The organism is Kiloniella majae (assembly GCF_002118315.1).
GTDB classification, from domain to species: Bacteria; Pseudomonadota; Alphaproteobacteria; order Kiloniellales; family Kiloniellaceae; genus Kiloniella; species Kiloniella majae.
Genome location: NZ_MTSZ01000001.1, coordinates 919662 through 977332 on the forward strand (window position 1 = coordinate 919662; position 57671 = coordinate 977332).

General features: G+C 45.3%; 50 protein-coding genes (1 of these 50 only partly in view). 26 read left to right on the top strand and 24 right to left on the bottom strand.

Translation table 11 applies throughout. The features are described from left to right. Positions 1-1044, top strand: the final stretch of a protein-coding gene (locus BKB51_RS04375; protein WP_085899854.1) for a vitamin B12-dependent ribonucleotide reductase. Its footprint begins 2613 nt before the window's first position; only the last 1044 of its 3657 coding nucleotides appear in the window; its start codon lies beyond the left edge, outside the window; it ends in the stop codon at positions 1042-1044. Here BKB51_RS04375 and BKB51_RS04380 read toward each other — a convergent pair. Further along, positions 1041-1229 carry a hypothetical protein gene (locus BKB51_RS04380; RefSeq protein WP_085899855.1) on the bottom strand — a complete coding sequence of 63 codons (189 nt, stop codon included), beginning with the start codon at positions 1227-1229 and terminating at the stop codon, positions 1041-1043. The two genes, BKB51_RS04375 and BKB51_RS04380, sit on opposite strands and share 4 nt — an antisense overlap. A 346-nt stretch (positions 1230-1575) precedes the next feature. Between BKB51_RS04380 and BKB51_RS04385 the strand changes: the two genes are divergently transcribed. The 7 genes from BKB51_RS04385 (at position 1576) to BKB51_RS04415 (ending at position 8964) form a co-directional block, all read left to right on the top strand. Continuing rightward, positions 1576-2496: a sugar ABC transporter substrate-binding protein gene (locus BKB51_RS04385; RefSeq protein ID WP_085899856.1), complete on the top strand. Its 921-nt coding sequence runs from the start codon at positions 1576-1578 to the stop codon at positions 2494-2496. 133 nt (positions 2497-2629) lie between these two features. Beyond that, complete coding sequence (locus BKB51_RS04390; RefSeq protein ID WP_085899857.1) at positions 2630-4213, top strand: sugar ABC transporter ATP-binding protein; 1584 nt, start codon at positions 2630-2632, stop codon at positions 4211-4213. After that, on the top strand, positions 4213-5211 hold the full coding sequence (locus tag BKB51_RS04395; protein WP_085899858.1) for an ABC transporter permease: 999 nt from the start codon (positions 4213-4215) through the stop codon (positions 5209-5211). The genes BKB51_RS04390 and BKB51_RS04395 overlap by 1 nt, the downstream gene beginning before the upstream one ends. 1 nt (position 5212) lies before the next feature. Continuing rightward, positions 5213-5623 carry a D-ribose pyranase gene (gene rbsD / locus BKB51_RS04400; protein ID WP_085899859.1) on the top strand — a complete coding sequence of 137 codons (411 nt, stop codon included), beginning with the start codon at positions 5213-5215 and terminating at the stop codon, positions 5621-5623. Positions 5624-5746: 123 nt separating this feature from the next. Beyond that, a complete protein-coding gene (locus BKB51_RS04405) occupies positions 5747-6733 on the top strand; it encodes a LacI family DNA-binding transcriptional regulator (RefSeq protein ID WP_085899860.1) in 987 nt (328 codons plus the stop codon). Between the two features lie 400 nt (positions 6734-7133). Continuing rightward, positions 7134-7601, top strand: coding sequence for a RidA family protein (locus BKB51_RS04410; RefSeq protein ID WP_085899861.1), 468 nt, complete (start codon positions 7134-7136; stop codon positions 7599-7601). Positions 7602-7791: 190 nt separating this feature from the next. Next, positions 7792-8964 (top strand): GNAT family N-acetyltransferase, encoded by a 1173-nt coding sequence (locus BKB51_RS04415; RefSeq protein WP_085899862.1) that lies wholly within the window; start codon positions 7792-7794, stop codon positions 8962-8964. Between the two features lie 5 nt (positions 8965-8969). Here BKB51_RS04415 and BKB51_RS04420 read toward each other — a convergent pair whose 3' ends face one another. Next, entirely contained in the window at positions 8970-9575 is a 606-nt protein-coding gene (locus BKB51_RS04420; RefSeq protein WP_085899863.1) for a DUF1287 domain-containing protein, read from the bottom strand. Positions 9576-9816: 241 nt separating this feature from the next. On the opposite strand from BKB51_RS04420, the gene creD reads away from it, so the two are divergent. Both creD and BKB51_RS04430 read left to right on the top strand, forming a co-directional pair. Continuing rightward, positions 9817-11301, top strand: a complete 1485-nt coding sequence (gene creD, locus BKB51_RS04425; protein ID WP_085899864.1) for a cell envelope integrity protein CreD — start codon at positions 9817-9819, stop codon at positions 11299-11301. Between the two features lie 198 nt (positions 11302-11499). Next, a complete protein-coding gene (locus BKB51_RS04430) occupies positions 11500-14019 on the top strand; it encodes an EAL domain-containing protein (RefSeq protein WP_085899865.1) in 2520 nt (839 codons plus the stop codon). A 199-nt stretch (positions 14020-14218) separates the two neighbouring features. On the opposite strand, the gene clpA is transcribed toward BKB51_RS04430, so the two are convergent. The 3 genes from clpA to BKB51_RS04445 all read right to left on the bottom strand — a co-directional run bounded on the left by clpA (position 14219) and on the right by BKB51_RS04445 (position 18151). Next, positions 14219-16522 (bottom strand): ATP-dependent Clp protease ATP-binding subunit ClpA, encoded by a 2304-nt coding sequence (gene clpA, locus BKB51_RS04435; RefSeq protein WP_085900214.1) that lies wholly within the window; start codon positions 16520-16522, stop codon positions 14219-14221. A gap of 406 nt (positions 16523-16928) precedes the next feature. Further along, positions 16929-17255 carry an ATP-dependent Clp protease adapter ClpS gene (gene clpS / locus BKB51_RS04440; RefSeq protein ID WP_085899866.1) on the bottom strand — a complete coding sequence of 109 codons (327 nt, stop codon included), beginning with the start codon at positions 17253-17255 and terminating at the stop codon, positions 16929-16931. 332 nt (positions 17256-17587) lie between these two features. Further along, positions 17588-18151, bottom strand: a complete 564-nt coding sequence (locus BKB51_RS04445; RefSeq protein WP_085899867.1) for a phasin family protein — start codon at positions 18149-18151, stop codon at positions 17588-17590. 509 nt (positions 18152-18660) lie between these two features. Here BKB51_RS04445 and BKB51_RS04450 point away from each other — a divergent pair. Next, positions 18661-22560, top strand: coding sequence for an Ig-like domain-containing protein (locus BKB51_RS04450; protein WP_085899868.1), 3900 nt, complete (start codon positions 18661-18663; stop codon positions 22558-22560). A 113-nt stretch (positions 22561-22673) separates the two neighbouring features. Here the strand turns inward: BKB51_RS04450 and BKB51_RS04455 are convergent, their stop codons facing one another. After that, a complete protein-coding gene (locus BKB51_RS04455; protein WP_125911785.1) occupies positions 22674-23363 on the bottom strand; it encodes a hypothetical protein in 690 nt (229 codons plus the stop codon). Between the two features lie 250 nt (positions 23364-23613). Here BKB51_RS04455 and BKB51_RS04460 point away from each other — a divergent pair, with 250 nt between their 5' ends. Then, positions 23614-24837 carry a D-alanyl-D-alanine carboxypeptidase gene (locus BKB51_RS04460; protein WP_085899870.1) on the top strand — a complete coding sequence of 408 codons (1224 nt, stop codon included), beginning with the start codon at positions 23614-23616 and terminating at the stop codon, positions 24835-24837. 116 nt (positions 24838-24953) lie between these two features. On the opposite strand, the gene pgmG is transcribed toward BKB51_RS04460, so the two are convergent. From pgmG to BKB51_RS04490, 6 genes are all read right to left on the bottom strand, one after another. After that, positions 24954-26327 carry a phosphoglucomutase/phosphomannomutase PgmG gene (pgmG, locus tag BKB51_RS04465; protein ID WP_085899871.1) on the bottom strand — a complete coding sequence of 458 codons (1374 nt, stop codon included), beginning with the start codon at positions 26325-26327 and terminating at the stop codon, positions 24954-24956. Between the two features lie 30 nt (positions 26328-26357). Continuing rightward, positions 26358-27683 carry a UDP-glucose dehydrogenase family protein gene (locus BKB51_RS04470; RefSeq protein WP_085899872.1) on the bottom strand — a complete coding sequence of 442 codons (1326 nt, stop codon included), beginning with the start codon at positions 27681-27683 and terminating at the stop codon, positions 26358-26360. A 61-nt stretch (positions 27684-27744) separates the two neighbouring features. After that, a complete protein-coding gene (galU, locus tag BKB51_RS04475; protein WP_085899873.1) occupies positions 27745-28617 on the bottom strand; it encodes a UTP--glucose-1-phosphate uridylyltransferase GalU in 873 nt (290 codons plus the stop codon). Between the two features lie 62 nt (positions 28618-28679). After that, entirely contained in the window at positions 28680-29405 is a 726-nt protein-coding gene (locus BKB51_RS04480; protein WP_085899874.1) for a DnaJ domain-containing protein, read from the bottom strand. 67 nt (positions 29406-29472) lie between these two features. Next, on the bottom strand, positions 29473-30201 hold the full coding sequence (locus BKB51_RS04485; RefSeq protein ID WP_245813211.1) for a VWA domain-containing protein: 729 nt from the start codon (positions 30199-30201) through the stop codon (positions 29473-29475). A 94-nt stretch (positions 30202-30295) separates the two neighbouring features. Continuing rightward, positions 30296-31132, bottom strand: coding sequence for a division plane positioning ATPase MipZ (locus tag BKB51_RS04490; RefSeq protein WP_085899875.1), 837 nt, complete (start codon positions 31130-31132; stop codon positions 30296-30298). A gap of 210 nt (positions 31133-31342) precedes the next feature. On the opposite strand from BKB51_RS04490, the gene BKB51_RS04495 reads away from it, so the two are divergent. Then, complete coding sequence (locus BKB51_RS04495; RefSeq protein WP_085899876.1) at positions 31343-32239, top strand: DMT family transporter; 897 nt, start codon at positions 31343-31345, stop codon at positions 32237-32239. A gap of 80 nt (positions 32240-32319) precedes the next feature. On the opposite strand, the gene BKB51_RS20950 is transcribed toward BKB51_RS04495, so the two are convergent. Further along, positions 32320-34602, bottom strand: coding sequence for a methyl-accepting chemotaxis protein (locus BKB51_RS20950; protein WP_085899877.1), 2283 nt, complete (start codon positions 34600-34602; stop codon positions 32320-32322). Between the two features lie 146 nt (positions 34603-34748). Between BKB51_RS20950 and nth the strand changes: the two genes are divergently transcribed. From nth to BKB51_RS04520, 4 genes are all read left to right on the top strand, one after another. Beyond that, positions 34749-35402, top strand: a complete 654-nt coding sequence (gene nth, locus BKB51_RS04505; protein ID WP_085899878.1) for an endonuclease III — start codon at positions 34749-34751, stop codon at positions 35400-35402. A 162-nt stretch (positions 35403-35564) separates the two neighbouring features. Next, positions 35565-36125, top strand: a complete 561-nt coding sequence (locus BKB51_RS04510; RefSeq protein ID WP_085899879.1) for a LemA family protein — start codon at positions 35565-35567, stop codon at positions 36123-36125. Between the two features lie 30 nt (positions 36126-36155). Further along, positions 36156-37190: a M48 family metallopeptidase gene (locus tag BKB51_RS04515; RefSeq protein ID WP_125911786.1), complete on the top strand. Its 1035-nt coding sequence runs from the start codon at positions 36156-36158 to the stop codon at positions 37188-37190. Positions 37191-37233: 43 nt separating this feature from the next. Continuing rightward, entirely contained in the window at positions 37234-38043 is an 810-nt protein-coding gene (locus BKB51_RS04520; protein ID WP_198946626.1) for an SDR family NAD(P)-dependent oxidoreductase, read from the top strand. Between the two features lie 113 nt (positions 38044-38156). Here BKB51_RS04520 and BKB51_RS04525 read toward each other — a convergent pair whose 3' ends face one another. Next, complete coding sequence (locus BKB51_RS04525; protein ID WP_085899880.1) at positions 38157-39164, bottom strand: hypothetical protein; 1008 nt, start codon at positions 39162-39164, stop codon at positions 38157-38159. Between the two features lie 541 nt (positions 39165-39705). On the opposite strand from BKB51_RS04525, the gene BKB51_RS04530 reads away from it, so the two are divergent. Then, positions 39706-41097 (top strand): aldehyde dehydrogenase family protein, encoded by a 1392-nt coding sequence (locus BKB51_RS04530; RefSeq protein WP_085899881.1) that lies wholly within the window; start codon positions 39706-39708, stop codon positions 41095-41097. 41 nt (positions 41098-41138) lie between these two features. Here BKB51_RS04530 and BKB51_RS21070 read toward each other — a convergent pair whose 3' ends face one another. The 4 genes from BKB51_RS21070 to BKB51_RS04550 are packed head-to-tail and all read right to left on the bottom strand — an operon-like array spanning position 41139 to position 43436. After that, positions 41139-41723: a CatB-related O-acetyltransferase gene (locus BKB51_RS21070; RefSeq protein ID WP_198946627.1), complete on the bottom strand. Its 585-nt coding sequence runs from the start codon at positions 41721-41723 to the stop codon at positions 41139-41141. Further along, positions 41711-42643 (bottom strand): NAD-dependent epimerase/dehydratase family protein, encoded by a 933-nt coding sequence (locus BKB51_RS04540; RefSeq protein ID WP_085899882.1) that lies wholly within the window; start codon positions 42641-42643, stop codon positions 41711-41713. The genes BKB51_RS21070 and BKB51_RS04540 overlap by 13 nt, the downstream gene beginning before the upstream one ends. Continuing rightward, on the bottom strand, positions 42640-43173 hold the full coding sequence (rfbC, locus tag BKB51_RS04545; RefSeq protein WP_085899883.1) for a dTDP-4-dehydrorhamnose 3,5-epimerase: 534 nt from the start codon (positions 43171-43173) through the stop codon (positions 42640-42642). Before rfbC ends, BKB51_RS04540 begins: the two co-directional genes overlap by 4 nt. Beyond that, a complete protein-coding gene (locus BKB51_RS04550; RefSeq protein ID WP_218043947.1) occupies positions 43170-43436 on the bottom strand; it encodes a methyltransferase C-terminal domain-containing protein in 267 nt (88 codons plus the stop codon). Before BKB51_RS04550 ends, rfbC begins: the two co-directional genes overlap by 4 nt. Positions 43437-43563: 127 nt before the next feature. Between BKB51_RS04550 and BKB51_RS04555 the strand changes: the two genes are divergently transcribed. The 4 genes from BKB51_RS04555 (at position 43564) to BKB51_RS04570 (ending at position 47483) form a co-directional block, all read left to right on the top strand. Continuing rightward, positions 43564-44139: a hypothetical protein gene (locus tag BKB51_RS04555; protein ID WP_085899884.1), complete on the top strand. Its 576-nt coding sequence runs from the start codon at positions 43564-43566 to the stop codon at positions 44137-44139. 226 nt (positions 44140-44365) lie between these two features. Further along, a complete protein-coding gene (locus BKB51_RS04560) occupies positions 44366-44623 on the top strand; it encodes a hypothetical protein (protein ID WP_085899885.1) in 258 nt (85 codons plus the stop codon). Next, a complete protein-coding gene (locus BKB51_RS04565; RefSeq protein WP_125911787.1) occupies positions 44620-46020 on the top strand; it encodes a class I SAM-dependent methyltransferase in 1401 nt (466 codons plus the stop codon). The genes BKB51_RS04560 and BKB51_RS04565 overlap by 4 nt, the downstream gene beginning before the upstream one ends. 62 nt (positions 46021-46082) lie before the next feature. Continuing rightward, the gene (locus tag BKB51_RS04570) at positions 46083-47483 is read left to right on the top strand and encodes an alkaline phosphatase family protein (RefSeq protein WP_085899886.1); all 1401 of its coding nucleotides are present in this window, start codon (positions 46083-46085) and stop codon (positions 47481-47483) included. Positions 47484-47492: 9 nt separating this feature from the next. On the opposite strand, the gene BKB51_RS04575 is transcribed toward BKB51_RS04570, so the two are convergent. Together BKB51_RS04575 and putA are read right to left on the bottom strand one after the other, a co-directional pair. Then, positions 47493-48047 (bottom strand): hypothetical protein, encoded by a 555-nt coding sequence (locus BKB51_RS04575; protein ID WP_085899887.1) that lies wholly within the window; start codon positions 48045-48047, stop codon positions 47493-47495. An 81-nt stretch (positions 48048-48128) separates the two neighbouring features. Next, on the bottom strand, positions 48129-51266 hold the full coding sequence (gene putA, locus BKB51_RS04580; protein ID WP_085899888.1) for a bifunctional proline dehydrogenase/L-glutamate gamma-semialdehyde dehydrogenase PutA: 3138 nt from the start codon (positions 51264-51266) through the stop codon (positions 48129-48131). A 151-nt stretch (positions 51267-51417) separates the two neighbouring features. Between putA and BKB51_RS04585 the strand changes: the two genes are divergently transcribed. Continuing rightward, complete coding sequence (locus BKB51_RS04585; protein WP_085899889.1) at positions 51418-51897, top strand: Lrp/AsnC ligand binding domain-containing protein; 480 nt, start codon at positions 51418-51420, stop codon at positions 51895-51897. Positions 51898-51939: 42 nt separating this feature from the next. Next, complete coding sequence (locus BKB51_RS04590) at positions 51940-52338, top strand: PaaI family thioesterase (RefSeq protein WP_085899890.1); 399 nt, start codon at positions 51940-51942, stop codon at positions 52336-52338. 11 nt (positions 52339-52349) lie between these two features. Here the strand turns inward: BKB51_RS04590 and BKB51_RS04595 are convergent, their stop codons facing one another. Next, positions 52350-52841 (bottom strand): PAS domain-containing protein, encoded by a 492-nt coding sequence (locus BKB51_RS04595; RefSeq protein ID WP_085899891.1) that lies wholly within the window; start codon positions 52839-52841, stop codon positions 52350-52352. A gap of 168 nt (positions 52842-53009) precedes the next feature. After that, on the bottom strand, positions 53010-53825 hold the full coding sequence (locus BKB51_RS04600; RefSeq protein ID WP_085899892.1) for an enoyl-CoA hydratase/isomerase family protein: 816 nt from the start codon (positions 53823-53825) through the stop codon (positions 53010-53012). 219 nt (positions 53826-54044) lie between these two features. Here BKB51_RS04600 and BKB51_RS04605 point away from each other — a divergent pair, with 219 nt between their 5' ends. Beyond that, the gene (locus BKB51_RS04605) at positions 54045-54716 is read left to right on the top strand and encodes an orotate phosphoribosyltransferase (RefSeq protein ID WP_088245193.1); all 672 of its coding nucleotides are present in this window, start codon (positions 54045-54047) and stop codon (positions 54714-54716) included. Between the two features lie 42 nt (positions 54717-54758). Here BKB51_RS04605 and BKB51_RS04610 read toward each other — a convergent pair whose 3' ends face one another. Further along, entirely contained in the window at positions 54759-55796 is a 1038-nt protein-coding gene (locus tag BKB51_RS04610; RefSeq protein ID WP_158090148.1) for a DUF4238 domain-containing protein, read from the bottom strand. Between the two features lie 76 nt (positions 55797-55872). After that, entirely contained in the window at positions 55873-56784 is a 912-nt protein-coding gene (locus BKB51_RS04615) for a LysR family transcriptional regulator (RefSeq protein WP_085899895.1), read from the bottom strand. A gap of 449 nt (positions 56785-57233) precedes the next feature. Here BKB51_RS04615 and BKB51_RS04620 point away from each other — a divergent pair, with 449 nt between their 5' ends. Next, positions 57234-57593: a hypothetical protein gene (locus BKB51_RS04620; protein ID WP_198946628.1), complete on the top strand. Its 360-nt coding sequence runs from the start codon at positions 57234-57236 to the stop codon at positions 57591-57593. Positions 57594-57671 lie beyond the last annotated feature (78 nt).

The window sequence follows — 57671 nt, forward strand, 5'->3', positions numbered from 1 at the left end:
CAGCCATTTATTTCCGGCGCCATTTCCAAAACAATCAACATGCCGGCAAATGCGATTATCGATGATTGTAAAGACGCTTACATGCTGTCTTGGAAACTCGGCCTAAAAGCCAATGCGCTGTACCGCGATGGGTCCAAGCTTTCTCAACCTCTCTCTTCCGGTGTTCTTCTTGAACTCGATGAAGATGAGCAAGAGGAAATGGAAGAAGCATCATCAGCTAAACGTGTTGAAATCGTTGCCGAGCGCATCATCGAACGCGTTATCGAAAAGACGATTACCGAGCGTAAAAAGCTGCCATCACGCCGTAAGGGCTACACACAAAAAGCCATCGTTGGTGGCCACAAGGTTTACCTGCGTACGGGTGAGTACGAAGATGGTGCTTTGGGTGAAATCTTTGTTGATATGCACAAAGAAGGCGCGGCCTTCCGCAGCTTGATGAACAACTTCGCTATCGCGATTTCCATCGGCCTGCAATACGGCGTTCCTTTGGAAGAGTATGTCGAAGCCTATACCTTCACACGCTTTGAGCCATCAGGCATGGTCGAAGGCAACGACGTCATCAAGATGGCAACGTCCATCCTTGATTACCTCTTCCGTGAACTGGCTGTTTCCTACCTTGGCCGTAATGATCTAGCCCATGTGGAACCAGCAGACATCACACCAGACACGTTGGGCAGAGGTGATGGCGAAAGCAACCCACCAAAGCCGGAAGATGCTGTTGCAGAAACCGTTCGTCGCGTAGCCTCTACTGGTTATGTTCGGAACAAACTGGTTGTTGTAAACGGTGGTCGCCCAACAGAAGAACTCGTAGCCTCAGCAGCAACCGCTGAAGTTGCACAAGAAGTTGTAACACCCGCCCCAACGGAAACGGTTGTGGAAACAACGACCACAAAATCCGCCAACCCACGCATGGAAAAAGTTCGTGAAGCCCGCATGAAAGGCTACGAAGGCGACTCTTGCCCTGAGTGTGGAAACTTTACCCTTGTCCGTAACGGTACCTGCCTGAAATGCGATACCTGCGGCGGGACAACAGGTTGCTCCTAACGGAGCAGTTTTTCAGTCATCGCGGTGGGGGCATCGTGAGGGATGACTGATAGAGGTGCGGTGAGCGCGACAAGATCAAGATCTCTCTTGTCGCTTCCCGCTTCTTCGCAGCAAAAAGGGTGGCTTTGGCCACCCTTTTTGCTGCGAAGAAAACAAAATCTTTGAACAGAATTAAACTTGGACATTGCTCATCCCTAAGTTCCTTTTCAGCGACATTAACTAATTTGTTTAAAGTGATTTCTTTAAATTATTTTTTCTTACCAAATATCTTTGTTCTTTCGTGACCACCTCAAATAAACCCCTCAATTACGTGGTCAATTACGTGGTATTGTGAACCAACTTTTCAAAAACTTTTACCGAGCACACTTAGTTAACAAGCCCTCGTTTAATCGACACCCTTTAAAATGAATGCATTCATAAATATGAAACGTTTCATATTGACAATTATTTCTACCTATGCATTCATAGTTTCATTGCCAAATATAAGAAAAAACAAACGAATTATGGCATCTGAATTTTAGGGAGAATCAAATGAAATTTATGAAAATTGCCGCCGCCGCAGCAACCAGCATTGCATTGCTAGCCGGTTCCGCTCAGGCCGAAGACAAACCCGTTGTTGGTTTGATTATGAAATCTCTGGCAAACGAGTTTTTCCAGAACATGTTAGAAGGCGCTAAGGAACACGAGAAAAAACGTGGTGATTACGAACTCCGCGCCGTTGGGATGCAGAATGAAACCGACTTTGAATCCCAGATAAATGCGGTTGAAAATTTTATCACTCAAGGGGTAGACGCTATTGTTATTGCTCCTGCTGATTCCCGTGCCATGGTTCGTCCACTAAAACGTGCCATGGAAGCGGGTATCGTTGTAATAAACTTTGACGTTTCTTTGGATGCGGAAGCAAAAAAACAACAGGGTGTTGAGCTTGCTTTTGTAGGACCAGATAATCGAGGCGGCGCTAAACTCGCTGGTGATGCTCTTGGTGAATTGCTTGGCGCAGGTAGCAAGGTTGTGATCATTGAAGGTAATCCCGGAGCAGATAATGCTAACGAGCGTCGTCTTGGTTTCGAAGCTTCCGTTGAAGACTACAAACTCGATCTTGTAGATAGTCGGACAGCTCACTGGGAAACAGAAGAAGCCAACACAGTCTTCTCTAATATTCTAACTGCCCATCCAGACATCCAGGGTGTTATGGCAGCCAATGATTCTATGGCTATTGGTGTCGTAAAGGCCCTCGAATCAGCTGGGCGTAAAGACATCACCGTCGTTGGTTTTGACAATATCCCAGCGGTTGGCCCTATGATTAAAGATGGCCGTATGCTCGCCACTGTCGATCAGTTTGGCCAAGACATGGCTGCCAATTCCATCGATCTTGCCCTCGATGTTATCGCTGGCGGCCCACAGTTGGAAGGTTGGGTAAAAACCCCAATCGAACTTGTGACCAACAAGTAATAAATGTTGACCTCCTGCTTGTGCGGCACCGTACATTTCCGGTGTCTTCACGGTCCGGCGTCTTCACGGGCAGGATCTTTTTTATTACTCACTAACACTGAAAACTTACAAAGTACGTAGCGGAATTCCCCTCATGGCCGCCCTAGAGCAAAGCTTCCGAACTAACACACAAAATTCAGCGACTGCGCCCAAAGCAGAAATAATCTTGGCTGTTACCAATCTGAAAAAACATTTTGGAGGCGTAAAGGCACTCGATGGGGTTAATTTCTCTCTAAAACAAGGCGAAGTTCACGCCTTGGTCGGTGAAAATGGTGCCGGAAAATCGACACTAATCAAAATCCTATCTGGCGTATTCCCCTTTGATGCCGGGGAGATCATTTTAAGTGGCAACAATTATCAGCCCCGTCATCCTCAGGAAGCAAAAGCAAACGGCGTTCAGGTTGTTCATCAGGAGTTTAACCTTCTCACCCACCTGAGCGTTGCCGAAAACATCTCCATAGAAGCCATGCCCAAAACACACTTTGGCCTGCTCGATCGCAAGGAAATGAACCGACGCGCTCGCCGAGCCCTTGATGCTATTGGCTTGAGTGACGTAGATGTCCGTACAACAGTTCAAAACCTGGGGATCGCTCACAGACAGTTAGTTGAAATTGCCCGTGCCCTGCAATCCGAAAGTCAGATCCTTATTCTGGATGAACCAACAGCGACCCTAACCGAGCGTGAAACCTCTCGTCTCTTTAAAATTATCGAAGGCATCAAAGCAAAAGGGGTCACTGTAGTCTTTGTCACCCACCACTTGAATGAAGTCTTTGCGACCTGTGATCGGGTCACCGTGTTCCGAAACGGTGAAACCATTATTACAGAGAAAATTGAAGATACGACACCAGAAGGTGTCGTCGGGCATATGGTTGGTCGAAAACTAGCCGAAGAGATGAACAATGCCGTCCCCGAGCATACTGTAGGCTCGGTTGCTCTGAAACTGAAAGATTTCTGCATAGAGGACAATCCACACAACGACGGCATCTCTTTTGATCTCCGTTACGGAGAAATCTTAGGGATTGCTGGCCTCGTCGGCGCAGGAAGAACAGAACTTTTGCGCGGGATTTTTGGAATAGATCCCGTACGAAGTGGCAAACTTGAGCGAGATGGCCAGGCCATAGAGTTCAAGGCACCACGGGATGCTATTGCCTCTGGAATTGGTTTTGTTACCGAAGACCGCAAGGACGAAGGCCTCATTCTCGACATGCCTATTGCCGCAAACGTATCCCTGGCAAATATGGCAAGCGTCTCAAGCAAGGGCTTACTAAGCTTTACCAAGGAACGCCTGCAGGCCCGGAGAGGGGGCGAAAAGCTCAAACTCAAATACGGCAAAACGTCTGATCCTGCCTCCAGCCTGTCCGGAGGCAACCAACAGAAGGTTGTCCTCGCTAAGTGGTTGGCTCGCAACCCTAAAATTCTCATTTTGGATGAACCAACCCGTGGGGTTGATGTGGGAGCAAAGGCTGAGATTTACTCCATCCTTAAGGACCTCGCCAAAGAGGGAGTAGCCCTTCTGATTGTTTCATCAGAAATGCCCGAACTTATGACACTTTCAGACCGAATTCTGGTCTTGGCAGATCATCAGCTGCGCGGAGAACTCTCAAGATCAGAGTTTTCCGAAGAAAAAATCCTGCAAATGGCCTATGGCCAAACGACCGACACTAAAGGAATCCATTAATGGCCAGGCAAACTGACGTCCTAAGCGAGTCACGTAGTAACGAATTTTCCCTACGCGCCCTGATTAACAAAGCCGGAATTGGCCTCGCTCTCTTGGCACTGATCATCTTTTTCTCGGTCTTTACCGAGCACTTTCTCAATGCCAATAACATCACAAATATTCTAACCCAAATCACCATAAATCTAATCCTTGCAGTAGGTATGACTTTTGTCATCCTTATCGGGGGCATTGACCTCTCTGTGGGCTCCGTTATGGCCTTTGCTGCTGTCGTTGCGGGTAAAGCAATAACCCTGCCGGGATTTGGCACCACGGAAGTCATCCTGCTGGCTTGCTTGGCTGCCATCACGGCAGGGTTTGTCTGTGGCCTTTTGAACGGGGTGATCAGTTCCTACTGGGCCCTCCCCTCCTTTATCATTACCCTGGGCATGCTCAACATCGCCCGTGGCGCTGCGCTACAAGTCTCTGAAGCACAAACTATCTATTCCTTCCCCTTCGCCTTTGAAGAGTTTGGCTCAGCTATGATCTATGGAATTCCAGTAGTTTTTCTGGTTGCTCTGGTTCTCGTTCTGCTGGCTTGGTTTATCCTGAACCGCACAGTTTTTGGCCGTTTGCTCTATGGCATAGGGAACAATGAAGAAGCTGTCCGTCTCGCGGGGCATCCTGTCTTTTGGTACAAAGTCGCGGCCTTTACCATTTGTGGTCTTACTGCGGGCATTGCCGCAATCGTTTACATGGCGCGCCTCAACATCTCCAGCCCCATCGCAGGGATCGGTTTCGAGCTCAATGCCATTGCCGCTGTGATTATTGGCGGCACCAGTCTCAGTGGCGGACGGGGATCTGTTATCGGCACGCTGATCGGTGCCTTTATCATCGGTGTCCTTGCCAATGGATTAATTCTCATCGGGTTAAGCGATTTTATGCGCCAGATGATAACCGGCGTGGTCATCATTATCGCTGTTGTTCTTGATCACTATCGTGCGAAGTTTGCGGCAAAATAAAATGAAACGTCGAAAGCTTCTCAACAGACACCTGAGTGCCCTGATTGCAAGCCTGGGACACTTTGACGAAATCGTCGTGACAGATGCGGGATTGCCAGCTCCCAAAGGGGTTGAAGTCATTGATCTGGCTATAATCCCTGGCTTACCCAGATTTCACGATGTGCTTCGGGCACTCAGGTCTGAATTGATTATAGAAGAAGCCATTTACGCTCGTGAGATTGCACCAACCGCACTTCAAGAAATCAAAAAAGAGCTTGATCTCTGGGCCAGTGAAATAGAGGCTCCCATTATCAGCAAGGAGATTTCTCACGAAGAGCTAAAGCAGAGGACTGCGAAATCAAAAGCCATCATCCGAACTGGAGAGGTTACACCCTATGCCAATATCATCCTTGTAAGTGGGGTTGCCTTTTAAGGGGGATAAAGAGGTTAATTAAAACAGCCAAAGCTAATTTCAAGAAAGTGAGGCTCTGGAGCTTTTAGGTTCAGTCTGTATATGTGATAACATTCACAGTATCAATGTCGGAGATCAGGATAGATGCCAACAGTGAGGGATGTGGCAAAAAGAGCAGGTGTCTCGGTTGGAACCGTTTCCAGAGTGATTTCCAACAATGCCGCCGTCAAACAGCCTCTGAAAGAGCGTGTCCTAGAAGCCGTGGCTGAGTTGGGTTACAAACCAAACCTCGCCGCCCGGGCGCTTAGAACCAATCGCATAGATGTCATTGGCCTGGTGGTCCCCGATATCACCAACCCTTTCTTTGCTCAACTAGCTAAATCAATTGAAACAGAGGCCGCCAAACGGGGGCACTCGGTTATGTTAGCCAACTCTCATGATAATGCAGAGACTGAGCGTCAGCAAATCTCTACCCTGCTGGATCGCGCCCCTCGGGGTATTATTATCGTCGCCGCTAATGATAGCGGAGAACTTGGTTTTGAAACGACAATACCGATCGTCTCGCTGGATAGACGTTTTGAGAACTATCCTCTCGTAACCACTGACCATTCGGATGGATCCGCACAGATAGCCAACCATCTTTATGAGCTAGGGCACCGTGAAATCGCCTATATAGCTGGCCCACAAAATACAGAAGTTGGCAGAACTCGCAAAAGTGGGTTTGTCTCGCAAATTGAAAAGCTTTGCGCTTCAAGTTCACGAATTAATCTTAAAATCTACGAAGGACAGTTTGATTATAATTCTGGCGAAGTGATCGCCCGCAAAATACTAACAGAAGAAAGTTCCCCGCGGCCCACTGCAATTGCAACAGCTAGTGATCAACAGGCTATTGGTGTTCTCCGCGCAGCCCGGGATTTAAACTTCAATGTGCCCAAGGATGTTGCAGTTACAGGGTTCGATGACATTGCTCTTGCATCTTTAATTACCCCCCGCTTGACGACAATCAGACAGCCAACCGAAATCTTGGCAACGACAGCACTAGAATATATTTTTAACGATGAAGTCAAACCGCTTCAGCTAAATATAAATGGCAAGATGATTGTTCGAGGATCAACTCTTACAAAGAAGTAAATTATGACATTTTTTTCAGCTATATATGTCAGCCCCACTTTAACTATAAACCGTGTAAACAGCCAAAGCTCCTATCATAAGCGAGCAACATGACACTCTATAGATTCGCAAAATCAGTAGAACATAAACGACAGAATGTTCCTCAAATGCGATAGTTGAATTTAAAAATTCTGTTTTTTCGTGCTCTTTTGCGAACTTTGCTTGCGTCTGGAAGCAGGAAGGATAAAATTCGCGCAGTTTTTAAAGTTGGGAAGAGCTGAATACAAATTACGTATGGGAAAACCATAGATCTATTTGCTCTTCTACAGGCTTGAGAACACGTCCCCGGAATACAAACGAGATCCCTGTAAAAGGGGCGCGTTCTTACAAGGTAAAGTTATAAAATCATAAGGATAGAGCCATGACTGGTACAGTTGATGCCCGTTTGAAAGAACTTGGAATTGAAGTCCCTCAGCCTGCAAAAGCAGTTGCAAACTATGTCGGTTACGTAACATCCGGCAACACCGTTTTTGTTTCAGGGCAGATCACTGCTAAAGACGGTGAAATCCTCTACAAAGGCAAGCTTGGTGACAACATGTCTGTTGAAGAAGGCCAGGAAGCAGCCCGTCTTTGCGGCATCAACATCATTGCACAGCTGAGCGCGGCAACAGATGGTAATCTCGATCGCGTAAAGCGCATCGTGAAACTTGGTGGTTTTGTAAACTCCACACCTGACTTTGTTGATCAGCCTAAAGTCATCAATGGTGTGTCAGACCTGATGGTCGAAGTTTTCGGTGACAAAGGCGTTCACGCCCGTGCTGCTGTTTCAGCGCCTAGCCTGCCATTGGGCATTGCGGTTGAAGTCGATTGTGTTGCTGAAATTGACTAAGGTATTCTTTATCGGTTAATGCCTCTCGAAGGAATCAAGCCGGAAGAAATCACAGCAAAAGGCAGGCTCCACAGCCTGCCTTTTGCTTATCTACGAGATAAGACAAAACCGGTTCTTGTATCCACAAGCTTATCTTCCTATTTTTAGCGAACAGTATTTTCTTATCCCGCCTTGATTAATCAGGTCCTGAATGAGCCAGTTGCGCGTCGAAGTTCACCCCGGCATAAACACTATTCCGCCAGAAGCCTGGGATCGCTGTGCCCGGAACGATGCCCCAGACAATAACCCCTTTATTTCCCACGCCTTCTTATCCGCTTTGGAAGAAAGCGAATCTGTTTGCGCTGAAACGGGGTGGCAACCTCAACACCTGACGATTATGGGCGATAACGGGACCATCGTTGCCTGTGCACCGCTCTATCTGAAAAGCCATTCCTATGGCGAATACGTCTTTGACTGGAGCTGGGCCAACGCCTACGAGCGTGCGGGACGTGCCTATTACCCCAAACTACAGTCTGCAGTACCCTTTAGTCCGGTGACAGGCAAACGCCTGCTGATTGCCCCCACCACGCCGGAAGAAACAAAAGAGCTACGTCTGGCCCTCATCAATGCCATGCTTCAGATCCTGCAACAGTATGAAGCTTCATCCCTGCACCTGACCTTTACCACAGAACAGGAATGGCACGAGCTAAAAGCAGCCGGGCTCCTCGCCCGTACCGGGATGCAGTACCACTGGGAAAATAATGGCTATCAAAGCTTTGACGATTTCCTAAGCGCCCTGTCCTCTCGCAAACGAAAAGCCATCAGGAAAGAACGCCGCGAGGCGCACAGTCATGGTTTGGAAATAAAGACTTTAACCGGTGACGATCTAACCTCTGAAATTTGTGATCAGTTCTACCAGCTCTATCTCAATACAGTAGATAAGAAATATGCGCACGATTATCTCAATCGTGATTTCTTTCAGCTTTTGGGATCAAAACTCGCTAGCAAAGTCATTCTGAGCACCGCATGGGACCAGTCATACGCCAGCCCGATAATGGTGGCTGGTGCCCTTAATCTGGTGGGTGGAGATACGTTATATGGTCGGAACTGGGGTTCACACGGTCACTATCCAAACCTGCACTTTGAGCTGTGTTACTATCAAGCAATCGATTATGCCATTACCCATGGCCTCAAGCGGGTGGAAGCCGGGGCGCAGGGAGAGCATAAAATCCAGCGCGGTTACCTTCCGACCAAAACTTACAGCCTCCACGGCATATCCGATCCCAATTTCCGCGATGCCATTGCCCGCTTTTTACAAAGCGAAAACTCTGCAGTTGATCGTGAGATCGAAATGCTCTGCGAACTCGGCCCCTTTAAGAAGTAACTGCATTACCGTTCTATATAACGGTAATGCCCGGTCATTTTATAATCAAACAACATATTTTCGAGCTGCGGCCCGAAACCAATATTGTGAACGACCAATGGCACGCCGCTGGATGATTTCTGATTACTGATGATACCTATATGCGGCAATGACCCGCTTTTATTGAGATTCCAGGTTACAAGATCACCCGGTAAATAATCTTCGGATGCTTCTGACAAAGGCAGAGATTGGCCGTGGCGGGTAAAGAAAACCCGCAAGTTTGGAACACGGCGGTGATCGATGTTTCTATCTGTTGATTTCAATCCCCATATCTTTGGATAGCTGGCAAAGTTTGCTCGCATATCTTCGTGGACCAGCTTTTGCAAATCAACTCCCAGCGCCCGGTAACTACGGATCACCACATCTGTGCAAACACCAATGTTCGCAGGCACATCACCACCGGGATAAGCAATTGAATGGTAACTACCATCATAAACAACATTCTGTGTTGTTCGCTCCAAGGCGGCCTCTGCAAGGCTTTGCCCAGTGATACTTTCAGCCCAGACAGAACCAGAGAAGATTAAAGACGCCCCAATGCAAACAATCGAAATAACACCCCGCGTTATCATCATCTTCTCCTTCAGGTTCGTAAGCGATCAATATCAAGAGGCTAAAACTCACAGGTTGTTTTGCTTAAACTGTGGCAAGTTTGTGCCATTTTTCCCTGGATTGCCCCAATCAGTTCAAAAAATCAGCTCAAACCCTTCCTATCCTCCCCTCATAATTTATGACGCATTATTTAATCCGTACTTGTTAATCATCGCACCTCTTTGAGGTGCTCAATCAACACATTTCCTTTAAGGGGGAGGAAAAATGATCGACTTTACAACCGTACTGGTCATTCTGGCCGTTGTCCTATTCTTAGGCGTTTGTGCCATTGTCGGGCTTGTCTGTCTGCGTTGGCTTTATGGCCGCTATGCTCAACAAGCTTCTGGTTTAACGGGGGATTTAGGGGGCAAAATTGCCAATAGTAACCCCCTGATGATCAAGGCTGTTATCATCGGTTTCCTAACATTGATGATGCTCATTCCAACTGCTCTGGTTCATGATTTAATGCAGGAAAGGCACAGCCTCTACCGATCCGTTCTGCACGAAACAGATCAGGAATGGGGACAGGAACAGACATTGGCTGCGCCGGTACTTGTTGTGCCCTACACCACGGAAACACGTGTGACCGACAGCAATGGCAAAGATCGGATTATCGTAGGACAAGACAAACTTGTCGTCCTGCCCGATCAACTCAAACTGAACAGTGATCTCACCCATGATTTTAGAGAACGTTCCATCTACAAAAGTCTGGTTTATACCGCCGATATAAAAGGCTCTGCCAACTTTCGTCTGGACCCTCCCCCAATCAAAAACTTGCAAAAAATCCATTATGAGCAGGCATATGTCGCGATCGCTCTGACCGATAACAGCGGCATAGGATCGTCTCCTGCCGTTCGATTGGATGGAAAAAAACTCGAACTCATGCCCGGCACAGGCCTGCGCACGGCTTATCTCCGCAGTGGTTTTTCCGCAAAACTTGATCCTTCACAGGATTTTTCAAACTTTTCCGTTCAGTTTGATACCACCTTGCGCGGCAGCAGGAATATCAGTGCTATTCCTTTAGGTATGAACACCCAGATTGAAATATCTGCAGACTGGCCCCACCCAAGCTTTCGACAGTTCCTGCCCAAAAGCCGGGATATCACCAACGACAGTTTTAGTGCTGCTTGGGAAGTCAGTCATCTATCCCGCAACTACCCACAGGTTTTCCGGGATTCTGATAACCTGAACCTAGGTGAAATCATTGCCGAAGCTCAGCTTTTTGAACCCGTCTCCCATTACGGTACATCCATTCGTGCGGCAAAATACGGCATCATGTTCGTCGCCCTGACTTATCTGATGTTACTGGTCTTTGAATTTACCCGTGGCATACGATTGCATCTGGTGCAGTATCTATTGGTGGGCGTTTCTCTTTCCGTATTCTACCTAATACTACTGACTTTGTCCGAGCATATCAGCTTTAGTTTGTCCTATTCCATCGCCGCAGCTGTGACTGTCATATCGATTGCCAGTTATATCTTCGCAGCCACCAAAGGTCGCACCAACGGCCTCGCCATCGGCAGCCTGCTCGCGGTTCTTTATGGCTTCCTCTACTCTATTCTACAAATGGAAGACTATGCCCTGACCATGGGTAGTAGTTTGTTACTGCTGGTTCTGTTGGTGATGATGTACATGACCCGCAATCTGAACAAAGGCTCAGATGAAAGCCCAACAGTAACAAGTTCTGATCAGGACATAATAGAAACATAGAGGGCTATCTGTGGGCAGAAGAGCCGCTTTGATTAGCTCTTCTGCCTGACAGTATTTCTAACAACACCAACATTTAAGCGTCTCGAGAAATCTCCTAAAAGTAGTGCTTCATACTATTTTTACAAATCCAACCTACACTGATAACAGAAGATTAATTATAAAAATTGAACCAAGTTATTCGTGTGAGGGGTTAATCTCATGAGCTTTTCTTTCCTGAAGAAAAAGCCTGATTTTTTCAAGGAGAAGAACCAAAGCCTCGGCCTCAAAATAGCTTTAATATCTCTGGGCATATGTTTCATTGTCGGAAGTATTGTCTGTTGGTATATGGGGCAAAGCCTGACCAGAATTGCGCTTCAAGAGCAACAGGAAATGCTTAACAACAAAGCTGAACTGGCTTCATTTAGCGCCTCAGTTGCTTTATGGAACTTCGATGAAGACGCAATAAACTCTTTGGTTACCGGCTTGATAGAAGATCCAGCCGTTCAATCCGTTACAATCCTCAACGAAGACAAAGAACTGATAGCTCAGAAATCAGCATTAGATACGCCCCTGCAGGAACAAACCTTTTTCGATAAGCTCATCAGGGGCACAATTGTTACTTTTGCTTACCAGCATCAGGAACAGATATCGATTGATCTGTTCTATAAAACTCAAGCCGTCGACGGCCTATCAACTGAACCCGTGGGGACACTCATAATCGATGGCTCCATTGAATATCAAATCGAAGATATTACCGTTCTCGTCAGCTATCTCGCGCAATCAATCTTTACGATCAGCGCAATCATTTTCTTCACCACGCTTCTTGTTACCTATTTTTACGTTACCAAGCCTCTGTCATTGATCAGTCGAAATATTCTTGCCCTGGATCCCGACACACCCTCAGAGTACAAACCTTTAAACGTCGGGCGTTTTAATAAAAGAGATGAAATTGCGCATATTGCCAAAACCCTAAAAATGTTTGTCCGGCGACTGGTAACAAGCAACAAACAGATCCGATCGTCCGAACAACGTTTTAAAGATCTGCTGGAGAATTCATTACAAGGCTTCGTAGTCACAGACAAAAACAACAAAATCGTCTATTCAAACACCGCTGCCGCCAAAATCTTTGGATACGAGTCCGCCCAGGAATTTATAGACCTCGGTGACTATGCAAAAACCTTTATCGATCCGAACGACCTGGTATCCCAGAAGAATATGCCCAAAACGGGCCATATACACTTTGCTGCAGAAAAACGCCTGCGCAAAGATGGCTCAACAATCTTCCTGGATACCAATATCAACACAATTGAATGGCATGGCTCTTTGAAAAAACAGGCCGTCATGCTGGATGTCAGCTATCAAGTACAGGCAGAGAAAGAACTGAGATCCCTAGCGACACGAGACACTCTAACTAGCCTTCCTAACAGAACCTTGATTATTGAACACATCACCCAAAAGGCTCGCCTTTCTCATAAGCATAATTTCTATATCCTCTATTTTGATATTTCATCCTTTCACAAAATCAATGAACTTCTGAGCCGGGAAGTTGGTGATGAAATACTGATTAAAATAAGTCAGCGATTACAAAAATTACTTGGTGAGGATTGTACCCTTGGTCACCTTGGTGGTGGACACTTCATTCTGCTTTCCCCTCCTAATCTATCTCATCGGCAGTTAAACTTTCTCCGTGATGAGATTCTTGAAACTCTCAAGTTCAAACACACCGCAGCTCACCCCGATACACCACAGGCAGAAACCACTTATAATCTGGATCTGGAAGCAACATTCTCAGCTTGTGTTTACCCCAAAGACGGACAAGATGCCGAAGTACTCCTGAATAAGTGTGAGCAACTTAACAAACATGCCAAACAGGAAAAACTCTCTGGTATTGAGGTCTTTGATCCTGAACTGGACAAGAAGTTGTTCGAAAATATCCAAATGGAAAAGAAGATATCTTCGGGTATTGAGAACAACGAATTCTTTCTTCTCTACCAGCCCAAAATTGATGCAAATACCGAGCAACCGGTTGGCTGTGAAGCTCTGGTCAGATGGCAAACGCCACAAGGGCCTATTTTCCCTGATCAGTTCATCCCGATTGCCGAGGAAAGCAGACAGATTATTCCGCTCGGGAAGAAAATCATGCACCTTGCCGGAGAACAGATTGCCAAATGGCGAGAACAGCACTTCACCCCAGGTCACGTAGCCATCAATGTCTCTGCCGTTCAACTACTCCACGGCAACGTCTATGGAGACTATCGGGAGGTGGTTGAGCGTTATAGCCTGAACCCCGGCGATATACAGATAGAAATCACCGAAAGTACCACTCTTCAGCAACTGGAACTTATCACCCCCATGCTGACACAGTTAAGGGAGGCAGGGGCAACAATAGCCATTGATGATTTTGGCACAGGTTATTCTTCCCTGAGCTACCTAAAGGAATTGCCCGTCACTCACCTGAAACTCGACAGATCTTTTGTGAAAGATTTACCCGAAAGTGATGCCCTCGCCATCGCAAAAGCGATTTCAGGTCTGGGCCATGCCCTCAATCTGACAATTATTGCAGAAGGCGTCGAGACCAAGGAACAAGCCGGCTATCTCAAATCACTGGGATACGATCAATTTCAAGGCTACCTCTATGCGAAGCCCCTGCATCCGGAACAGTATTGCGACTTTTTAAACCGCATCTCCCAAAACGATAATCAAGCCATTACCGATACTGAGCAAGTGGTTGATGTTTGAGATCACTCACCATAGATTTTCAGGTTAACCAAAACCAAGAATGAAAAAACTCAATCATTCATTTAATGTCCGTTTTCGGTGCTCTTTCAAACAACAATATCCTACAAATGAAATGCAGAGCGCGATATATAATTGATGACAACAGCGCAAAAGAAAGGCCCCGCAAATGCGAGGCCTTTCATTAAGTCACCTAATCCTATCAGGCTTTTTCTTTTCGCCTAGACTTCTTTGGACCAGATTTTTTAGTTTCATTCGGAAAACTGAAGCTTGGTTTGTTATCCTTGATATCAATACGGACAACACCGCCACGGGTCAGCTTGCCAAAGAGAAGCTCTTCAGCCAGTGGTTTCTTGATTTCGTTCTGGATAACACGGGCCAATGGCCGTGCCCCATAGAGCGGATCATAGCCTTCCGTTGCCAGCCACTTCTTCGCTTTTGGTGACAACTCAAAGGTAACCTGACGGTCAGCCAGTTGAGTTTCCAGTTCCATAATGAACTTGTCGACCACTTTGGCCATAACAACCGGGGACAGGTTCTTAAAGGGAATGATCGCATCCAGACGGTTTCTGAACTCCGGCGTAAAGATCTTGTTCACCGCCTCTTCATCATCGCCAATACGTACTTCACGCCCAAATCCAATCGCAGGCTTCGCCATATCTGCAGCGCCAGCGTTAGAAGTCATAATCAGGATCACGTTCCGGAAATCAATGGTCTTCCCGTTGTTATCGGTCAGGCGACCATTGTCCATAACCTGTAGCAGGATATTGAAGATATCCGGATGCGCCTTTTCAATTTCATCCAACAACAGAATGCAATGTGGCGTCTTATCAATGGCGTCAGTCAACAAGCCGCCCTGATCAAATCCAACATATCCCGGAGGGGCACCGATCAAACGAGAGACCGCGTGACGTTCCATATATTCAGACATATCAAAACGCGTTAACTCGACACCCAGCGAATGGGATAGCTGTTTGGCCACCTCTGTCTTACCAACACCCGTCGGTCCGGTGAAAAGATAACTACCAATTGGCTTTTCCGGAGTACGCAAGCCAGCACGAGCCAGCTTAATGGCTGAAGCAAGTGAGGTGATCACCTGATCCTGTCCGTAAACCATGGTTTTCAAATCGCGTTCAAGATTTTTGAGAACGGACTTGTCATCCTTCGAAACTGATTTTGGCGGGATACGGGCAATCTTGGCCACAACAGCTTCAACATCCTTCACACCAAGAGATTTTTTGCGTTTATCTTCAGGCAACAGCATCTGTGATGCGCCAACCTCATCAATCACATCAATGGCTTTATCCGGTAATTTCCGGTCACCAATATAGCGTGCCGAAAGCTCCACAGCCGTACGCAAAGCTTCGTTGGAGTACTTCACCGAGTGATGCTCTTCGTAATAAGGCTTCAGGCCCCGCAAAATCTTGACCGCGTCTTCAATTGACGGTTCAGCCACATCAATTTTCTGGAAACGACGCACCAAGGCGCGATCTTTCTCAAAATGATTGCGATATTCTTTGTAGGTCGTTGACCCGATGCAACTCAAATCGCCGTTCTGCAACGCAGGTTTCAACAGGTTTGATGCGTCCATAGAACCACCAGACGTCGCCCCGGCACCAATGACCGTGTGGATTTCATCAATGAAGAGAACGGCACCATCCATGGCTTCTACTTCTTTGACTACGCCCTTGAGACGCTCTTCAAAATCGCCGCGATACCGTGTTCCGGCCAAAAGAGAGCCCATATCAAGGGAGAAGATTTTGGTCTCTTTGAGAACGTCTGGAACCTCTCCATCAACAATCTTTTTGGCAAGACCTTCGGCAATAGCTGTTTTACCAACACCGGGATCACCAACATACAATGGATTGTTTTTTGTCCTACGGCAAAGAACCTGAATTGTACGCTCCAACTCCTGCTCACGCCCGACCAACAGATCAATTTTACCGTCTTTGGCTTTCTGGTTCAGATCAACGCAATAAGCGTCGATGGCTTCACGTCCTTTGGTCGCTGGGCTTTCGCCATCTTCCATCAGGTCGTCGGTTCCGTGAATCGTGCGAGTTTCTTCCAACCCTTCGACCTTGGTTATACCGTGGCTGATATAGTTGACAGCATCCAGTCGGCTCATTTCCTGCTCTTGCAAGAAAAAGACGGCATGACTTTCCCGTTCAGAGAACATGGCGACCAAAACATTAGCGCCCGTCACCTCTTCTCGCCCAGAAGACTGTACATGTATCGCAGCCCGTTGCAAAACGCGCTGGAAGCCTGCGGTTGGTTTGGCATCGCCCAGATGAATAGTGGTTAAATTCGAGAGATCGTTATCGATGTAATCCAGCAGATCTTCACGGAGTGTTTCAATCTCCACACCGCAAGCTCTAAAGACTGAAATGCCATCCTGATCTTCTGTGAGCGACAGTAACAGATGCTCTAGCGTGGCGTATTCGTGCCTGCGCTCATTGGCATAAGCCAAGGCTCTGTGCAGTGTCTGTTCCAGATTGTTTGATAGCATTGCCATAAATTAACTTCCCTTCACAACCATCGTGATCAGATCGTTTGAGCTGACTTACCGGCGCCTCAAGATGTAAACATTCTACGTTTACGAAACATTGAGGCCCCAATACCCTAATATCAACTCAATCTCTTTGACCATTGTTACAAACTATACCTAGGGAGAGTATGTTCGCTCAACAAGGCGTCGGATAAATAACAATTCCTTTATCGCCTGTAATCATGGCCAAAATAGGTACGTTTTCCCGAAATTATATATTTTTTCAGGATGTTACCTAAATCGTACAAAATTATTGTAGAGGCAAAAAAAAGAAGAAAGAGTAAAAATGCTGAGAGAAATTTGAATTTTTTCAAATTTTAGATAAATGGGGGGGCAAACAGCCCCCGCTAGAACATGAACAAGCTTCTTATTCTTTTTCGATTGTACATTGCAATGGGTGCTGATTTTTACGGGCAAAATCGACAACCTGTGTTGCTTTTGTCTCGGCGACATCATAGCTGAACACACCACAAATCCCAACGCCTTTTTGGTGTACCTGAAGCATGATACGGGTTGCATCATCCTGATCTTTGCCAAAAAACTGGGTCAGAACATGAATGACAAATTCCATCGGCGTGTAATCATCATTCAACAATAAAACTTTGTACATCGACGGACGTTTGGTCTTCTCGCGTGGTTTTACGAGAATGTCATCCGACGTGCCAAAATCATCATCACGCTCTTTTCCACTCATAGAGAAACTACCTAATCATTCCTGGTCTTCTGAAGATAAACTTTTCAGCGACATCACATAATTGCGTCAAGTATCTACAGCTTTATTCTACATTGGTAAACAGGCGACAGAATTCAGCATCACAAAACCTCGTTATATGACAAAGCCTCGTAATGAATACTGTGGGCGAAAGTCGTAACTCTGCACACCACAGACTAAACTCTATTACCAACAGCACTATATTATAAGGTGCCTGCATTCTCTCTTCAAGATGAAGAGCTATTTTCACACAAAAAGCCCTGCTAAATGCAGGGCTTCCGGCGTTACTTATATAAAAAAGCGTGTTTTGAAACTTAAGCAGCTGCTTTTGTCATTTTCTCAACAGCTTCAGTAACCTGCTTGCGAACTGGCTCAACAGCTTCAGTCGTCAACTTGGTTGTAAGTGTTGTCAACTCATTACCATTTTTAACCATCGCATCAAAAGATTCACGTGCAAAGTTAGACTGAATGTCTGTTACTTCATTGAAATCTTTTGCGCCAAGAAAAGCTTCTGCAACAGCAAAGTTCTTTTTCATAGCATCCTGTGCCATGCCCATGAACATTGAGTTCAGCTTTTGATAACCTTCAGAAATGCTGTTACCTGACTTTGCAGCCAGTTCAGCATTCTCTTTACTCAATTCAGCGGCACTTTCGCACTGCTTATAAAGAGTATCCATAACTTTTTCTGCCTGAGCTTGAGAAAAAGAAAAAGCCTGCTCATAGCCTTTAGCAGCAGCGTCCATACTTGATTTCATCATATTCTCCACGGTTTCAGTTCCGTTAATGACAGCATCTTTACCAGAATTTTTTGCGTTAGCTTGTGTAGCCTTCGCCTTACTTTCGGTCGTATCTGCCAACTTTTTCTTAGTTGTTGTCACATTCGTCTCCTAGGATCAGTTCGTTTTCACAGCGTTCCACCTGCATTCACCTCTTTCGAAGCAAAGATTTAAGGCTGCCTTCGCTCTTAATTCAGGGCGGAACGTTCATCCTCCCCAACTGACAACTCACTCATGCTGCAATGCAACATATCTAGTAACATACACATTTAATTTAAGATTTCAAGGGCAATGCTGCAATGCAACAAACACATAACGCTATTGCAACCAAATTGAAACACAGCAACCTAGGCGAAAGTACTCAAAAATTCTTGACCTCTCTAGCTGTATCCATGTCATGAAATGGACTTACCACAGCGTAACCATAAGAAATTATTAAGATTATTTAGCTTGTGGTATTGTTGTGACATCCCTGTTTATCCCCTCGCATACCCCGAATGGCGTATGACCTTCCCAACCCTTTTTACATATAATTTTCGGGCTTTACTCATTAAACCCTGAGTTTTTGGTGTGGTTTTTGAGTTGATTGGGAAATATAGAGAGGAAGCAAAATGGGTGCGCCACAAGGACTTGATGGACGATTTTATTTTTTCGAAAGGGATATATATTCTCTTTCAGAAGCCAAAAGATTGCGCGACGAACAGGGCTATGCAGAAGCAATCTTTACGGCGAGATCCCTAAATTACGGCGAAGGCACAGGCTGGGAGCCGACATCATTTAGTGATTTTCTTGGCAATGATATCGACAGCCTCTCAACCTGGGTCCCTAGCCAAAACCTCGATCACTTTATGGTATCCCTGACCGGGTATGTTTATCTTGATACCGGCACATACAATTTTTCAGCTTACACAGATGATGGCTTTGAGTTAAAAATTGGCGGACAGGTAATTACGTCCTTTGAAGATCTTCGTGCACCCGGCCAAAGTGAAGGACAAGGCAGCTTTGAAAGCGGCTTATATGAAATAGAGATCACCTACTTCGATAACCGTGGTGGGAGTCTGTTACAAATAGACGCCCACAAAGACAATACAACAGAAAATATTTTTGACGGTAGCGCTTTTTACAAAGTGCCAGAGCAGTATTTTGGTGATGAAAATCTGGAAGAGAAAACAGATGAACAGGGGCGTACTTACCTTACAAAAGCTCCAGACACCATACCAGTATTAACCGCCGATACAGCCACTGTTAATGAAGACGGCAGCGTTATCATTGATGTTCTTTCCAATGATCATGATGCCGATGGCGATCAACTCTATCTCTCATACGCTTATCAGGCCGAACACGGAGAAGTAACCACGAACGACGATGGCACAATAACTTACACACCAGATGCTGACTTTAATGGTCAGGATACTTTTCGTTATAAAGTGGTTGATGAGGACGGTAACTTTGTCCGCCAGAACGTCACCGTAAACGTCAATCCTGTGAATGATGCCCCTGAGCTTTCGGCATCAGTCTCTGTTGATGAACTGGCAGAAGGGCAAAGTCTTGAAATTAATCTGGCAAGTTATTTTACCGACAAAGATGGTGATCATCTAAGCTTCTCTGCTACAGGCGCTTCTTTTGCTCATATCGAAGGTAATATTCTACGGCTAACACCCGCTAAGGGGCAGCAAGGTGATTACAATATCACCATCCAGGCACGAGATCCAAGTGGCGAAACAGCAGAAACCAACGTGACTTTTCAAGTAACGCCACAAACCATTGAAGATACAGTTCCGATCCTGATCCCTGACCACGCCGAAGTAGCAGAAGACACCTCTGTTATTATTGATCCACTGACGAATGACAGCGATGCAGACGGTGATGTTCTTTCTCTTATACAGGTCTTTCCTGCCGAAAACGGAACCGTTTCCATCAATCCAGACGGAACAGTTACCTATACCCCTGACGCTAATTTTAACGGCATAGATACCTTCCGCTATCAAGTACAAGACGAAGATGGCAACCTCCTCGAACAGGATGTTTCCCTGACGGTTTCTCCCGTTAATGATGCGCCTGAGCTTACGGACATAATCCATATTCCAACACTGGAAGCTGGAAACGATATCCTTATTGATCTTTCATCAAATTTCACAGATCCAGACGGCGATATTTTGACCTTCTCTGTTGAAGGAACTGACTTTGCTTCCGTAGAAGGATCCAACTTGCATCTTTCCCCATTACAAGGGCAGGAAGGACAGCACGACATTATTATCACAGCAACAGATAGTAGCGGCGCAAGTACGACAGCATCCGTCGAATTTAACGTCGCAGAAGATCCTATTGACCCGGACCCGGACCCGAAACCCGATCTCGCTGAAGGTCTGCAACATCCATCAGTTGCCCTAAACCTGTCTGCAGTTCGAGATTGGGGATCGAACCTCCCCTTCCTCGATTTAATGAAACAAGCAAGAGAGTGGGTTGTCACCGAAGAAGGAAATTGGTGGGGCGGCATCGATATGCAAGAGGTACGGGATGCCGGCTTGGAAGATACCCATGGCTGGATTACCGAGATGCCCGATGGAGCCTGGCGCCTGACATCAATTGTCATGGATGTAAAGGCATCTGAACACAACCCGGACGTCACAGCAGGTGAATATACTTTACGCTATGAAGGCGAAGGAGAAATCAATCTTCAAGGTCATGGTTTGACCGTTCTGTCACGGCAGGATGGCGAGATTACTTTTGAACTTTCAGGAGATCAACATTCCATTCTTTTGCACGTTGATGGGACCGATCCACAGCAAAGCGGTGATTACATCAAGAACATTTCAGTAGTCAAAAGTGAATATCTGGAACTTTATGAAACTGGAGAGATCTTTAATCCACAATGGCTCGACCTGGTTGAAGACTTTCGGGTCCTTCGTTTCATGGAATGGATGAACACCAACGGATCAGCAGTCAAAGAATTGTCAGATCAACCTCAAATCGATGATCTCGCCTGGAATCGTGATGCCGGTGTCCCGCTAGACGTTATGGTCGAACTTGCCAACCAAACGGGGACGGACCCATGGTTTACAATCCCCTTCCATGCCACAGATGAATACATTCAGGAATTCGCCCTTTATGTAAAAGAGAACCTGGATCCCTCCTTAAAAGTTTATGTCGAATACTCCAACGAAGTATGGAATTACGGATATGGCTTCTCTCAGACAGAAGACGCAAACATTCTGGGTCGGGAACTCTTTGGGACAACATTCGGTGACCATCCCCATCGGGAATATTATGGCTATCGATCGGCACAGGTTCAGGATATTTTCCGGGATGCGTTCGGAGAAACAGCCGATGAACAGATGGTTAGTGTTCTAGCAACACAAACACGGAATGACGACTGGCCACTATACACTGCTGTACGCGGCGCAGAAGTTTACGCAGAAAGCGTTGGAAAATCAGTAGCAGAGCTATTCGATGAAGTTTCGACGACTTGGTATTTTGGCGGGGGCTTCGGGTCACCTGCTGCTCATGGCGGCTTTGCAGAACAGGTCATCGACTGGATTTCCACCTTCGGCGAAGCACGCGCCAAAGACATGATATTTGAACAGCTTTCCGGAACTGCCCAGCATGTGGACATGACCGGGCAACCAGATTGGACTTCTCCCCCAACCATACAAACGGCTCTGGATTACATTCGCGTACAGGCCGAATTTGCCGAGCAATACGGCTGGACCGTGAACTCCTATGAAGGCGGTTCACATATGGTCGGCACAACAACAGAAGTTATGGATGCTCTCTCTGAATTCTTCCAGGATCTACACCTTGACCCAAGAATGGGGGATCTTTACGCGCAGGTTTACGAAGGATGGCTGGACATTGAAGGCACAACCCTTTTCAATCAGTTCCAGGAAGTCGGTGTACACAGTAATTGGGGAAGTTTCTCTGCCTTGCAGGATCTTCTTGATAACTCTCCGCGCTGGGATGCCTTGAAAGAATTTAACGAAGAGGCACCGGATTGGGCACAAAGACCCGAAGGAACTTTTGATCAGGGCGTACGTGTCTTTGGAACCGAAGCACCTGAAACACTGACAGGCACCGTCGAAGAAGATTTTTTGATTGCAGGCGACGGTGACGATATTCTGATCGGAAATGCAGGCAACGATGGCTTACATGGTGGTGCTGGTAACGATATCCTGATCAGCGGTAGCGGTTCTGACACTGTCCTTGGTGGTAGTGGAGCAGATCAATTTGTTTTTAACTCTTTAGACCAAGGCCAGGATGTGATCAGGGATTTCAATCATGCTGACGGAGATACCCTCGACATTTCTGATCTACTTACCTTTGGCAACGACGACACCATCATCCTTGAAAACTATATCAGATTGGATGAGGTCGATGGCGACACAGTATTAATGATCAATAGCACCGGGAATCAACAAACGGAATATCAGGCAGTTGCGCGGTTAGAAGGGATTACAGAATTAGGCAGTATTGATGATCTCGTTCAAAATGAAGTTCTTCTGATAACCGACTAGCACATTAATGATAAAAGATACGTTTAACTGATCATACCGGTAAAAATCATCTTACTTAAAGTTTACATAAAACAGGCGGGCCAGATAACCCGCCTGTTTTTATTCATACATCCTTAAAAACCTGTCAAAAGACCATTATCACCAACTTCAAGATCAAAGTGTTTCATCTTCTCCGCTTTGGATTGGTGCATACGTGCGGCATTTTTCGTTCCGACATCACGAACAGGATTTGGCTCAATCCCTGTTTCATCATGCTCTAATAAAAAAGGCATAAAAGCGAGATGTTCAAAACCTTCCGGTGTTCTCTCCCATCCATTGTAAACGAATGCACCATCATAACAAAGTGCTGAAACCCAATAAAAATCATCTGAACGAAGACGGTTTCCTTTTGTATGTGGCTCGCCAGCACCAGATTGTTTCAACAGATTCTCAAATTCATTTACTTCAGATTGTGACAGCGTTTTTGTCGCTTTTTCCCAACCAAACTGAGCCAAGGGATCTGAAAAGGAAATTTTAGACCCCCTAAGACCATGACCTTCCTGAACACGGGAGATCATTTCAGCTGGACCGCCAGGTTTCCCTGTTATTTCATAACTGCGAATCTGCTCGTCATAGACAGCATTATATATTAACCGATATTCCGTAAGCCCCGGCGCACAACGCGCACGGATGTCATCGCCACCAACATAACTGAACCAGGTTGCTTTCTGGGTATAGGGTTTGTCGATATCCCCTTGGTAGGTACACCCCGCTGCAAATAAAAGCGGAGAAAGTACGAAAGGTACAAATTGAGCTAGACGCATTTTATCCTCAATGTATAAAATTAACCAATTTTCCGCCATTTTTGCCATTTATTAACATTGGCATTGTATCTTTACACATTCTCAAGATAAATATGTCATCCTGATGGCAACTGGCTAATGGTAACTGGACAGAAGAATCGAATTTATGTAGAATCCTTCTGTTTTAAATGGTTAGTAGACGTATTTGAGTTATAACATTCGATAAGTCACCTAAGATTTATCTACAAGCCCATTTAAAAGGGGGGAATTAATGAACCTAGGACTGAAGCTCATTACCACTATGCTTCTGACCCTGTTCGTGCTTATGGCACCGGCACAGGCCAAGTATGCATCCCTAGTGATTGATGCACATACTGGCGAAGTTCTTTACAGTAGAAACGCAGATACGCGTAACTACCCAGCCTCTCTGACAAAGATGATGACCCTCTACATGGCATTCGATGCCTTGGAAAAGGGTAAGTTGACCATGAAACAAAGACTGCCTGTATCAAAACGGGCCGCCGGCATGGCGCCATCAAAACTTGGATTAAGATACAAGAGCACAATTTCGACCAAAGACGTGATTATGGCCTTGGTAACAAAATCTGCCAACGATGCGGCTGTTGTCATGGCCGAAGCCATTGGCGGAAAAGAAACAACGTTTGCCAGAATGATGACAAAAAAAGCACATTCTCTTGGTATGACAAGAACAACATTTCGCAATGCCTCTGGCTTACCGAACCGTGGACAATTAAGTACAGCCCGCGACATGTCAAAGTTGGCAATTGCACTGAAGCGTGACTTTCCACAGTACTATCATCTCTTCTCAACACAGAGCTACAAGTACAAAAATCGGTCTTACAGAAACCACAACAAGCTGTTGGCCAGCTATCAGGGCACAGATGGTGTAAAAACCGGCTACACTCGTGCCTCTGGCTTTAACCTAGTTGCCTCGGTTGTTCGTAATGATCGCCGCCTGATTGGCGTTGTGTTTGGCGGTAAAACAGGCCGTTCTCGTGATCGGCATATGAAAGAGATTCTGGACAAAAGCTTCAAACGTGTGGGCATTACACAGGTTGCAAAATCACCCGTAGCCCCAAAACGTAATCCTCGTCGGGAAAGCGTTTTTGTCTCCGCACCACCGCCACCAAAATCGCGCCCAACCTTAACAGCGTCAACCGATCTATCCTTACCAGGTCAGATTGCTGCTATCCAACCTGATAGCAGTGCAGTACAACCAATTTCTGACTGGGGCATTCAAGTCGGCGCCTTTAGAAAGTATGAACCAGCCAAAATGGCCGCAGATCAAGCCTTGGCACAAATCAAATCAACACCGACGGGCACACAGGTGCACATTCAGCAAGTAAACAAAGCAGATGGCTCTCTCTACCGGGCTCGCCTGAAAGGGCTTGATGAAGTTGCTGCACGCAATGCTTGTCGTGAACTCAAACAGCAACGCATGTCCTGCGTCGCTGTGCCACCTGCGTTATTTTAAAAGATGACTTTAAGGCAACCAGAGTTCTAAATGTTAGCTGCTTTCTTGCAGAAACAAAAACCGACACAAGTTATCTTGTGTCGGTTTTTTTATTATAAACATCTTGGTTTTACGTATTAATTCGGAATAGCAACATCACTTCTCAGAAGTTGATCAGCCAGTTGTTTCTGTAGCCGTTTCAAGCCATCTTCACTGGATGCTTCACAGCGAGCAACCAAAACGGCTTGCGTGTTTGATGCCCGCAAGAGCCACCAACCATCTTCAGTATTCACCCGAACGCCGTCTACAGACACGACATCAGCTTTTTCGTCTGCCAGACGTGCCGCCACCTCTTCTACGACGCTAAATTTGCGTGTATCCGCACACTCAAATCTCATCTCAGGCGTATTCACTGCCTTTGGTAGGGATTTTCTGAACTCAGCCAGCGACAGTCCTTCGTTTTCGATAATATTTAAAACACGAACCGCAGCATAAAGAGCATCATCATAGCCATAATAACGGTCAGCAAAGAAAAGGTGTGCTGACATCTCACCAGCAAAGGGCGCATTCAATTCAATCATCTTGGATTTGATATGTGAATGCCCCGTTTTCCACATGATAGGTTTACCACCCGCCTTTTCAACTTCGTTGAAAAGCACCTGGCTTGCCTTCACATCAGCAATAATGGTGGCTCCAGGAAGGTCTCTGAGAACACCCTTGGCAAGGAAGAGCATAATCTGATCTCCCCACAAGATCTCACCTTCGGCATCAACCAGCCCGATGCGATCACCATCGCCATCAAAAGCAATCCCTAAATCAGCTTTGCTCTCGGAAATTGCCTTTTGTAAATCAACAAGATTTTCCGGGACAGTCGGATCTGGATGATGATTGGGGAATGCACCATCAATGTCAGCGAACAATAGTTCGTGCCGTCCCGGTAATTTGGCTGTAAGCGATGACATCGCTTCACCAGCCGCCCCGTTCCCGGCGTCCCAAACAACCTTTAAGCTACTTTGTTTAAACTGAACCTCTTCAAGAAGGCGCGCAACATAAGCGTCAAAGATAGGATGGTCGATATACTCACCTTCACCTTCTTCAAAATCGCCTGATTTGGCAATCCTGTCGATTTCCTTGATTTGCTCCCCAAAAAAGGCCTGTTTATTCTGAACCAGCTTAAATCCATTATGATTACCGGGATTATGAGATCCCGTGATCATAATGCCACCGTCTACCGGTAATGTATAAGCCGCAAAATAAAGCATTGGTGTTGGGCCACGACCAACACCATAGACCGTGATACCAGACGCTCTCAGTCCTTGTGTAAGGGCCTCAGCCAAATCAGGTGACGACGTTCGTCCATCATACCCCACAGCAACCTTATCGCCGCCAGCACGTCGTATGATCGTACCAAAGGCACGTCCAATGGCTGTGGCATCAGCAGAAGAAAGAGTTTCTCCGATAATACCGCGGATGTCGTATTCACGAATGATAGTCGGATCAAAATTATACAAAACGATCTCGTTTAGCTTAGAGTTTAAATTTTATTCAGCGATAAATGCAGACAGCGGACGACCAACACAAAGATAGTCAAAACCAGCTTCTTTCATCTCGTCCGGGTTATAGATATTCCGCAGATCGATCATGACAGGAGATTTTAGTAATCCTTTGACGCGCTCAAGATCAAGACGGCGGAACTCGTTCCACTCCGTAATAATAACCAAAGCATCAGCGTCACTCATAATCTCATAGGCATTTTCGCCGTAAGACACATTAGGCAGGAGTTCTTCTGCTTCCCTCATCCCTTCTGGGTCATATGCACTGATCTGTGCGCCCTTTTCTTGCAGAAACGGTATGATATCAAGGCTTGGAGAATCTCGCATGTCATCTGTATTGGGCTTAAAGGTAAGACCTAGGACTGCAATCTTTTTACCAGAAACAGAGCCACCGCATTGAGCAACAACCTTCTCGGCCATCTGACGCTTACGGGCACTATTATACGAAATAACATCTTCAACAAGGCTTACGGGCGCATCATATTCTCGTGCTGTATAAGCAAGAGCCTGTGTATCTTTAGGAAAACAAGATCCACCATAGCCTGGCCCGGCGTGAAGAAATTTCCGCCCGATACGACCATCAAGACCAATGCCTTTGGCAACCTGATGGACATCAGCACCTACTTTTTCGCAAAGATCTGCCATCTGATTAATGAAGGAAATTTTCGTCGCAAGGAAAGCATTACCTGCATATTTAATAAGTTCGGATGTCTCAAGCTTCGTGAACAGGATCGGTGTTTCGATCAAATACAGAGGGCGATAGAGTTCCGCCATGACATCTTGTGCGCGTTTAGTCTCTGCACCAATGACAACCCGGTCTGGACGCATAAAATCATTAATTGCGGCCCCCTCGCGTAGGAATTCAGGATTGGAAACCACATCAAAATCTGCATCCGGTCTGGCTTCGCGGATAATACGCTCAACAGCACGTCCAGTTCCGACTGGTACAGTCGATTTGGTTATAATAACCTTATAACCATCAATGACTTCAGCAATTTCTTTTGCCGCCTGATAAACATAGGAAAGGTCCGCCTGACCATCATTTTCACCAGGCGGTGTACCAACAGCAATAAAAATTGCATCGGCGTCTTTAGCAGCAGCGGCAAGGTCAGTAGAGAAGGTTAAACGTCCAGCTTCAGAATTATTTTTTACAAGCGTATCCAAACCAGGTTCGAAAATCGGGATTACACCTTTTTTAAGGCCTTCGATTTTGTTCACATCTTTATCGACACAAACAACGTCAGTCCCGAATTCAGAAAAGCATGTCCCAGATACCAGGCCAACATAACCTGTACCGATCATTGCAATACGCATCTAATACTCCTTAAGATGCCCAAGAGCAGAAAAACACTCCGCAACAGGCATATTTATCTTTTTATCTTGTATACTTGTTTAAAATATCGCGCATCCGACCACCAAGATCTTCACGCTCCAGAGCAAAGGCAATCGTAGCTTCCAGGAACCCGGCTTTACTGCCACAATCAAATCTTGTTCCGTCAAACCTTAGCCCGTGAAAATCAACATTCTCAAGTGTCGCAGCCAGAGCATCTGTAAGTTGTATCTCACCACCTGCGCCACGTTCTTTTTTATCAAGTTCAGCAAAAACAGATGGATCCAAGACATAACGCCCAATAATAGAAAGGGTCGATGGCGCAACTTCTGGTGCTGGTTTCTCGACAAGACTCTTTGCTTTTGCCAATGGGCCATTTTCAGAAACGACGTCCAAAATACCATAACGGTTTGTCTGTTCCCTCGGAACGTCCATGACCGCAACCAAATGTCCACCTGTGTCCTGATAACTATCAATCATTTGTTTTAGGCAAGGTGTCCCGGCCTGTATAAGATCATCCGCGAGCAAAACCGCAAAAGGCTCATCCCCAATCGCATTTCTGGCACACCAGACAGCGTGGCCTAATCCCAATGGTTCTTGCTGGCGCATATAGGTCACACTTCCCGCTTCCAGAAGCAGACTTGCCAAGTCTTTCAGCTCTTTCTCTTTTCCGCGGCTTTCAAGTACAGCTTCCAGTTCATATTCACGATCAAAGTGATTCTCGATTGCTGTTTTTCCACGCCCGGTAACAAAAATAAACTCTTCTATCCCAGCAGCTTTTGCTTCTTCAACTGCATACTGAATCAAAGGCTTATCAACCACAGGCAACATCTCTTTTGGCATCGCCTTGGTTGCCGGTAAAAATCGGGTACCAAGGCCCCCGACAGGGAAAATCGCTTTACGAACGGGTCGGCGCATAGATGCCGCACTCCTCATTAAATTAAAATCAGTTATGTCTTTGCCACAGTATAGATGGAAACTCAACCAGAGCGGTTTAAAAGAACATCCTTGGCTCGATTAACCTGAGTTGCAAGGTAGGTATTCCCCCCTTGATCCGGATGTAATTTTTGCATCAACTTCCTGTGCGCACTACGTATTTCATCATCCGATGGTGTTCCTGTTAATCCCAGAATTTCCAATGCCTTCTTTCTGTTCATCTGATCATTAAGATCTTGTTCTTTGTCTTCATCGTCGCCCTTAAAATCAGCTTCGCCGCCATCATTCCAAGCGTCACCAAAACGTCTTGAAGCATAAGCTGATAACAATTCAGCAGATTTTTCTTCTTCCACCAAATAGATACGATACAATTGCTCAATCGCCACAAGATCCAGCTCAGACAACCAGCGTCCTTCCTGTTCACCAGTTAGGATCAAACCATCCATATCCCCACTATCATGATCCAGATTCATCCTAAGAAACCTGGTCAGCACCTCAGATCTTTGTCCTGATGTCCCCCCAGATGCAGCTTTCAAGCGAGAAAACAAAGCCTTCGATCGTAAGAGAAGAGGAAGCAATAAAGGTATTGCAGCGAGGACCAGAAATATCCGCCCAGTGAATAGCAAAAATAGGGCAACAAAGAGACCAATTATGGCAGCGATAATTTTGATGGTTTTTACCACTACGGCCGGATTGGCACGGCTATACCATTGAACCAGAAAAAGAGCCCCAAGGAACAATCCAACGCCGAGAATAAAATAGGCTATCACCTTAAAAGATCTCCATCTCAAAAGAAAATTAACAACTATAATTAATTAAATTATTTCATATCACCCACTATTCCGGGATTTGCAAAAGCAACTTTGCCATCTTACCTTTATTTTTTCGCGAATAGTCAGCAAGGGCTTTTCGTCCCCCTGCAGCAAAAACGGCAACTGCTGTTAATAAATCTTTCAACTGTTGTGCTGCCCCCTCATCAAAAGGGCAATATGCACCGCCGGATAATCTTGCAAACTGTTTAAAAGCAGTTGCCGCAATCGGATCCCCTCCTTCATGAAATATGAAACAAGGCATACCGTGCAATCCCAGTTGACCGGCTAGATGTCCCAGCGTATCGATATCTTCTTCCATGGCATCGCCAACAAAGACCATTGCGTTAACTTTTTTCTTGTTTGTCTCTTTGATGGCCCGCTTAAACACCTTCTCGATTTGCGTATTGCCCGCCAAACAGGTGACAGACGTCATCATCCGGGACAGATTATCAGTATCCTCCACCCAACTCGACGCCTTACAATCACGAAATCCCCGGTAAAAAATTAATTGAATTTCCAGGCCACCAACACTTCCCGCCTCTTCAAACATCATCGCCTGAATGTGACATGCCTGATCCCAAGTCATTTGCCGACTTGCTGTCGCATCCAAAGCAAAGATCAAACGCCCTTTTGTCTGCCTCCCCTTGGGCATTTGTGATATCTTGCTCAGGAAGAGATCAACTTCTTTATCCGAAGATCTCTTGGCTGGCGCAGCCATTTTTTCTCTTTTTATAACGGGTTTCTTCTCGGACACAGATAACTCCTTTGTCCTGTCGATCCGTAAAATAAATCTTTATCACAACATAATATATAGGTGTACATAGATAGAAGCATAGTCTTCCGGCTATTTAACTCGAGACGTTATCCTTATCCAAGCCAATTGCATTCAAAAGAGATCGCACTTCCTGACGGGCTGCAACATGGCTCATGCTCATGGTAATACCAGTCCCTTTTTCATCCAGATCAAGCAGGGTTAGCCCCTTTGGAAACAGTTCTCTAAAAATAACACGTTCACCAAAACCCGATGCTAACCTGAATTGCAAGCGCTTGGCCAAATGCTCGAGCAATACCCCCATATCCCGCTTATTCTTTGCATCAATATGGGATAGCCTGTTTCTCATCACGACCCAGTCAATTGGCTTTTTTCTTTGGATAGCGCGCTGTTGGCGCTGTTCCCAAACCATTTGGCTATAGGTGCTTGGCGTTAATTTCAGCTCATCATTTTCAACTTCAACCTTCGCCAGCATATCCATATCCAGAAAACTGTCATTCAAGGGTGTAACGAGAATATCAGCATAACTATGCCCAAGACGTGAGAGATAGTTATCACTTCCGGGGGTGTCGAAGACGATAAAATCCCGGTCCCAGAGTTCTGTCATTGCCTTTTCTAGATTATCTTTGTCTTCAGCTTCGCTTTTCTCTGTCGTCGATGCCTGAGATCGGTATACACGTCTGTGTTCCGGCATAGGAATAGAGCTGCTTGATCCCTTCGCAAAACTTGCTCTGTTCTCAAGATATCGAGATAAAGTTCCCTGCCTTGCATCCAGGTCAACCGTTCCGACCCGATAGCCTTCTTTGAGGAGAGAAACAACAAGATGCATTGTCGTGGTGGACTTACCTGATCCTCCTTTTTCATTACCTATAACCACAATACGGGGGCGATGTTGCTGGTTCTGCTCAGTCATAAAATGTATCTGCTTCAAAATAATAACGCTAAAAGCCTATATGCACTTTAAGCATTAACAAGGCCATAACGAATAAAACGAATTCAATATATTTCTACACTTTATGTCCTGTGATTTCCCACAGAAATATTACAATTTTAAACTTTTCTCTTGCTGTTTTCTAACTGAAAGACGAATGCTGTCATTCAAGCAAAGTTATTATTGGAATTTATGATGCGAACACCAACCCTCTGGGATTTTGCCCTGCTAACGTCACTGGCAGCCATTTGGGGGTCCGCATTTTTGGCTATTAAGATCACCGTTGAAGATATTCCCCCTGCGACCATTGCTGCCGGGCGTTTGCTAATCGCAAGTATTGTCATCTATATTTACATGCGTTCCAGATCTCTTTCCCTGCCAAGAGACAGGAAATTCTGGCATCAAATCATCCTGATTAGTTTTTTTAGTATGGCTGCCCCCTTTGCAATGATTAGTTGGGCAGAACAATTTATCAGTTCCGGTCTTACAGCAATTTTGATGGCAACAGGTCCCCTGATAGCGCTCATACTCTCTCATTTTTTCAGTACAGATGACCGTTTTACGCTGTTTAAACTCTTGGGTGTTTTAGTTGGTTTTTCTGGTGTGATCGTGGTTCTTGGGTTGGATATCTTTTCAAGCATCGGGGACAATTTTTATGCCCAAATTATCACAATGCTTGCTGCCATGTGCTATGCCTGCTCGGGGATTTTAGTGCGAAGAGTAACGGAGAAATCCAATACAGTTATCACGGCCTCTATTCTGATTTCGGCAACCCTTTTGATCCTTCCCGTCAGCCTGATTTTTGAAACCCCTTGGGAAGCAATCACCGCAAGCGAAACCAATTCTATTCTGGCTCTTCTATATCTCGGCATAATACCCACGGCTCTCGCTTTTATTTTGAGATTCTACCTCATCCGAGAAGTTGGGGTTACCTTTGCATCCTATGTTGGATACCTCGTCCCGTTTTTTGGCGTTTTGTGGGGAGCGCTATTTCTCAACGAGCGATTACCGCCGGCCACAATGATCGGCCTGCTACTTATTTTAATGGGTATCGCTGTTAGCAGAGGAAAGCTTAAGAAGTCAGCGTAAAATTTATAAAAACTTTACCTATAAAAGATGCCGGGAGCCAAAAGGCTCCCGGCATCTACAAACAAAATCCTGTCAACCGCTTAAGCGCTTTGGATTTCCCGTAAGAAATTCTGCACTTGAGAGTTCAGACGATCACCTTGTGTTTTCAGCTCATCAACTGCTGTCATGACCTGATCAGAAGCCTGGCCCGACTTTTCAGCAGCCTGGCTCACACCGGAAATATTTGCAGAGACCTCTTGGGTACCCCGTGCAGCTTCCTGAGTATTACGAGCAATTTCTTGCGTTGCAGCGCCCTGCTCTTCTACCGCAGCAGAAATCCCCGACGCGATCTCATTAACCTGATTAATGATCTTGCTGATGCCCTCAATATCACTGACAGCTGAACCAGTCTGGCGTTGCATCGTCGCAATTTGCTCAGAAATTTCTTCAGTTGCTTTACCTGTCTGATTAGCAAGAGACTTAACTTCAGAAGCAACAACAGCAAAACCTTTACCCGCTTCGCCAGCACGTGCAGCCTCAATTGTCGCGTTCAACGCAAGCAGGTTTGTCTGTTCAGCAATATCATTAATCAGATGAACAACTTCGCCAATTTTCTGGGCCGCATCAGATAGTTCTCGAACAGTCTGACTCGTTTTCGTTGCTTCATTAACAGCCCGGTTGGTTACATCAGCAGAATCCATAACCTGTCGACTGATCTCGTTAATAGATGCTGATAGTTCTTCAGCAGCGGAAGCTACAGTCTGCACATTCGTCGATGCCAAATCGGACGCTGAAGCAACCGCAGCAGACTGTGCTTTGGTTTCATCAGAAATAGTTGACATCGTCGAAGCCGTTTCACCCATACGACCGGTTGAGCTCTGAAGACCAGAGAGAACCTCTCTTACTTCACCATCGAAACGTTCCGCCAATTCTTCCAATCGTTTAGCACGGGCTTCTCGCTCCTGACGCTGTACGCGACGTTCGGCTTCGTTACGCTCGTTCTCGATCAGATTTTCTTTAAAGACAAGAAGTGACCGTGCCATTTCACCAACTTCATCACGATTATCCACGGCAGGAATATCTACGTCTTTATCCCCCTCTGACAGCCGTGTTGTTACGTTGGTAATCAAACGGATAGGTCCTGTCAGGCTTCGCAAAACAACAATCCCGATACCTACCATCAAAATGAAAATCACAATGGCTGCACCAATAATAAGGCTACGAATAGAAGACGCATTGGCATCCGCTTCTTGTGACACCTTTTCAACATCAGCCGAAATTGCCTCAACATCAGCGGAGACTTTAGTAACACGCTCTGAAATAGCCATGAGTTCTACTTTACTCAAATTAGCCATTTGACCAATTGGGCCCCTCAGTGTACCGAAAGCCTCAACCAAACGATCTGTTCCTCCATCAAAACTCAATGTAGTCTTCGCAAAATTTTCAAAATCCGTCAGGTAAACCTGAACCATTTCCTGGATTTTTTTCTTCTCTTTTTTCGAAAGCAAAGCATATTTAACATTACGCAGGAATTTTTTGCCCTGCTTGAGGACGGCCTTCATATCGTCCTGTTCATGCGTAATTATAAATGTTTTCTCAACTGTCCTGATCGCCGTCATCTCACCAGCAAGCTTGACAAGATAAGGTGCCTTCAAGCTATCTTCGATCGCAAAAGCGGAATTGTTAAGCTTCCCTTTCAGACCAGCATTCTTTGTCATCCCCAAGGTTGACTTGTCCTGAACGACAACACCAAATCCATCTTCATAAGCCCTGAGTTTCTCTTCCAAATCCTTTGCTGCTGCCTTGATATCCTCGTTCGTTGCAAGTCCTTTCAGCTCTTTTATTTTGACATTAACGATATCCATTTCTCTAAAGAAGAGGTCTTCAAATTTAAGATCACTTTTCAAAAGAAAATCTTTTTCGTTCAATGCCAGGCGATTGATTACAACTTCAATCTCATCAACGAGCTTTTGTACATGTTGTGATTCTTCCAGCAGACTTTGGTCTTTTGCCAACAACTCCTGACTTTGAGCCAGTTTCACCTGGTTCTGTGCCAATTGCTCGCGGCTTTGAGACAGAAGAACATCACCAACAAAATAGATTGCACAGATAACCCCCAACGCAATGATGCCCAACAACATCAACGCCGATATACGTGTGGTTAAAGAGAAGTTTCCTAGGAACGTTGTCCGAGGAGCTTCCTCCAACTCCGGCTCCAGCTCAGAATCTTCCGATCTATCCAGATCATCGATCTCGTTTTGAGCTTTCACTTCTTCCACACCCTCTTCAGGATTTTCTTCTGTTTGAGGAGCATCTGGATTGGCTTCATCAATGAGAGCTTCTTCTTGGCTTTCATCTGTATTTTTGTTTTGTTCTTCTGACACGACTTGACCCGACCTTGTTCACAAGTCTCTTTACGAGAGAATTATACTATTGCTTTTGTAGCAGTTAAGACGATTATTCGTGGTGAGCGTTAACATAAAGTATACCAAAAGCTAATAATTCCTGAATCTGCGAGATAAGTTATAAAATGTTAAAAAAAGATCGCGTTATATACATAAATAAGCGTCTGAAAGAGATTTATCCGACATTACCGATTCCACTTGATCACACAGATCCCTATACCTTGTTGGTCGCCGTTCTGCTTTCGGCACAGTGTACAGATGAGCGTGTTAATAAAATCACCCCCGCCCTCTTTGCACGCGCGGATAATCCTTTTGACATGGCGAAAGTACCTGTTGAAGAAATCAGGGCAATTATTCGCCCCTGTGGCTTATCTCCTCGAAAGTCAAAAGCAATTTCAGAACTCTCCAAAATATTGATTGAAAAATACAACGGTGCAGTCCCCCAATCGATGGAAGCACTGGAAGAACTGCCTGGTGTTGGACACAAAACAGCAGGCGTCGTGATGTCACAAGCCTTTGGTGTTCCCTCTTTTCCTGTAGACACGCACATCCATCGCCTTGCCCAACGTTGGGGACTGACCAATGGTAAAAATGTAGAACAAACCGAAAAAGATCTAAAACGACTATTTCCCAAAGACCGTTGGAATGATCTTCATTTAGAAATCATCTATTACGGTAGAGAATACTGTTCTGCCCGTGGATGTGATGGCACCAAATGCGAAATTTGTACAACATGCTATCCAGATAGAACAAAGCCGATAAAAACAAAAAAACCTTAACGTCAGCAAGATTAAGGCAGCGAAAACCATCTAATGCAGTTTTAAGATTATCACTTGGCTTATAAGCTTGTGAATGCTTGATTTTCTCAAGAAAATACACAACTCTAAGCTTCAGGCTATCGCTTTAAAGCTCATCAAAGCATTTTATCCGTTGGGGGGATCATGATTGAATATATTGTTCTTGGCGTTTGTGTAGTTGCCGGACTTTACGCCGTTTCCGTTTATAATGCACTCGTTGCTGGTCGTAATTCTGTTGAAAATGCTTGGAAGCAGATCGACGTACAGCTGAAACGCCGCCTGGATTTGATCCCCAACCTTATTGAAACCGTAAAGGGTTTTATGGCCCATGAAAAAGATGTCCTAACCCAAGTGACCGAGGCCAGAACCCGTGCCTACAATGCAGATTCCAAAAGCGAAGCGATCGAAAGCAATAATCTTCTTTCCAATGCAACGGCAAATTTGCTCGCCGTCATGGAGAACTATCCTGACATCAAGTCACAAGAGAGCGTCAGCGACCTTACGGAAGAGCTAACATCGACCGAAAATAAAGTTGCTTTTGCCCGCCAGCACTACAACGATATCACAACGGCCCAGAACAACCGTATCCAACAGTTCCCTTCAAACATTTTTGCTTCCTTTTTCAAGTTCAAGCTTGAAGATCTTTGGGAGCTAGACGAGACCACGCGCAAAGCGGCTCAGGAGCCCCCCAAAGTATCCTTTTAGGATATCACCTTCTCTCCAAGGTTTTGATTGATGTCCTCAGATACTCTTGCTCTGATCTCAACTGATTTTAAATCTGCACAGGCACGGAACAAGCGAAATTCGTTTATTCTGTGCTTGATTATGATTTTTACAGCCACTTTTCTTGGTTATATTTCCGGTTGGGCAGCAGAAATTTTCACGGGCACACACCCCGCGTTAATCGTGGCCCCTTATGATGCCAGTGTTATTGAGCTATTGAAATTAACAGCAATAAGCGATTGGGGGATATCTGCCGCCGCCGGAATGATTGTTTTTTCTATACTGGCCTTGATCTGGACCTACTTTGCCGCCGACCAAACTTTGCTTAGTATGAATGGTGCAATTGAAGCAGATACCAGAGCTTATGAAGATTTGCACAACGTGGTTGAGGAGATGGCAATTGCCTCTGGCCTGCCCAAACCTGCCGTTTATATAATACAAGACGCTGGAATAAACGCCTTTGCAACCGGGTTACGTCCTGACAAAGCATCAGTAACAGTGACCACAGGCCTATATGATGTGATGTCTCGCGATGAGCTTCAAGGCGTCATCGCGCACGAGATGGCACATATCCTGAACCGGGATGTACAATATGCGGTCCTCGTCGCTGTTGGTGCTGGGTTAATTGCCGTTTTTGCCGAAATTATGCTGAGGATCAGTAGACTGTTCTTTTATTCCGGTGCTTCATCAAGTTCCAGAAAAGGTAAGAAAGGCAACCAAGGCGCACTGATTCTAATTGTTGGCGTGGTCTGGCTACTTGCTGCTATTCTTGCCCCCCTTGTCGCCTATCTTGTTAGAATGGCAATCTCGCGAGAACGGGAATACCTCGCCGATGCGACAGCGGCGCAGTTAACGCGAAACCCAAAAGGATTAGCTTCTGCCCTGAGTAAAATTGAGGGACACGCACATCTAAAAGAAAAGAATGCCGCGACTGAGCACCTTTTTATTATAAACCCCAACAGATCTTTCAGCGAGCTTGCAAGCGACCTTACGTCAACACATCCGGCAACATCACTCCGTATTGAACGCTTGATGAACCTTAAGTAAGTCGTCTTGACCATAAGGCTTTACAGCACGACAAGAAGCTCTTATGCGTCAGAAAAACAAAGTTTTCCAAACTCAACCACTATTTGATGGGATCCCTATGAGCTTTTCAGGAAAAACAGCCATTGTCACAGGTGCCGCCGGTGGTATGGGGCTAAATATTGCCCTCAATCTCGCGGATAAGGGAGCGCATGTTGTTCTTATAGATATCAAACCTGCCTCTACCAACCTCAAGAAACACATCAACAAAGACTTGATTTCCTTTGAACAAGGCGATGTAACTGATTCCGGCTTTATTAAAGGCGTCATCGGGAATGCTTATACAAAAACCGGACGTATAGATTACCTTGTAAATGCAGCTGGCGTTCTATGGTTTGATAAAGATCGCTCGACAGAAGAAGTCGATTTGGACGCTTGGGATCGCGTCATGGAAATTAACCTGAAATCTATGATTATTACTTGTCGTCACGCGCTTCCTTACATGCGAAAAAAAGGATCGGGTGCAATGGTTCACATAGCCTCTGTTCAGGCTATGCGTGGAGATGACAAACCACAAGTCGCCTATCAAGCATCAAAAGCCGGTATTATTTCCCTCTCCAAAACAGTTGCATTGGAAGGTGCCAAAGATCGCATCAGGTCAAATTCAATCCTGCCAGGTCCCACAGTATCACCGATGCAGGAGAGGTGGGTTAAAAACCCTGATATTCAGCGCCTGACCGAAAGCATTATTCCGCTTGGACGTGCAGGAACAACCCAGGATATAGCTGATGCAACACTCTTTCTTCTATCGGATAAAGCCAGTTATATCACCGGCACAGAACTGGTTGTGGATGGAGGGTTATTAGCAAGGCCCTGAATTTTTATTAGGCTAACAATAATCAAGGGACTGAAACAAACAGCCCCTTGATTTGCCCATAGGTGCACAACACATGCACACTGCTTCCCGGGATTTCTCCCGAAACTTATTATTCAGGCATTAACATCCGTTCTATTGTTATCGCCACCAAAGGTTTCAGCAAGAAGCTGCCGAACACCGTCTTTCCCTTCAAATTCAGGGCCGCGAGGTCCGTTAAAGAGTTGACCGATCGGTACCAGTAAATCCGCTTTCAAACGAGTTAGTGCATCCGCTCCATTTTCTTTTGCCGGAATTTCTTCCCGGTCACGAATTGTCAGCAGCGGACCGTCTTTAAAGAGAGGTTCGAGCACATTTTCGTTCTCTTTCTCTATGTCCTTCTGCGGCGGAGCAACCAGTTTACTAATCAACTCACCAAGACCCTGTCCTTGATTATCAAGCAACAGATTTTCTCCGGCTTCGAGAAGGTTACCTCCTTCCAATCCGTTCATAACTTTTCCAAGCAGAGCATTTGCCCCAGCGGCAGAACCAGACTGCGCCACTACCGTTGTGCGCGTGATTTCTGCTTGCACAGATGCAAAGTTAAACGACAATTCGCCTGACGTATTATTTACATAAATATCTAGAGACTGGACAGCCAGATAACTTTGTTCTCTGGTGCCTGACGCAACACCATCAGCCCCAGCGTAGGAAATTGCTGTTCTTGAGCTTGAAGCAACAGACTGTTCAAAAGAGAAACTAAACTCATCAGAATTTTTTGCTGACTCTTTAATTGAATTCACGAGATTCTGTGCAAATTCCAAAGCAGCTTCTTTTGTATTGCCTAACCGCTCGAACACTTCTGCAAGTGTTCCCACGATAGAATCAAGTGCGGCCCCTAAAGTGCGCTGAACAGTTTCTGAGGGAGACAAGGCGCCTGATTGTGCACCATCCCCTTGATCACTGTTTCGCAAAAAATTTTGTGGGACATCAATAGGATCATCAATCACAGGGCGAGATGACTGCCCGGTAGCGTTTTCAGCATTCTTGCCTTTAGCTCCGTTCTGGTCAGCGAGTTCCTGTCCCCGAAGACCACGAAGGGTTTCAAGACCTTGTTGTAGTAAGCCTAGTGCGGAAAGAGCCATTTTCTCCTCCTGAGGTCGTCCGAATCTTGAATTTCAAAGTCAAGAATGCGGATAGAGCTACATGCTCCGACAATATATTTTCTTAATTTAACATAAATCTTTATCATTAACGATTTATTAATTCTTAAAATTTTCAAAATTTTCCTTTTATAACAATATAATAAAATATGCTCTAAATAAAAATATCTCTATCCACTATAGAAACTCACGAAACATTTCTGAGCACCACATCACTGTTATTTAGAGAGCTTCCCAGTCCTTTGAATATCCCCTGCGGTTGCGCCTTTCATGGACGCCGTCCTCACGCTACTCAAAGAAAATCCACATTAAAAAGGCGAACAGAAACTCCTGATAATATAATTTCATAAACGATAAAAAATTAAATAATTGCGGTTACATGCCAATTTAGCCATGCATTTTTTGCGTAGAGCCATGCATAAAACGCATATCTGGGCTTCCTCTGGCACATCTTGTCGCAGGCTCAACTTCCCTTTAATAAGGTCTCACAAAATACTCCACAACACCAAGGAGAGCCCCTTCCATGAGCCAATTGTTAAAATGTATCTCCCCCGTAGACGGATCTGTTTACGTGGAACGTCCGCTATCAAACGATAGCAAAATTCAGACCGCGCTGGATAAAGCCGTTGCGGCCCAAAGAAGCTGGCGCAAAGTACCTATCAATGAAAAACAAGCCCTATTAAGCAAGGCAGTTGATTACTTCGTTGCCAACAAAGATGCCATTGCCGAAGAAATCACATGGCAGATTGGTCGCCCGATCTCTCAATCCCCCGGTGAAATTGGTGGTTTTGAAGAACGTGCGCGCTATATGATCGATATTGCCCCGGAATCACTGGCTGATCAGAATGTTGGAGATAAAGAAGGCTTCACACGCTTTATCCGCAAAGAAGCCCTCGGTGTTGTTTTTGTTGTTGCACCATGGAACTTCCCATTGATGACAGCAGTTAACTGTATTGTTCCTGCCCTTTTGGCTGGCAACACAGTTCTTCTGAAGCATGCAGCCCAAACACCACTTTGTGCAGAACGTTTTAGTGAAGCCTTCAAAGCAGCTGGATTGCCAGACGGTGTCTTCCAGCACCTTCATATGAGCCATGATAGTGCCGCTAAACTAATCGGTTCTGATGGTGTTGATTTTGTCAACTTCACTGGTTCAGTCCCTGCCGGGCACGCCATCCAAAAAGCAGCTTCCGGGCGTTTCATTGCCACAGGTCTTGAGCTTGGCGGTAAAGATCCGGGCTATGTGCGTGCGGATGCAAATGTTGCCTATGCAGTCGAAAGCCTTGTCGATGGTGCCATGTTTAACTCTGGCCAATCCTGTTGTGGTATCGAGCGCATTTACGTACACGATTCTGTCTATGATGACTTCGTATCCGGTGCTGTTGACCTCCTCAAGCAATATAAACTTGGCAACCCGACAGATACCAACACCAACATGGGTCCAGTGGTTAAAACAAGCGCAGCTGAATTTGTACGTGGCCAAGTTGCAGAAGCTGTTAAATCAGGTGCAGAAGCCCTGATTGACCCAGGTTTCTTTGCTGCTAATAAAGAAGGCACTCCATATCTCGCACCTCAACTCGTCGTTGGCGTTGACCATTCCATGCGTGTCATGAACGAAGAGAGCTTTGGACCGGTTGTCGGCGTGATGAAAGTCTCATCCGATGAAGAGGCTATCAAATTGATGAATGACAGCGAATTCGGTTTGACCGCTTCTATCTGGACCGAAGATGCAGACGCTGCCTTGGCAATCGGTGATGATATTAATACAGGTACGTGGTTCATGAACAGGTGTGATTATCTTGATCCAGCCCTTGCCTGGACTGGTGTTAAGAACTCTGGCCGCGGTTGTAGCCTGTCAAAGGTCGCATACGAGCATCTGACCCGTCCGAAATCTTTCCACCTGCGGACAAAGATTTAAAGCAAAAGCCCGGGTCTGTGATCCGGGCTTTTTGATTCTGGTTAACTTCCTCTATGGCGTTCTAAAAAATCTTCCACAGGACCATAGAAAAACTCTTCCTCGGCGTGTATTTTTTCATCTGGCCAATCCCACCATTTAATGTCCAGAAATTCTTTGATTTTGTCTTCACTGAAACGATATTTAATTACCTTGCATGGGTTTCCGACGACAATTGCATAAGCTGGAATATCTTTTGCTACAACGGCTCCTGCACCGATAATCGCTCCATCGCCAATCGTCACGCCGGACATAATCAAAGCTCGTGCTCCGACCCAAACATCATTACCAACCGTTATCCCACCTTTTGTAACTGCATCTCTGTTACCTTTTGCAGGATCAATCATCAGCGTTTTAAAAGGAAACGTCGATACGAGGTCAGTGGGATGATCAACTTTTGCAAAGAAAGAAACATCAGGACCAACTGAGCAAAAAGCACCAAAAACTACAGGAGCATCATCAGATGCGCCTGCAATGATATTTTTATTCACCCCATAGGTGTGCCGCCCAACAGAGATACTATTGTGTAGACGATCCCGCTTCCTCTTAAGACCAAATATCTTGCGAATTTTGTTCTTCAGCCGGCGCAAAATTTATCTCCTTTCTGCAATTCTTTTTTCAAAGATTGAACCGTATCAAACAATCCCTCTTCAAGAGAATATACAGGAACAAAACCAACATCACCCCTTAAGCGTTGATTTACACCAACCAGATTAAGAGGCTCACCAAGTCTGTCAGGAAAGGCACCGGGCTTTAACAAGTCTGACTTGCCAATGAGCTCTCCGATAATCCGTGCAACATCAATTAGCCGAATGCCTGTACCACTTGAAATGTTAACAGCTCCTTCAACATTCGCCATCGTTAAAGCAGCAAAAGCACGCCCGACATCTCTGCTATCCAAAAAATCTCTAACTTGAGAGCCAGATGACATCTTAGCTTCATGGTCCCGAAGTAAGGCCGTAATAATAGAAGGCACAAATCGTGTGTGTATCTCTCCTCGCCCATAAAGCAAGAATACTCGCCCCCACGCAAAACTGTGATCCTCGTCACTTAAACCTTCAAGCGTATGATAACAATCTACCTTACATTGCCCGTAAACAGTATTTGGAAGCAAGGGGCTATGGTACTCATCCAAAGGACTTGCCGAGGTTTCCTCGGACCAATCATATTCCGCACAACTGCCCGCACAAACAGCACGGCGTCCACCCTCTTCCCAAAAAGAAGTAACAAGATCTATACTTTGATTTTTCCAGAGATAATTGCTTTCCGCATTCCAAAAGTGGCCGTGCTCAGTCTCCCAAGCCAGATGAAGTAAATACTCAGCTTGTGCTTCCTTGACTATTCTCTCTGGCTCACCCTTTTTAAGAAGATCACCATATAAAACACTCGGTAACTTCGTTCCGGTTTCCTTTCGGGTAACGAGAATCAGTTCATGCCCTGCAGCTTCCAATGCCTTGACTGCATGTTGGCCGATAAATCCCATCCCACCTGTGACAAGAATACGGCTCATGAAACAATATAATCAGGGTAATTTGCGTCACGGTCGGCAATAATCTTTGGTTCAAAAGGCCATTCAATCGCAAATGCCGGATCGTTCCATCGCTGTCCGCCAGCCAAATCGGCCACAAACTCCTCGCCCATTAAATAGAGTAGTTCGCTATCATCCTCTAAGGTCAAAAATCCGTGGACGCAGCCGCCGGGTATTACCAAAGCCTTGCGATTTTCTGCGGTCAGTTCTTCCCCATACCATTTGAGATACGTCGGGGATTTTTGTCTCAAGTCAACAACAACATCCCATACCGCACCACGGATACAGCGAACCACTTTGGGGTCTGGCTTAGGGGCGGTTTGATAGTGAAGCCCCCTAAGGGTGCCTTGAGACGTGTTTCCAGATAAATTAATTTGTCGAACTGAAAACTCTATTCCGTTCTCGGCAAACATTTGGTCACAAAAGGCTCGTGCAAAAAAACCTCTTTCGTCTCCAAAAGACGTAAGCTCAGTTAATAAGAGCCCTTCAACATCTGTTTGCTCAAACTTCAAGAAATCACCTCTGTCGTTGGTACAGGTATAACGAATTTACATCCCCAATCACTTACATAGGATAGAGACGATGATATTTCATCCTTGAGATTCCAAGGCAGTATCAAGATATAATCCGGTTTGAATTTCGCGATTTCTGTTGGCGCAATAACGGGGATACGACTTCCGGGTAACAAAGTATTTTGTTTATGCGGATTAAGATCAGCAACATGGGAAATCAGGTTCGCCCCCACACCACAATAATTCAACAGCTCTTCGCACAATTTAGAAACCTTCCCTTGTGATAGCAAGAATTATTCCGTGTTCAATATAGCTATGGATAACAAAATAACGTATAGGTAAATCTTAGGAAAAGAGCTTTGGTAACCTATAAACACGGATTTTATCAGATTGAGTAACGATCCATTGGAACGCGCCCGTTCCGAACTTATTGAGAATGAACAACTGATTTGGGCGGATCGCCCAGTAAGCGAGCGTTTTTACAGAAAGAAAATCAAAGCCGCAATTGCCGGAAAAGTTATAATCAGTTTGATCGTTTTATGGATACTCGGCGTCATATACACAAGCTTCTCCAGTGGGAATTTACCCGCACTCGCACTCGTCTTTTTTGCATTACCGCTTCTTTTCATAGCCCGAAAGCTCTTGAATAAACCAGTTGAAGCCAGACAACGTGCGGAACAAACCTACTACGCAATTACGGACAAGCGATTGTTGATTATCAACGATTACAAAGACAAATCTGTTGAAAGTTATGATCTGGATAAACTGGAATTTGTAGAAAACGCCGAAAACAGCGACGGAACCGGGAATGTCTATTTCACAAAAACATTAATTACGACCATTTCCAACAATGATCGAAACGGGAATTCGTCAGGCAAGAGATCCGTTCACGAAGTAAAAAAAGGCTTCAAAGGGATATACGACGCAGAGAAAGTCGAGGTAGAAATAACCAAGAGAATGACATAGCTAACAGAGTTACGTACGACGAACACAGCACAAATACATTCGCGCTTCTACCCTTTAAAGATCCACATCAAAACACATGATCATTAAATAAAATACGGCACGTTATAAATACTATCTTAAATATCTTCTGCTAAATATTAGAAAATTTGCACAGAAAAGACTTAGCCAAATCTTGGTATTTTTTTTTGCTGTAAGAATATTAAACAAACTGGTCCAGATGACCGGAATGGATGATGAAAGTGTGTTCGTGATGAATTATTCCAAGGCCCTGCAATTGGTAGGATTTTTTGTTGTATTCTTGAATACTGCACAACCTGCTTATGCTTACCTTGATCCTGGGACAGGCAGCATTATCATTCAATCCATCATCGGAGGGATTGCAGCCGCAGCAACTTTTGGTGCGCTATACTGGGCAAAAGTAAAAGCCTTTTTCAATCGAATTTTTCACAAAGAACCAAACGATAGCAACAGCAATACCAAGTGACAAAACCAGCCATACTTGACGGATCTTTTCGTGACCCTGCCGGGCAGGTTCATGAGTTAGGAGGCCGTATATTCCGAACGGTAACCCAATACGGGGCGTCTGCATTCTCGAAAGTTCATGCGACAGGCTTTTTGACAGCTTTGGCTGATGCAGGAGATCTTGTGCCTTATGAAATTGTTCACGATCCAGAGATAACCAAACTATTCCCCCACGCCGAATATGTTTTGGAACACAAGCGTTTGGATTACATATCTTACCCTTACGAGTGGCCTTTTAGCCTTTTAAAAGAGGCTGCTTTATTGCACCTCTCTATTGCCATACAAGCCTTGGAAAAAGATATCGTTCTTACAGATGCTAGCGCATATAATGTTCAATTTGTAAGCTCGAAACCTATCTTCATTGATCACCTCTCCTTTAAACCCTATACGGACAGGGAATATTGGGTTGGGCACCGTCAGTTTTGTGAGCAGTTCTTAAATCCTTTATTACTAAGAGCGAAATTAGATATTCCCCATAACTCTTGGTTTCGGGGAGCACAGGAAGGTATCACCAACGAGGACCTGTCCAAGATTCTTCGGCTACGACATAAGTTTTCGCTTAATATCCTCAGCCATGTCGTGCTCCCGGCTCGTTTTCAAACACGCGCAAGAAACACACAACTATCAGGTACTAAAAAGATAAGTGAGCGAAAAGGAATCGCGAAAGCAACCTACAAAAGCTTACTAGTCCAACTTAAAAAATGGATATCTACTCTTCAACCAAAGAATATGAATAACAGCACATGGGGTAGTTATGCTGAAGACAACACCTACGACGACAATGAGAATAAACTCAAAGCAGAATTCATTACCGAATTCATCCAATCAACCAAGCCAGAACTCATCTATGATATTGGCTGTAACAGTGGTGCATTCTCGGAGGTAGCGCTCAAGGCAGGCGCACATCAAAGCATCGGATTTGATTTTGACAAAATAGCAATTGAGAAAGCTTTCAAACGGGCAACAGACAAATCACTAAACCTATTGCCCCTATATCTGGATGCCGCTAATCCAAGCCCCAATCAAGGTTGGCAACAATCGGAAAGAGTGGGATTTGCTGAACGCGCAAGCCCGGATGCAATTTTAGCTCTCGCATTTGAGCATCATCTCGCCATAGGGAAGAATATTCCATTACCACAAGTTATCAACTGGCTTGTATCTCTTGCCCCAAATGGGATTATAGAGTTTGTAGATAAATCGGATCCAACTGTTCAGGCCATGCTTTCAATGAGGGAAGATATATTTCCGCATTACACACAATCATCTTTTGAAAGTGCACTATCTGATTGTGCTGCAATCGTAAAGACAAACGAAATCACAAAAAATGGTCGAACATTATACTGGTACAAACGAGTCTAAAAGTGCAGCGAATTCTCTTACTCCCTATAGGACCAGCGCTGCTTCTTGCATGCATCCCTTATATGAGATTTTCTGGAATTTATCCAATAGAAGAAGCACACAGAGCAGCTTTGGTAATCCTAGGTATTGTCGTTAGTTTATTCTGGATAACGGGCAAATTCATTCGACAGAATAATATTCCAGCAATGATTATTGTTATTCTTTCTGCCTTTGGTTTAAAATTATTTAGCGGCCCGATATATCCATCCATATTGATCGTATCACTCTTTGTTTTTTGGATACTAGACCGCCAAATTCCATTCAAAAAAATAGTCATCCTGTCCAATATTCTGGGCATATTTCTTTTTCCGACCGTTCTTTATCCCGTTTTAAAGAATGTTTATGCCCATGGCGGGATTGTCGAAACATCCTCACCATCGCTAGAGAAAATATCGATAAAACAACAGCCCTCAATTATCCATATTGTACTTGATGGATACGGATCTTCAAAAATTTTGAACGACCTTTACGGCCATGACAATCAAAGCTTTCATGATGAATTAACACGACGGGGCTTTCAGATTTTCCCAAAGGCCATAACACCGTTCAATCAAACACTGTTCACTATGGCGTCGATTATGTCTGGCGGCTACATCGACTTACCAAATAAGGGTGATAATCCGCAGCATTATCGTTACCGTTTGGGAGAAACCATAACAAATGGCCCTACACATCAGATACTACGCAGTAACGGATATGATTATACCTATACCAAATCAGGGTATGCGTACGTCGACTTTGACAATGCAACAGAGTTAAATCCGGATCATCAATGGCTAACAGGCTTGGAAACCAGTTTGGTGAGGCATAGACCAGACCTGCTTGCAGATATACACAATCAACAACTCAGATCTGCCTTGAAGCCAGAAAACTTACAAAATCTGATACCGCCTTTTTATTACTATCAACATCTTTTAGCCCCTCATCCTCCTTTTACCATTTCAAGAGACGGCACATCGATAAAAACGTCCGCAGTATATCTGAGCGATGGTTCTCACTACACCAAAGGATCGAAAAAGAAACAGAAAACTTACATTAACGGATACCGTGAAAAGGCCCTATACGTAGAAAAAGCACTGCTGAAGCAACTCACAGACATTCCGAGTGACCAGCCGTTGATCGTGCTTATACATGGCGACCATGGCCCCGGTGCCCATATGCATCAAGAAAGTAGTAGTTTATCCTGCTTACCCGAAAGAATGACGACTTTCTTTGCAGTTTATACAAACGTTGCAAGCATCCGATTAGCATTTGCAAAGTACGAGAAGACGGAATTCAATATCGTAAATATTTACCGGGAAATCTTTTCTGCAATTTCCGACAAAACATTCCCACCTCTACCAAGCGAATCAAGATTCATAGAATGGTCAGCCCCCTCACAGGCAACTAAAATCACCCAAGAAATGTTAAATTCCAGTTGCTAGCATAAGAGGTTACGAGTGTTGATGATCGGCGATCAAACTCTCAACCGCATCACCTTCAGATACGCCCAACAAACGGTCCTGAATGCCTGGCAGAATAACATCGTCATATCCATCAATGCCTTTGATGCGTTCCGATGTTCCAATAGCGTTCAATAGATAGGATTTGTATTCAATCGGCTTTGCTGATTCTAGAAAGAAAACCAGACGTTTGGTAGTCACTACATAAACCAATCTACGCCCTAAATAATAGATCCAGCAAAGCCTGAGGATAATGCCGCCCAGGGTAACAGCCATGACAATACTCATCAGCGTCGACAGACCCAAAAAAATGAAGATAAGAACGTTCAGCGAGGCAGCAATTATCATGCCGTATAGAAAAAACTTTGTGATTGCAGATACGTATTCTTGTTTCCAAACATGGGAAAATCGAGGTTGAGCAAACCAGAGAGGCTTCTCATCCGCACGAATAGCAGCTTGTACAAACTCTGTCAGATCATCTTCGTGCAAATTGCGTATCCGTTTCTTCATGCGCGCTATGGAAAAAGCAACACCAAGATAGTTCATAAGATACGTAAGGCAATAGAAAACCCGGCAACCATCCAGATAAGGACAACAACCGGGCTTTCGATCGCTAATGTAAAAACATCAAAGCGTCATGAGCGAGGTATTTCCGCCCGCTGCTGTTGTATCAATCGATATCGAATGTTCCGTTGCGAAGCGATGCAGATAGCGTGGTCCCCCGGCTTTTGGTCCCGTACCGGATAACCCCATTCCCCCAAAAGGTTGCACCCCAACGATCGCACCGATCTGATTTCGGTTCACGTAAGTATTTCCCACCCGGACACGACGCGCAATATAGTCCACTGTCTCGTCAATACGACTGTGAATACCCAGTGTTAGGCCAAAGCCGGAATTATTAATCTGATCAATAATGCTATCCAGTTCTGACGCCTTGTAGCGAATAACATGCAGGACCGGCCCAAAGACTTCTTGCTTGAGCTGATGAAGCCCTTCTATCTCGAACGCAACTGGTGCAACAAATGATCCGTTTGACGTACTCGGTGGCAAAGATAATTCCCGAATAACTTTTGCCTGAGTTTTCATATGCGAAATATGTGCATTCAGCATAGCCAAGGCATCTTCGTCAATCACGGGCCCCACATCTGTTGAAAGCTGAACCGAATTTCCCACGGTCAATTCATCCATTGCCCCGGCAAGCATGGTAAGAATCTTATCAGCGACATCCTCTTGCAAAAATAAAACACGCAAAGCAGAGCAGCGCTGCCCTGCCGATTGGAAAGAAGATGCCAACACATCCCGGACAATCTGCTCGGGCAATGCTGTTGAATCAACAATCATCGCATTCTGCCCGCCAGTTTCTGCAATAAGGGGCACAATTTCCCCCTCCCGGGCGGCAAGGGCTCGCTGGATGAGCTTTGCAGTCTCTGTTGATCCGGTAAAGGCAACACCCTTAACACGATCATCAGCCAATAGTGGCCCTGCAACGGTTGGACCATCGCCAGGTAAGAGATGCAGAACATCACCAGGAACGCCAGCCTGGTGAAAGAGTTTGATCGCTTTTGCAGCAACCAGTCCTGTTTGTTCCGCAGGCTTGGCAATCACGGCATTACCCGCAGCCAAGGCAGCAGACACCTGCCCCAGAAAGATTGCCAGCGGGAAGTTCCACGGGCTAATACACAGAAAGACGCCCCGTCCGTGCATAGACAGTTCATTTCGCTCGCCTGTTGGTCCAGGCATCACGAGAGGGTCCCCAAAATCCTGGCGACATTTCACGGCATAGTAGCGGCAAAAATCAACAGCTTCGCGGATTTCAGCAATAGCATCCGCCGTTGTTTTACCCGCTTCACGCATGCATAATGCGATTAATTCTGCGGTATTTTCTTCCAGTAAATCTGCCATTCGGTCCAGGCAATCACCGCGCTTTGTTGCAGGGGTTTGATCCCACCCCCACCAGGCACGATCTGCCCGGGCCAACGCGTTCTCAGCTTGCTCCGTAGAAGCCCAGGCAATTTCACCAACTTTGTTTCGCCGATCATTTGGCGACGTTACAGGATGAGTAACACCTGTTTGCTCAACACCACCAATAATCGGGGCTCCGTGCCATCCTTCGTTTGCAAACTTCTGAACTTCTTTACCAATTTCTGACAGTTGAACAGCATCTGACAAATCCAGCCCTTTTGAGTTTAAACGCTCGGTACCAAAAAGGTGCAACGGCAAAGGAATTTGTGGATGTGGAATGTTAAACAGGTTACGTGCTTTCAGAATTGGATCAGCTATGATTTCATCAATTGGAAGTTTTTCATCCTGAATTCTGTTCACAAAAGATGAGTTAGCTCCGTTTTCTAATAAACGCCGAACAAGATAAGCCAATAGGTCTTCATGACTACCCACAGGGGCATAAATTCGAACCGGATAACCTTTTCCTGCTTTGCCAACAACCTGATCGTAAAGAGCTTCGCCCATACCGTGCAAGCGCTGGAATTCAAAATCCTGTTCCGGCCCGGCCATTTCCATAATCGAAGCAACGGTATGCGCATTGTGTGACGCAAATTGGGGATAAAAAGCTTCCGGGTCGTTGAGCATCTTACGCGCACAGGCCAAATAGGAAACATCCGTGGAAACCTTGCGGGTGTAAACAGGGTAACCTTCCTGCCCCTCTTCCTGTGCCACTTTAATTTCTGTATCCCAATAAGCACCTTTGACCAGACGAACCATCAAGCGACGTCCATGACGATGAGCCATGTCAGCTAACCAATCAATCACAAAAGGCGCTCGTTTTTGATAAGCCTGTACCGCCAAACCAAGACCGTTCCATCCTTTAAGTTCCGGATCGCCGGAAACTGCCTCTAGAACGTCCAGTGAAATTTCAAGACGATCAGCTTCTTCTGCATCGACGGTTAAGCCAATGTCATAACGCTTGGCATCCAGAGCCAGTTCTTTCAGACGCGGAACGACTTCGCTCATTACCCGCGCACGGTGCGTAAATTCATAACGAGGATGAATAGCCGATAGCTTGATAGAAATACCGGGTGAATTGATAGCACCCCGGCCAGCTGCTGCTTTTCCAATTTCGGAAATAGCGGTGCGATAGGCTTCAAAATAACGATCAGCATCAGGCATCGTACGTGCGCCTTCACCAAGCATATCGTACGAATAACGATAGCCCTTTTTCTCATCATCAACAGCCCGATCCAACGCTTCTTTAATGCCCCGCCCCATAACAAACTGACGGCCCAATATTTTCATCGCCTGTCGCACAGCCTTGCGAATAACTGGCTCACCACTTTTTTGAACCATCCGTTGGAACAAACCAGAAAAATCATTGTTTTCTTCTGTTTTGATCTTCACTACACGGCCTGTCAGCATCAAGGCCCAAGTCGAAGCGTTCACAAACATGGAATCACTGTGCCCGAGGTGCGCTTCCCAGTCTGCCGACGAAAGCTTGTCACGAATAAGTTTATCGATTGTCCCGCTATCTGGAACCCGAAGCAATGCCTCGGCCAGACACATCAGAACAACACCTTCCTTAGAAGAGAGTTCAAATTCGTGCATGAAAGCATCGATACCGCCCTGCCCGACACGGGACTTGCGAACTTCCTTTACAAGATCACGAGCCCTTGCCGAAATTCTATCCAGCGCATCACTCGGTAAATCCAGTGCACTGACAAGATCTGTTACGGCTTGCGTTTCATCCATACGATAAGCAAGACGTAGGGCCGTCATTAAAGGCGTGGCATTTGCCAGTTCTTTATCGATAATCATTTCATTAATCCCAGATATCGCGTTCAGGCGCGCATTTCATATTCATATCTGAGATGAATCTACACCATATACAGCGATATATGCTGCCATTTTAACATAATATACAATATTTTCTCTAGAAAATTTCACATTTTCCAGATATATAATCTACATGAGTGAAAAAAAGCTGGATCGAATAGATAGAAACATACTGCGTGTTTTGCAGGAAGACGGGCGGGTCTCAAACGTAGAGCTTGCCCGACGTGTAAACTTAAGCCCAACGCCCTGTCTTGAGAGGGTAAAAAGGTTAGAGCAAAGCAACTATATCAAAGGATATATGGCAACGCTCAATCCGGTAAAGATTAATGCAAGCCTATTGGTTTATGTCCAGATCACACTTGAGCGAACAACATCTGCTGCCTTCGAAGAGTTCAAAAAATCCATGATGGAGATCCCAGAAGTTCTGGAATGTCATATGGTTTCTGGCGGGTTTGATTACCTGATAAAAGTACGCGCTGCTGACATGGCTGAATACCGAGGAATTTTGGGTGATAAACTCGCTGCAACCCCTTGGGTTTCTCAAACCCATAGCTACGTTGTTATGGAAGAAGTGAAAAATACGAACATCCTGCCCGTAAAAGATAATTTTTAACCGACACACCTCTTCAAAATACATTTCATAAAAGAGACAGCTATGAGCACATCAGATACGCAAGAAAGCATCAGTAACTTCGGACAACACATGGGCTATAGTCTTGCCGAATGGGCTGAAGAATCAGCCAGTATTGCGCTGACAATTGCAGATTGTCATCTGAACAGTGCCGGCATCATGCATGGCGGTGTTCTTGCAACTCTGATTGACACAGCCTGCGGTTATACCCTCATTCACAATCCAGATCCCGCAAAACGCCGTCGCGCCGTAACACTTTCACTCAATACACAGTTTACTGCCGCAGCCAACGTTGGGGATAAATTACTCGCAACAGGCATCCTGAAAGGTGGCGGAAAGCATATCAAGTTCTTATCATGTGATGTCAAAAACCAGCATGGGCAGCTGATCGGTCACGGCGAAGCCGTTATGAAAATATTATAAAAAATCTCAAACTACCGAACGATATCGTTTAAAGGCGCAATAATAATCACCAAGCGGCAAACATCGCCCTGCTCATCGCAGAAGGGGAAACATCCACGATAGAGGTCAATAAAGGATCGGTCTGATCTGGGAACGGGGCTAAGCGTGAAAGATGTACAACGTTGCTGCGCAACGTCTTCCATTTCCCGCCATTTAATTTCAGCCATATCTGGATCAAAGGCCTCGGCCAGACTCTGCCCCATAGAATTAACACCCGAGGCTTCAATTATTCTTTCACCCTCAAGTTTAATGATATGACCGGATGGGCTGGCGCCATCCCGCTGGATAACCATCGTCCAGGGCAATATTTTACGCACTTCAAGCGGATTAAAATCAGACCATTGAGGTAAAGGAATTTGATCAGAATCTTTTAGCTGTAATTTTGGCAACCCTTCATAATAGGAAGCCATATAGGATACCGGAGAATTCTCTGGGATCTCTTCCAGATCCAGAACTTGATACATACACACCAGCCAATTCAAAACACAAAAAACCGGAAAAGAACAACTTCCGATCAGGCCGATCAAGTATATACACTTTTATTGATATAAAGATAGAGACTAAAACTTGCACAACAGACTGATAGTACAATTAACCTCCTTGGCTCGAATACAACTCGCCTCTACGAACTTCTACTTTCCCTTAAATTGAGGCTTCCGTTTTTCAAGAAAAGCAGCAATGCCCTCTTTATAATCCTCGGTATCACAGCAAAGAAATGGTTGTGTCAATTCTTCTGCCGTCAACGGTGACGGGTTTTGTACCCGGGTCGCATGTTTCTTGTGCCACCGCGCAACCAACGGCGCGCCCTCGGCTATCCGTCGCGCTGAATTATATACTTCGGCTTCGGCGATATTATCTTCAACGACCCTGCCAACAAGACCTTTTGTATAGGCTTCTTCTGCCGAGAAAATTCGCCCCTCCAAAAGGAGTTCCATCGTCACACTGCGCCCAACCAGATCAACCAAAGCAATCATCGCTGGATAAGGCAGTACATTGCCAATTTTGTTGACCGGGATACCAAACTTGGCTGATTGATTGGCTATTCTAAGATCACACTGCGCCGCAATTTCCAACCCGCCGCCCATACAAGCCCCTTCAATGAAGGCTAAGGTAGGGTGTGGGCAATCACGAATAGCATCCGCAGCCCGATCCATTGGCTTAGAATAGTCAGCGGCCTGTTCTGACGAAAAGCGGACTTTTTTAAACTCTGCAATATCCGCTCCTGCCGCAAAGGCTCTCCCACCGGCACCGCGTAGAACAACACATCGCAAGGTTTCATCAGACCCGAGTTCAAGCATAACAGTCCCGAGATCCTGCCACATTGACAGATTAAAGGCATTAAGCTTCTCTGGACGGTTCAAAACAACCGTCGCTACATCTCCATCGCGCCAGACAAGAACAGTATTTTTATTATTTTCCTGATTATCTTTTTGAGAACCTTGAGACATTTTCCCTCACCAACAGGACTATTTTGACAAACACGGCTTGATAACAGGATAACCAGTCACATCATATGGCGCCATGGCTTACATTAATGTTTTTTGACCAACCTCATCCAAACGGGAAAAATATTGCAGCAAGGCTAAGCAAGAGGTAAATAGGTCCGAATTATTCGTGTAGCGATGAAGCAAAAGCTATTGGCAACTGACCCAAGGACCGGACAAGCGATGAGCAAGATCACCGAAACCGCCAGAACAACAGCCTCAATTCTAATGGAAATAGAAGCTGTTCTCTTCCGCCCGGAAGATCCATTTACTTTTACATCTGGTCGTATCAGTCCCGTCTATGTTGATTGCCGAAAAATTATTTCCTTTCCCCGCGCACGTGCCAAACTGATGGATATGGCAGTCGAGCTGATCCAACGCGATATTGGCTATGAATCCATCGATGCCATTGCTGGCGGCGAAACAGCTGGTATCCCCTTTGCTGCAATGATCGCAGAACGTATGGGTCTGCCCATGCTTTATGTCCGTAAAAAACCAAAAGGTTTTGGACGTGATGCCCAGATCGAAGGCTACATGGCAGAAGGCAGCCGTGTTCTTCTGGTTGAAGACCTAGCAACAGATGGCGGCTCAAAACTTAACTTTGTTGAAGCCATCCGCAATGCTGGCGGCAAATGCGATCATACTTTTGTTTTCTTCCACTATGGTATCTACCCACAGTCTGTGAGTGATCTGGCAAAAGAAGGCGTGACACTTCATGCTCTCGCCACATGGTGGGACGCCCTGAAGGTCGCCGAAGAAAAAGGCTATCTGGAGAGTGACAACCTTGTCACCGTGCGGTCATTCCTGAGCAACCCAAATGAGTGGTCCAGCAAACGCGGTGGAAAAGCAGACTAATCTCTCAGAGATTTTCATTTTTGAGCAAAGGGCGGCCATTGGCTACCCTTTGTTTTCATAATATCTTTCCACCTTTGACTGCGCATTATGCCAATCTCGCCACTGTTCTTGCTCCTCGGCATACATTTGAGCATTAACAACTCTTGGCCTAATTTTCAAAACATCATCTTCTATTTCACTTGAAATGATCATTCGATGCGCAGCTTCAATAATAAACTTACGAATCAACAATGATGTTTTAAAGTTAAAGCGATTTCCTTTTGTTGGAGGCTTTTCACCTATTTTTGTGTAGATAATATGCTGTGGACTGATCGGAAATAAAATTTCTGTCCCAGAACTTCCCCATCCGCCCTTAAAATCATAATTACCTTCACTATAATAATTCAGCTTAATAACAGGATTATCACTTGTAGGCCATGTCACTCCCTCGGCCGGACGCATAACTGTCCATTTATGAGTGTGTAAAACTTTAGATGTTTTCTCGAGTAAATGATTGATTGAATGTAACCATGTTCCTCGTCCCGGAGTAACCTCTACACCTATATTGATTAAATCCGGATTTTCATGAGGCGTTTTGAGTACCTTCATTGGTAAATCAACTAACCCATACTCACGATTAGTTCTTTTTCTTGGCTCTATTAACTCTCTTTGCCTTAGTTTACCTTCAAGCTTTCCTAGTACATTTTCCATAATCGAAGGTAGAGATTGATGTAATCGCTCAAGATGCTCAGTTAATCTGGCTGGTGTACGAACATCTTGCATGGCAAGGTAGTTAATAATATTTGACCAATCTTCATAAGTTAAAGCCTTACCAGCAATTGCTTTGGATATTGATTCAGCGGATAAATCTTCAAAGTTTTTATCAAACCATTGTTCAATATCATCATTATCAAAATCAGATTGCACACGTGTATATAAATCTCTTTGACGTGCTAATACATTAGGCGGATAATCTTTCCAGAGGCGAACATTTTCATGAGGCACTAAAAGGTTGTAACGCCATAAGACATTTTTACCATTAGCCCAATTATCTAAATAAAATTTTGATACATAATGATTATTTCGCTTTAATTTCTCCAAAATAGTTGTCCTGCCCCAGATTTAAAATGAAAACCTCTTAGATATCTGCTTTAGCTACCCATTGTTATGACAATTTCTACGGCTCTATTCGATAATCCGTTTCCCAATATGGAGGCGATCCATATTTTTCGCGAAGGAAATCGATAAAGGCCGTAATCTTTGGTGGTGTGAAATTACCCGGAGGATAAACAGCCCAAATTTCTCCACTACGTGCTACCGGATAATCTGTCATCAACTCCACAAGACGCCCGTCGCGTAGATCTTCCCATACATGGGCCACGGATTTCACAGTTAAGCCCATACCATACAGCGCTGCATCATAGGCGTAATCACCTGAATCTCCCATGATGGAAGAGGTCGCATCAAAACTAATCTCTCCTTTTGGGCCTTCGAAATACCAATAAGGCATAAAACTCACCCCCACGAAATCATGTTCATTCAAATCACTCGGTGTTTTCGGTTCTCCCTTACGAGCAATATATTCAGGAGAAGCACACAGCACTCTCGGATTTCCCGCCAATTTTCTGGCACGTAAGGTTGAATCCGGTAACTTTGCCCCACGAATAGCAAGATCATACCCCTCTTCAATCAGATCCACCAAACGGTCAGAAAAACTCATCTCCAAAGTAATTTTGGGGTAAAGATCCCTAAACTCATTGAGATAAGGCAGGATATGTTTCCGGCCAAAAAACATATTGCAGGATATTCGTAGAGAACCACTGGGCTCTGCAGCCTTTTCATCGAGCTGACAGAGAGCTGCATCAATCTCTTTAAGCGCAGCCAGAGCATGCTCTTTAAAAATATGCCCTGCTTCAGTCAGAGCTAGGGATCTGGTAGTCCGCGACATCAACTGACTGCCAACAGATTTTTCCAACGTAACCAGCCGGGCACTGGCTGCAGAAGGAGACAGACCGAACTCCCGCCCTGCGGCAGAAAGATTAGCCAACGTTGCCACACGTACAAAAAACCTGAGATCATCAAGACGCATTATACAAAAACTTTGAAAAGTGTTATTCAAACTACGCCAATTATACAAACAAATTAATCATGGGATAGTTCTTTTTAAGGAAAAAGGAGATCCTCATGTTACATACAAGAAATCAATTCGAAACTCATGCCCGCATTGAACGCAGTAAAGCCGCCCACAGCTTAATCGCCTTACTCTCGAACACATTCATGTCCTTGTTCACTACAACATCATCAAGAAAACCCTGCCATTTGGACAAATTAAACTGATGGCCTCGAAGGTCTTCAAATACAGAAAACTTCAAAACAAGATTACTTAATTCACCTGGTTCACGAAGCTCATGATCAACCGGTCAAACACAATCCTGAGCCAGGTGATGCCCCTTATCACAACTATTCCGATCTTTTCGACCAGTGAACTGGATATCTGGTGAATTGGGTATATAGAGCTCTGAAAGCGCATGATCGCAGGTGACGCAGGAGGTCTATGGCGCGTATCCAGCTATCCGAGATGCCTGCGTAACAAGTATCTTCAATCACGCTGCAACGTTCGAACCCGATATTAATGCAGCGATGAGGGCAAAAGGTATCAAAGCTGACTGGACATCTGCCAGCCTCGCCGCTTACACTCAAGCAGTACTTGCAGGGTACCTTCATACTTGCAAAGGCAACAGGCGATCTCGCGATTGCACGCAAAAGCGTCGACCATCTAAAGAGATATTTGTTGCACCTGTTCGAAACAAAATCGACCCAAAAGCACTTTTACGAACAATAGAGGCGATGAAAGAAACAATACCTCTGGAGTATATCAATCGCCGCTTGGCCGATTGAGCCTGCCCCACCATTGCCGAAAAAGAACGAAGCCAAGCGGACTATCGATTGGAAACAAAACGACAACAATCGACCTCA

What these genes read in the sequence shown, in the direction of transcription:
- BKB51_RS04380 (WP_085899855.1), bottom strand. Translation starts at nt 1,229, where the DNA reads ATGTCCAAGTTTAATTCTGTTCAAAGATTTTGTTTTCTTCGCAGCAAA.
- BKB51_RS04385 (WP_085899856.1), top strand. Translation starts at nt 1,576, where the DNA reads ATGAAATTTATGAAAATTGCCGCCGCCGCAGCAACCAGCATTGCATTG.
- BKB51_RS04390 (WP_085899857.1), top strand. Translation starts at nt 2,630, where the DNA reads ATGGCCGCCCTAGAGCAAAGCTTCCGAACTAACACACAAAATTCAGCG.
- BKB51_RS04395 (WP_085899858.1), top strand. Translation starts at nt 4,213, where the DNA reads ATGGCCAGGCAAACTGACGTCCTAAGCGAGTCACGTAGTAACGAATTT.
- rbsD (WP_085899859.1), top strand. Translation starts at nt 5,213, where the DNA reads ATGAAACGTCGAAAGCTTCTCAACAGACACCTGAGTGCCCTGATTGCA.
- BKB51_RS04405 (WP_085899860.1), top strand. Translation starts at nt 5,747, where the DNA reads ATGCCAACAGTGAGGGATGTGGCAAAAAGAGCAGGTGTCTCGGTTGGA.
- BKB51_RS04410 (WP_085899861.1), top strand. Translation starts at nt 7,134, where the DNA reads ATGACTGGTACAGTTGATGCCCGTTTGAAAGAACTTGGAATTGAAGTC.
- BKB51_RS04415 (WP_085899862.1), top strand. Translation starts at nt 7,792, where the DNA reads ATGAGCCAGTTGCGCGTCGAAGTTCACCCCGGCATAAACACTATTCCG.
- BKB51_RS04420 (WP_085899863.1), bottom strand. Translation starts at nt 9,575, where the DNA reads ATGATGATAACGCGGGGTGTTATTTCGATTGTTTGCATTGGGGCGTCT.
- creD (WP_085899864.1), top strand. Translation starts at nt 9,817, where the DNA reads ATGATCGACTTTACAACCGTACTGGTCATTCTGGCCGTTGTCCTATTC.
- BKB51_RS04430 (WP_085899865.1), top strand. Translation starts at nt 11,500, where the DNA reads ATGAGCTTTTCTTTCCTGAAGAAAAAGCCTGATTTTTTCAAGGAGAAG.
- clpA (WP_085900214.1), bottom strand. Translation starts at nt 16,522, where the DNA reads ATGCTATCAAACAATCTGGAACAGACACTGCACAGAGCCTTGGCTTAT.
- clpS (WP_085899866.1), bottom strand. Translation starts at nt 17,255, where the DNA reads ATGAGTGGAAAAGAGCGTGATGATGATTTTGGCACGTCGGATGACATT.
- BKB51_RS04450 (WP_085899868.1), top strand. Translation starts at nt 18,661, where the DNA reads ATGGGTGCGCCACAAGGACTTGATGGACGATTTTATTTTTTCGAAAGG.
- BKB51_RS04455 (WP_125911785.1), bottom strand. Translation starts at nt 23,363, where the DNA reads ATGCGTCTAGCTCAATTTGTACCTTTCGTACTTTCTCCGCTTTTATTT.
- BKB51_RS04460 (WP_085899870.1), top strand. Translation starts at nt 23,614, where the DNA reads ATGAACCTAGGACTGAAGCTCATTACCACTATGCTTCTGACCCTGTTC.
- BKB51_RS04470 (WP_085899872.1), bottom strand. Translation starts at nt 27,683, where the DNA reads ATGCGTATTGCAATGATCGGTACAGGTTATGTTGGCCTGGTATCTGGG.
- galU (WP_085899873.1), bottom strand. Translation starts at nt 28,617, where the DNA reads ATGCGCCGACCCGTTCGTAAAGCGATTTTCCCTGTCGGGGGCCTTGGT.
- BKB51_RS04490 (WP_085899875.1), bottom strand. Translation starts at nt 31,132, where the DNA reads ATGACTGAGCAGAACCAGCAACATCGCCCCCGTATTGTGGTTATAGGT.
- BKB51_RS04495 (WP_085899876.1), top strand. Translation starts at nt 31,343, where the DNA reads ATGATGCGAACACCAACCCTCTGGGATTTTGCCCTGCTAACGTCACTG.
- nth (WP_085899878.1), top strand. Translation starts at nt 34,749, where the DNA reads ATGTTAAAAAAAGATCGCGTTATATACATAAATAAGCGTCTGAAAGAG.
- BKB51_RS04510 (WP_085899879.1), top strand. Translation starts at nt 35,565, where the DNA reads ATGATTGAATATATTGTTCTTGGCGTTTGTGTAGTTGCCGGACTTTAC.
- BKB51_RS04515 (WP_125911786.1), top strand. Translation starts at nt 36,156, where the DNA reads ATGTCCTCAGATACTCTTGCTCTGATCTCAACTGATTTTAAATCTGCA.
- BKB51_RS04520 (WP_198946626.1), top strand. Translation starts at nt 37,234, where the DNA reads ATGCGTCAGAAAAACAAAGTTTTCCAAACTCAACCACTATTTGATGGG.
- BKB51_RS04525 (WP_085899880.1), bottom strand. Translation starts at nt 39,164, where the DNA reads ATGGCTCTTTCCGCACTAGGCTTACTACAACAAGGTCTTGAAACCCTT.
- BKB51_RS04530 (WP_085899881.1), top strand. Translation starts at nt 39,706, where the DNA reads ATGAGCCAATTGTTAAAATGTATCTCCCCCGTAGACGGATCTGTTTAC.
- BKB51_RS04540 (WP_085899882.1), bottom strand. Translation starts at nt 42,643, where the DNA reads ATGAGCCGTATTCTTGTCACAGGTGGGATGGGATTTATCGGCCAACAT.
- BKB51_RS04560 (WP_085899885.1), top strand. Translation starts at nt 44,366, where the DNA reads ATGGATGATGAAAGTGTGTTCGTGATGAATTATTCCAAGGCCCTGCAA.
- BKB51_RS04570 (WP_085899886.1), top strand. Translation starts at nt 46,083, where the DNA reads ATGAGATTTTCTGGAATTTATCCAATAGAAGAAGCACACAGAGCAGCT.
- BKB51_RS04575 (WP_085899887.1), bottom strand. Translation starts at nt 48,047, where the DNA reads ATGAACTATCTTGGTGTTGCTTTTTCCATAGCGCGCATGAAGAAACGG.
- putA (WP_085899888.1), bottom strand. Translation starts at nt 51,266, where the DNA reads ATGATTATCGATAAAGAACTGGCAAATGCCACGCCTTTAATGACGGCC.
- BKB51_RS04585 (WP_085899889.1), top strand. Translation starts at nt 51,418, where the DNA reads ATGAGTGAAAAAAAGCTGGATCGAATAGATAGAAACATACTGCGTGTT.
- BKB51_RS04590 (WP_085899890.1), top strand. Translation starts at nt 51,940, where the DNA reads ATGAGCACATCAGATACGCAAGAAAGCATCAGTAACTTCGGACAACAC.
- BKB51_RS04595 (WP_085899891.1), bottom strand. Translation starts at nt 52,841, where the DNA reads ATGTATCAAGTTCTGGATCTGGAAGAGATCCCAGAGAATTCTCCGGTA.
- BKB51_RS04600 (WP_085899892.1), bottom strand. Translation starts at nt 53,825, where the DNA reads ATGTCTCAAGGTTCTCAAAAAGATAATCAGGAAAATAATAAAAATACT.
- BKB51_RS04605 (WP_088245193.1), top strand. Translation starts at nt 54,045, where the DNA reads ATGAGCAAGATCACCGAAACCGCCAGAACAACAGCCTCAATTCTAATG.
- BKB51_RS04615 (WP_085899895.1), bottom strand. Translation starts at nt 56,784, where the DNA reads ATGCGTCTTGATGATCTCAGGTTTTTTGTACGTGTGGCAACGTTGGCT.